General features: G+C 70.8%; 52 protein-coding genes and 2 tRNA genes (1 of these 54 cut by a window edge). 28 read left to right on the top strand and 26 right to left on the bottom strand.

The genetic code is table 11. The annotated features are described in order from the left end of the window. Positions 1-2,181, top strand: the 3' portion of a protein-coding gene (locus tag NON19_RS09820) for a D-alanyl-D-alanine carboxypeptidase family protein (RefSeq protein ID WP_255926368.1). 195 nt of this gene lie to the left of the window's left edge; 2,181 of the gene's 2,376 nt are visible here — the last part of the coding sequence; its start codon lies beyond the left edge, outside the window; it ends in the stop codon at positions 2,179-2,181. A gap of 145 nt (positions 2,182-2,326) precedes the next feature. Here NON19_RS09820 and pgi read toward each other — a convergent pair whose 3' ends face one another. The 6 genes from pgi to NON19_RS09790 form a co-directional block, all read right to left on the bottom strand. Next, a complete protein-coding gene (pgi, locus tag NON19_RS09815) occupies positions 2,327-3,985 on the bottom strand; it encodes a glucose-6-phosphate isomerase (protein WP_255926366.1) in 1,659 nt (552 codons plus the stop codon). 204 nt (positions 3,986-4,189) lie between these two features. Further along, positions 4,190-6,478, bottom strand: coding sequence for a heavy metal translocating P-type ATPase (locus NON19_RS09810; RefSeq protein WP_372514055.1), 2,289 nt, complete (start codon positions 6,476-6,478; stop codon positions 4,190-4,192). Between the two features lie 122 nt (positions 6,479-6,600). After that, positions 6,601-8,499 (bottom strand): DNA helicase RecQ, encoded by a 1,899-nt coding sequence (gene recQ / locus NON19_RS09805; RefSeq protein WP_255926364.1) that lies wholly within the window; start codon positions 8,497-8,499, stop codon positions 6,601-6,603. A 225-nt stretch (positions 8,500-8,724) separates the two neighbouring features. Beyond that, positions 8,725-8,797: transfer RNA gene (locus NON19_RS09800), tRNA-Arg, on the bottom strand. Positions 8,798-9,251: 454 nt separating this feature from the next. Continuing rightward, positions 9,252-10,121 (bottom strand): universal stress protein, encoded by an 870-nt coding sequence (locus NON19_RS09795; protein WP_255926362.1) that lies wholly within the window; start codon positions 10,119-10,121, stop codon positions 9,252-9,254. A 26-nt stretch (positions 10,122-10,147) separates the two neighbouring features. Further along, positions 10,148-10,831 (bottom strand): CBS domain-containing protein, encoded by a 684-nt coding sequence (locus NON19_RS09790; protein WP_255926360.1) that lies wholly within the window; start codon positions 10,829-10,831, stop codon positions 10,148-10,150. A 276-nt stretch (positions 10,832-11,107) separates the two neighbouring features. Here NON19_RS09790 and NON19_RS33360 point away from each other — a divergent pair, with 276 nt between their 5' ends. Further along, positions 11,108-11,437 carry a pyridoxamine 5'-phosphate oxidase family protein gene (locus NON19_RS33360; RefSeq protein WP_255926358.1) on the top strand — a complete coding sequence of 110 codons (330 nt, stop codon included), beginning with the start codon at positions 11,108-11,110 and terminating at the stop codon, positions 11,435-11,437. A 26-nt stretch (positions 11,438-11,463) separates the two neighbouring features. Here NON19_RS33360 and NON19_RS09780 read toward each other — a convergent pair whose 3' ends face one another. The 4 genes from NON19_RS09780 to NON19_RS09765 all read right to left on the bottom strand — a co-directional run bounded on the left by NON19_RS09780 (position 11,464) and on the right by NON19_RS09765 (position 13,787). Next, a complete protein-coding gene (locus NON19_RS09780) occupies positions 11,464-11,937 on the bottom strand; it encodes a cyclic nucleotide-binding domain-containing protein (RefSeq protein ID WP_255926356.1) in 474 nt (157 codons plus the stop codon). Positions 11,938-11,960: 23 nt separating this feature from the next. Next, entirely contained in the window at positions 11,961-12,827 is an 867-nt protein-coding gene (locus tag NON19_RS09775) for a universal stress protein (protein ID WP_255926354.1), read from the bottom strand. 287 nt (positions 12,828-13,114) lie between these two features. Continuing rightward, positions 13,115-13,567: a CBS domain-containing protein gene (locus tag NON19_RS09770; RefSeq protein WP_255926352.1), complete on the bottom strand. Its 453-nt coding sequence runs from the start codon at positions 13,565-13,567 to the stop codon at positions 13,115-13,117. Between the two features lie 40 nt (positions 13,568-13,607). Beyond that, on the bottom strand, positions 13,608-13,787 hold the full coding sequence (locus tag NON19_RS09765; RefSeq protein ID WP_255926350.1) for a hypothetical protein: 180 nt from the start codon (positions 13,785-13,787) through the stop codon (positions 13,608-13,610). A gap of 65 nt (positions 13,788-13,852) precedes the next feature. Between NON19_RS09765 and NON19_RS09760 the strand changes: the two genes are divergently transcribed. The 3 genes from NON19_RS09760 to NON19_RS09750 all read left to right on the top strand — a co-directional run bounded on the left by NON19_RS09760 (position 13,853) and on the right by NON19_RS09750 (position 15,795). Then, positions 13,853-14,134: a V-type ATP synthase subunit D gene (locus NON19_RS09760; RefSeq protein WP_255926348.1), complete on the top strand. Its 282-nt coding sequence runs from the start codon at positions 13,853-13,855 to the stop codon at positions 14,132-14,134. Then, on the top strand, positions 14,131-15,003 hold the full coding sequence (locus NON19_RS09755; RefSeq protein WP_255926346.1) for a universal stress protein: 873 nt from the start codon (positions 14,131-14,133) through the stop codon (positions 15,001-15,003). The genes NON19_RS09760 and NON19_RS09755 overlap by 4 nt, the downstream gene beginning before the upstream one ends. Positions 15,004-15,111: 108 nt before the next feature. Beyond that, complete coding sequence (locus tag NON19_RS09750; protein ID WP_255926344.1) at positions 15,112-15,795, top strand: CBS domain-containing protein; 684 nt, start codon at positions 15,112-15,114, stop codon at positions 15,793-15,795. 8 nt (positions 15,796-15,803) lie between these two features. Here the strand turns inward: NON19_RS09750 and NON19_RS09745 are convergent, their stop codons facing one another. Further along, the gene (locus NON19_RS09745) at positions 15,804-16,472 is read right to left on the bottom strand and encodes a CBS domain-containing protein (RefSeq protein ID WP_255926342.1); all 669 of its coding nucleotides are present in this window, start codon (positions 16,470-16,472) and stop codon (positions 15,804-15,806) included. A gap of 229 nt (positions 16,473-16,701) precedes the next feature. On the opposite strand from NON19_RS09745, the gene NON19_RS09740 reads away from it, so the two are divergent. From NON19_RS09740 to NON19_RS09715, 6 genes are all read left to right on the top strand, one after another. Continuing rightward, a complete protein-coding gene (locus tag NON19_RS09740; RefSeq protein WP_255926340.1) occupies positions 16,702-17,847 on the top strand; it encodes a 4Fe-4S dicluster domain-containing protein in 1,146 nt (381 codons plus the stop codon). Further along, positions 17,844-18,314: a Crp/Fnr family transcriptional regulator gene (locus tag NON19_RS09735; protein ID WP_255926338.1), complete on the top strand. Its 471-nt coding sequence runs from the start codon at positions 17,844-17,846 to the stop codon at positions 18,312-18,314. Before NON19_RS09740 ends, NON19_RS09735 begins: the two co-directional genes overlap by 4 nt. Then, positions 18,311-19,132 (top strand): FAD/NAD(P)-binding protein, encoded by an 822-nt coding sequence (locus NON19_RS09730; RefSeq protein ID WP_303653527.1) that lies wholly within the window; start codon positions 18,311-18,313, stop codon positions 19,130-19,132. Before NON19_RS09735 ends, NON19_RS09730 begins: the two co-directional genes overlap by 4 nt. A 1-nt stretch (position 19,133) precedes the next feature. Next, positions 19,134-19,922, top strand: a complete 789-nt coding sequence (locus NON19_RS09725; protein ID WP_255926336.1) for an NADH-quinone oxidoreductase subunit B family protein — start codon at positions 19,134-19,136, stop codon at positions 19,920-19,922. Then, entirely contained in the window at positions 19,919-21,280 is a 1,362-nt protein-coding gene (locus tag NON19_RS09720) for a Ni/Fe hydrogenase subunit alpha (protein WP_255926334.1), read from the top strand. The genes NON19_RS09725 and NON19_RS09720 overlap by 4 nt, the downstream gene beginning before the upstream one ends. A 62-nt stretch (positions 21,281-21,342) precedes the next feature. Further along, positions 21,343-22,608 (top strand): APC family permease, encoded by a 1,266-nt coding sequence (locus tag NON19_RS09715; RefSeq protein ID WP_255926332.1) that lies wholly within the window; start codon positions 21,343-21,345, stop codon positions 22,606-22,608. Between the two features lie 3 nt (positions 22,609-22,611). On the opposite strand, the gene NON19_RS09710 is transcribed toward NON19_RS09715, so the two are convergent. From NON19_RS09710 to NON19_RS09700, 3 genes are all read right to left on the bottom strand, one after another. After that, positions 22,612-25,290 carry a bifunctional acetate--CoA ligase family protein/GNAT family N-acetyltransferase gene (locus tag NON19_RS09710; protein WP_372514063.1) on the bottom strand — a complete coding sequence of 893 codons (2,679 nt, stop codon included), beginning with the start codon at positions 25,288-25,290 and terminating at the stop codon, positions 22,612-22,614. A 350-nt stretch (positions 25,291-25,640) separates the two neighbouring features. After that, positions 25,641-28,019 carry a glycoside hydrolase family 65 protein gene (locus NON19_RS09705; protein ID WP_255926517.1) on the bottom strand — a complete coding sequence of 793 codons (2,379 nt, stop codon included), beginning with the start codon at positions 28,017-28,019 and terminating at the stop codon, positions 25,641-25,643. Between the two features lie 44 nt (positions 28,020-28,063). Then, positions 28,064-28,747, bottom strand: coding sequence for a helix-turn-helix domain-containing protein (locus NON19_RS09700; protein WP_255926328.1), 684 nt, complete (start codon positions 28,745-28,747; stop codon positions 28,064-28,066). Positions 28,748-29,006: 259 nt separating this feature from the next. Between NON19_RS09700 and NON19_RS09695 the strand changes: the two genes are divergently transcribed. Further along, positions 29,007-29,675 (top strand): helix-turn-helix domain-containing protein, encoded by a 669-nt coding sequence (locus NON19_RS09695; protein ID WP_255926326.1) that lies wholly within the window; start codon positions 29,007-29,009, stop codon positions 29,673-29,675. Positions 29,676-29,964: 289 nt separating this feature from the next. After that, complete coding sequence (locus NON19_RS09690) at positions 29,965-32,415, top strand: RICIN domain-containing protein (protein WP_255926324.1); 2,451 nt, start codon at positions 29,965-29,967, stop codon at positions 32,413-32,415. Between the two features lie 29 nt (positions 32,416-32,444). On the opposite strand, the gene NON19_RS09685 is transcribed toward NON19_RS09690, so the two are convergent. From NON19_RS09685 to NON19_RS09675, 3 genes are all read right to left on the bottom strand, one after another. Continuing rightward, complete coding sequence (locus NON19_RS09685) at positions 32,445-33,809, bottom strand: NAD(P)/FAD-dependent oxidoreductase (RefSeq protein ID WP_255926323.1); 1,365 nt, start codon at positions 33,807-33,809, stop codon at positions 32,445-32,447. Between the two features lie 216 nt (positions 33,810-34,025). Next, the gene (locus tag NON19_RS09680) at positions 34,026-34,199 is read right to left on the bottom strand and encodes a hypothetical protein (protein ID WP_255926322.1); all 174 of its coding nucleotides are present in this window, start codon (positions 34,197-34,199) and stop codon (positions 34,026-34,028) included. Positions 34,200-34,363: 164 nt separating this feature from the next. Then, complete coding sequence (locus NON19_RS09675) at positions 34,364-36,121, bottom strand: acyclic terpene utilization AtuA family protein (RefSeq protein ID WP_255926321.1); 1,758 nt, start codon at positions 36,119-36,121, stop codon at positions 34,364-34,366. A gap of 254 nt (positions 36,122-36,375) precedes the next feature. On the opposite strand from NON19_RS09675, the gene NON19_RS09670 reads away from it, so the two are divergent. The 5 genes from NON19_RS09670 to NON19_RS09650 all read left to right on the top strand — a co-directional run bounded on the left by NON19_RS09670 (position 36,376) and on the right by NON19_RS09650 (position 40,109). Beyond that, a complete protein-coding gene (locus NON19_RS09670; protein ID WP_255926319.1) occupies positions 36,376-36,912 on the top strand; it encodes a DoxX family protein in 537 nt (178 codons plus the stop codon). A 72-nt stretch (positions 36,913-36,984) separates the two neighbouring features. Beyond that, positions 36,985-37,122 carry a hypothetical protein gene (locus tag NON19_RS09665; RefSeq protein WP_372514054.1) on the top strand — a complete coding sequence of 46 codons (138 nt, stop codon included), beginning with the start codon at positions 36,985-36,987 and terminating at the stop codon, positions 37,120-37,122. Between the two features lie 142 nt (positions 37,123-37,264). Continuing rightward, positions 37,265-37,912 (top strand): TetR/AcrR family transcriptional regulator, encoded by a 648-nt coding sequence (locus tag NON19_RS09660; RefSeq protein WP_255926515.1) that lies wholly within the window; start codon positions 37,265-37,267, stop codon positions 37,910-37,912. A gap of 86 nt (positions 37,913-37,998) precedes the next feature. Further along, positions 37,999-39,519 (top strand): MFS transporter, encoded by a 1,521-nt coding sequence (locus NON19_RS09655; protein WP_255926317.1) that lies wholly within the window; start codon positions 37,999-38,001, stop codon positions 39,517-39,519. Positions 39,520-39,617: 98 nt separating this feature from the next. After that, on the top strand, positions 39,618-40,109 hold the full coding sequence (locus NON19_RS09650; protein WP_255926315.1) for a MarR family winged helix-turn-helix transcriptional regulator: 492 nt from the start codon (positions 39,618-39,620) through the stop codon (positions 40,107-40,109). Positions 40,110-40,289: 180 nt separating this feature from the next. On the opposite strand, the gene NON19_RS09645 is transcribed toward NON19_RS09650, so the two are convergent. Further along, a complete protein-coding gene (locus NON19_RS09645) occupies positions 40,290-40,799 on the bottom strand; it encodes a GNAT family N-acetyltransferase (protein ID WP_255926313.1) in 510 nt (169 codons plus the stop codon). A gap of 205 nt (positions 40,800-41,004) precedes the next feature. On the opposite strand from NON19_RS09645, the gene NON19_RS09640 reads away from it, so the two are divergent. Beyond that, positions 41,005-41,982 carry a sigma-70 family RNA polymerase sigma factor gene (locus NON19_RS09640; protein ID WP_255926311.1) on the top strand — a complete coding sequence of 326 codons (978 nt, stop codon included), beginning with the start codon at positions 41,005-41,007 and terminating at the stop codon, positions 41,980-41,982. A gap of 26 nt (positions 41,983-42,008) precedes the next feature. Next, positions 42,009-42,182, top strand: a complete 174-nt coding sequence (locus NON19_RS09635) for a hypothetical protein (protein ID WP_255926309.1) — start codon at positions 42,009-42,011, stop codon at positions 42,180-42,182. Between the two features lie 4 nt (positions 42,183-42,186). Here NON19_RS09635 and mscL read toward each other — a convergent pair whose 3' ends face one another. The 5 genes from mscL to NON19_RS09610 all read right to left on the bottom strand — a co-directional run bounded on the left by mscL (position 42,187) and on the right by NON19_RS09610 (position 47,212). Further along, positions 42,187-42,657, bottom strand: coding sequence for a large conductance mechanosensitive channel protein MscL (gene mscL / locus NON19_RS09630; RefSeq protein ID WP_372514062.1), 471 nt, complete (start codon positions 42,655-42,657; stop codon positions 42,187-42,189). Between the two features lie 37 nt (positions 42,658-42,694). Then, the gene (locus NON19_RS09625) at positions 42,695-43,543 is read right to left on the bottom strand and encodes an S-methyl-5'-thioadenosine phosphorylase (RefSeq protein WP_255926305.1); all 849 of its coding nucleotides are present in this window, start codon (positions 43,541-43,543) and stop codon (positions 42,695-42,697) included. Positions 43,544-43,638: 95 nt separating this feature from the next. Continuing rightward, positions 43,639-43,938 carry an FmdB family zinc ribbon protein gene (locus NON19_RS09620; protein ID WP_255926303.1) on the bottom strand — a complete coding sequence of 100 codons (300 nt, stop codon included), beginning with the start codon at positions 43,936-43,938 and terminating at the stop codon, positions 43,639-43,641. Positions 43,939-44,061: 123 nt separating this feature from the next. After that, the gene (locus tag NON19_RS09615) at positions 44,062-45,303 is read right to left on the bottom strand and encodes an MFS transporter (protein ID WP_308213670.1); all 1,242 of its coding nucleotides are present in this window, start codon (positions 45,301-45,303) and stop codon (positions 44,062-44,064) included. Between the two features lie 325 nt (positions 45,304-45,628). Further along, complete coding sequence (locus tag NON19_RS09610; protein WP_255926301.1) at positions 45,629-47,212, bottom strand: potassium/proton antiporter; 1,584 nt, start codon at positions 47,210-47,212, stop codon at positions 45,629-45,631. Positions 47,213-47,317: 105 nt separating this feature from the next. On the opposite strand from NON19_RS09610, the gene NON19_RS09605 reads away from it, so the two are divergent. Beyond that, complete coding sequence (locus NON19_RS09605; RefSeq protein ID WP_255926299.1) at positions 47,318-50,029, top strand: penicillin acylase family protein; 2,712 nt, start codon at positions 47,318-47,320, stop codon at positions 50,027-50,029. 106 nt (positions 50,030-50,135) lie between these two features. Here NON19_RS09605 and NON19_RS09600 read toward each other — a convergent pair whose 3' ends face one another. Next, positions 50,136-50,735, bottom strand: a complete 600-nt coding sequence (locus NON19_RS09600) for a 5-formyltetrahydrofolate cyclo-ligase (RefSeq protein WP_255926297.1) — start codon at positions 50,733-50,735, stop codon at positions 50,136-50,138. A gap of 80 nt (positions 50,736-50,815) precedes the next feature. Between NON19_RS09600 and galU the strand changes: the two genes are divergently transcribed. The 7 genes from galU (at position 50,816) to NON19_RS09565 (ending at position 56,005) form a co-directional block, all read left to right on the top strand. Further along, complete coding sequence (gene galU / locus NON19_RS09595) at positions 50,816-51,724, top strand: UTP--glucose-1-phosphate uridylyltransferase GalU (RefSeq protein ID WP_255926295.1); 909 nt, start codon at positions 50,816-50,818, stop codon at positions 51,722-51,724. Next, a complete protein-coding gene (gene glp, locus NON19_RS09590) occupies positions 51,721-53,025 on the top strand; it encodes a molybdotransferase-like divisome protein Glp (RefSeq protein WP_255926293.1) in 1,305 nt (434 codons plus the stop codon). Before galU ends, glp begins: the two co-directional genes overlap by 4 nt. 76 nt (positions 53,026-53,101) lie before the next feature. Continuing rightward, positions 53,102-53,605 (top strand): cyclic pyranopterin monophosphate synthase MoaC, encoded by a 504-nt coding sequence (moaC, locus tag NON19_RS09585; RefSeq protein ID WP_255926291.1) that lies wholly within the window; start codon positions 53,102-53,104, stop codon positions 53,603-53,605. Then, positions 53,602-54,105, top strand: a complete 504-nt coding sequence (locus NON19_RS09580; protein WP_255926289.1) for a MogA/MoaB family molybdenum cofactor biosynthesis protein — start codon at positions 53,602-53,604, stop codon at positions 54,103-54,105. The genes moaC and NON19_RS09580 overlap by 4 nt, the downstream gene beginning before the upstream one ends. A gap of 56 nt (positions 54,106-54,161) precedes the next feature. After that, complete coding sequence (locus NON19_RS09575; RefSeq protein ID WP_372514061.1) at positions 54,162-54,725, top strand: GNAT family N-acetyltransferase; 564 nt, start codon at positions 54,162-54,164, stop codon at positions 54,723-54,725. A 151-nt stretch (positions 54,726-54,876) separates the two neighbouring features. Then, positions 54,877-55,863 carry a divisome protein SepX/GlpR gene (sepX, locus tag NON19_RS09570; protein ID WP_255926285.1) on the top strand — a complete coding sequence of 329 codons (987 nt, stop codon included), beginning with the start codon at positions 54,877-54,879 and terminating at the stop codon, positions 55,861-55,863. Positions 55,864-55,931: 68 nt separating this feature from the next. Then, positions 55,932-56,005, top strand: a tRNA-Ala gene (locus NON19_RS09565). Positions 56,006-56,037: 32 nt separating this feature from the next. Here NON19_RS09565 and NON19_RS09560 read toward each other — a convergent pair. Next, positions 56,038-56,397: a tyrosine-type recombinase/integrase gene (locus NON19_RS09560; RefSeq protein ID WP_255926283.1), complete on the bottom strand. Its 360-nt coding sequence runs from the start codon at positions 56,395-56,397 to the stop codon at positions 56,038-56,040. 133 nt (positions 56,398-56,530) lie between these two features. Further along, complete coding sequence (locus NON19_RS09555) at positions 56,531-56,713, bottom strand: site-specific integrase (protein ID WP_255926281.1); 183 nt, start codon at positions 56,711-56,713, stop codon at positions 56,531-56,533. Positions 56,714-56,845 lie beyond the last annotated feature (132 nt).

The following is a 56,845-nucleotide window of genomic DNA, read 5'->3' as shown; positions in this document are numbered from 1 at the left end:
GCGAAGTCCCGGACGGCGGACGGCACTTCCGCGAAGGCCGAAGAGAAGTCCTCGACGGGGTCCCAAGCGGAAGACGATCAAGAGAAGCGTTCCGTCAACGGCCCTGGTACGGGAAGGTCTGCGGCCGCGCCGGGTGCGCAGGCTGCCGACTCCGACGCGTCCGGCGACGGCAAGGAGAAAACCGGCCAGTCGAAGGGCGACGCCGCTCCGGCTGCTGCCAAGAAGGTGGCGGACGACAAGCCCGCGCCGGAGAAGTCCCCGGCGAAGCCGTCGTCCGCTGACGCCCCGGCGGCGCGGCCTTCCACGCCCGCGGCGGAGGCCGAGGGCACCGCGAAGTCTGCTCAGGAGGGCGCCGCCGAGCCCGCTCAGGAGGGCGCCGCCAAGAGCGAAGCGGACGCCACCGGCGAGCCGCGCGCCGCCAGCGAGCCGGGCGCCGCCAAGAGCGAAGCGGAGCCTGATGCGGAAGCGCGGACGCAACCCAAGCAGGAGAGCGCCGCTGCCAAGTCCGGCCAGCCGTCGGCCAGTACGCCCCTGGCGAAGCCCTCGGCTGCCGAGCCCACCGCGTCGTCGCCCGCTTCTGCGAAGCCGACGCCCGCGTCCGAGAAGCCCGCGCCCTCGGCTGCCCCCGCGTTCGAGAAGCCCGCGCCCTCGGCCGCCCCCGCGTCCGAGAAGCCAACTCCCGCCCCGGCGAAGCCCGCTCAGCGCTCCTCCGCCGAGGCCCCGGCCAAGCCCGTCCAGCCCCCGGCCAAGCCCACCCAGCCGGGCGCGGCGGCGGCCAGCGCGGCGCCCAGTGTGCCGCTTCCCAACCAGGAGGCGGCCAAGCCCAGCGAGCCCTCGGCCAAGGCCGCCCGGGCGGAGGCCGAACCGGAACCCGTTGAGCGGACCAAGCAGCAGCCGTTGCCGCCCGTTCCCGGTGAGCCGCTGAAGCTGCTGGCCGAGCTGACCAACACCCCGCCCCCGCCGCCGACCCTGCTGCGCTCCGCGGTGCGCCGGATCAAGATCTGGACGCCGCTGGTCGCGCTGCTGGCGATCATCTTCGTCGTGGTGCAGGCGGTGCGCCCGTTGCCCAGCCCGAAGCTGACGCTGACCAGCCCGGCCTCGTACACGTTCGGCGGGGCGGCGCCGTCCATGCCGTGGCCGACCGAGGGCCAGGCGGCTGTGGAGGTGGAAGGCCTCGGCGGCATGGGCGCGTTCGGCCCGCAGAAGCCGGTGCCCACCGCGAGCGTCGCCAAGGTGATGACGGCCTATGTCATCCTGCGCGACCATCCGCTGAAGCACGGTGAGAGCGGCCCCCTGATCAAGGTCGACCCGCAGGCGGCGGCGGACGTCAGCCGGGAGAACGAGTCGGTGGTCAAGGTGACCGCGGGACAGAGCATCAGCGAGTACGAGGCGCTGGAAGCGATCATGCTTCCGTCGGCGAACAACATCGCGCGTCTGCTGGCGCGTTGGGACGCCGGTTCCGAGGCGGAGTTCGCGAAGAAGATGAACTCGGCCGCGAAGGACCTCGGGATGACCAACACCACCTACACCGACCCGAGCGGCCTGGACGCCACCACGGTGAGCACCGCCGTCGACCAGATCAAGCTGGCCCGGCAGGCGATGAGCAACGAGGTGTTCCGGGAGATCGTCGCCAAGCCCTCGTACAAGGCCGCCAGCGGCGACACCTACCGCAACTACAACGGACTGGTTCCGCTCAACAACACCGTCGGCATCAAGACCGGCACCAGCACCAGGGCGGGTGGCAACCTGGTCTTCGCCGCCGTCAAGCAGGTGGGCGGCACCACGCAGTTGATCATCGGCGCGGTGATGGGCCAGTACAAGCCCGCGATCATCGACACCGTGCTGGCCGCTGGGCGGCAGCTCATCATGGCCGCCCAGCAGTCGCTTACCTCCGAGCAGGTGATCAAGAAGGGCGATGTGGTCGGCTATGTCGACGACGGCCTGGGCGGCAGGACGCCGGTGGTCGCCACACAGGACGTGCAGGCGGTCGGCTGGGCCGGGCTGAAGGTGGACATCGCGCTGAACGCCGGTTCGTCCGGAGTGCCGCACTCGGCGAAGGCGGGCGCCACGGTGGGCACGCTGACGGTGGGCAGCGGTCCCGGGCAGGTGAAGGTTCCGGTCGCGCTGCAGTCGGACCTCAACGCGCCGGGACTCGGTAGCAAGTTGACCCGCATCGGCTGAGGCTGACCGGTCTCGGCTGGGGCCGAGCCGAAGTACCAGGCCGCGGTCGCCCACCCTGGGCCACCCCGGCCGGGGGGTTTTACCGTCAAAAACGCGGCCCAGTTATACCCACGCTGTGGATAACCGTTGGTCGTAGCCACCGGGGTCAGCGTCCGCGCAGCGAGCGGTACTGCCGTACCAGCGCGCTGGTGGACGAGTCGAGGCCGGGCACCTCGGCGCCCTCGGTCAGCGCGGGCTCGATGCGCTTGGCCAGCACCTTGCCCAGCTCGACGCCCCACTGATCGAAGGAGTCGATGTTCCAGATCGCGCCCTGGACGAACACCTTGTGCTCGTAGAGCGCGACCAGTTGGCCGAGAACCGAGGGCGTCAGCTCCTTGGCCAGGATGGTGGTGGTCGGGTGGTTGCCCACGAACGTCTTGTGCGGCACCAGCTCGGCGGGCACGCCTTCGGCGGTGACCTCCTCCGGGGTCTTGCCGAAGGCCAGCGCCTGGGTCTGCGCGAAGAAGTTCGCCATCAGCAGGTCGTGGTGGTCGGCCAGCTCACCGAGCTCCGCGATCGGTTGGGCGAAGCCGATGAAGTCGGCCGGAATCAGCTTGGTGCCCTGGTGGATCAACTGGTAGTACGCGTGTTGTCCGTTGGTGCCCGGAGTGCCCCACACCACCGGCCCGGTCTGCCAGTTGACCCGGCGGCCGTCCCGGTCCACGGACTTGCCGTTGGACTCCATGTCGAGCTGCTGCAGATAGGCGGTGAAGCGCGACAGGTAGTGGCTGTAGGGGAGCACGGCATGCGACTGGGCGTCGTGGAAGTTTCCGTACCAGACGCCCAACAGCCCCATCAGGAATGGCGCGTTGGCCTCGATCGGCGCCGTCTGGAAGTGCTCGTCCACCAAGTGGAAGCCAGCCAGCATCTCACGGAAGTGGTCCGGACCGATGGCGATCATCAGCGACAGGCCGATCGCCGAGTCGTACGAGTAGCGGCCGCCGACCCAGTCCCAGAACTCGAACATGTTGTCCGTGTTGATGTCGAAATCTGCGACCTTCTCCGTGTTGGTGGACAGTGCCACGAAATGCTTGGCCACCGCGCTCTCGTCGGCGCCGAGGCCCTTCAGCAGCCAGGAACGCGCCGACTTGGCGTTGGTGATGGTCTCGATGGTGGTGAAGGTCTTCGAGGCGATGATGAACAGCGTCTCGGCCGGATCCAGGTTCCGCACCGCCTCATGCAGGTCGGCGCCGTCCACGTTGGACACGAAGCGGAACGTCAGATCGCGCGCGGTGTACGGGCGGAGCACCTCGTACGCCATGGCCGGGCCCAGGTCGGAGCCGCCGATGCCGACGTTGACGATGTTCTTGATGGGCTTCCCGGTGTGCCCGGTCCAGTGACCGGAGCGGATCTTGTCGGCGAACACGCACATCTTGTTGAGCACCGAGTGCACCCGGGGCACCACGTTCTCGCCGTCCACCTTGACCACCACATCGCGCGGTGCGCGCAGCGCGGTGTGCAGTACCGCGCGGTTCTCGGTGACGTTGATCTTCTCACCGCGGAACATCGCGTCACGCAGCGCGGTCACCCCGCGAGCCTCGGCCAGTTCGCGCAGCAGGGTGAGCGTCTCGTCGGTCACCAGGTGCTTGGAGTAGTCGATGTGCAGGTCGCCGACGGTCAGGGTGTAGCGCTGGCCGCGCTCGGAGTCGGCGGCGAACAGGTCCCGCAGATGCACCTCCCCCAACTGCTCGCGGTGCTTGCCGAGCGCTTCCCACTGCGGCAACCGGTCCAGCCGGGCGGCGTGGTCTGCTGGGGTCTCGGGCATCGTTGCTCCTCGTCGTCGACCGGCGGGCCGGGCCGGTGGGGTAGTGCGGGCCGATGAGGTCGTACGGCCGGTGGGCTGGTCGCTCACGGCCGCCACTCGTCACCCTACGTCCGCTCACCTGCCGCTTCGCAAAACGGGATCCAAACGGCGACCGCGTGCCGCCGGGCGTTCACCGGCCCGTCGCGCACCGGTTGGGTACGCGGCTCACCGGTCCACCGGCCGGAAGTTTCGCAGCCGCAGGCTGTTGCCCACCACGAAGACCGAGGAGAACGCCATCGCGGCGCCCGCGATCATCGGGTTGAGCAGTCCGGCCGCGGCCAGCGGCAGCGCGGCCACGTTGTAGCCGAAGGCCCAGCACAGATTGGCCCTGATGGTGCCGAGGGTGCGCCGGGCCAGCCGGATGGCGTCCGCCGCGACCCGTAGGTCGCCGCGCACCAGGGTCAGATCACCGGCCTCGATGGCCGCGTCGGTGCCGGTGCCCATGGCCAGGCCCAGGTCCGACTGGGCAAGCGCGGCCGCGTCGTTGACGCCGTCACCGACCATCGCGACGCTGCGTCCCGTACGCTGCAACCGTCTGATGACCTCGACCTTGTCCTCCGGCATGACCTCGGCGATCACCTGGTCGGCGGCGATGCCGACCTCGGCGGCGACCGCCCGGGCGGCCCGCTGGTTGTCCCCGGTCAGCAGTACCGGCGTCAGCCCCAGCTCGCGCAGCCGCCGTACCGCCTCGGCGCTGGTGGGCTTGACGGTGTCGGCGACCACCAGCACGGCGCTCGGTCGGCCGCCGTCGGTGACGACGACGGCGGTGCGACCGGCGGCCTCCGCGCGCTCCTTGGCGTCACGCAGTTCGGCGGGCAGCGGGGTGTCGGCGCGGCCGACGGTGACGGTGTGTCCGTCGACCACACCGCGCACGCCCACGCCCGGTACGGCGGTGAACTCGGTGGGGGTGGGCAGCGGACCGGTGCGCTCCTCGGCGGCGCGGGCGATGGCCTTGGCGATCGGGTGCTCGGCCGCGTGCTCCAGGGCGCCCGCCAGCCGCAGCGTACGGTCCGCGTCCACGCCGTCGGCGGTCACGATGTCGGTGAGTGCCATCACGCCGCTGGTCACCGTGCCGGTCTTGTCCAGCACGATGGTGTCCACCTCACGGGTGGTCTCCAGCACTTCCGGCCCCTTGATCAGGATGCCGAGCTGGGCGCCGCGTCCGGTGCCCACCATCAGCGCGGTCGGCGTCGCCAGACCCAGCGCGCAAGGGCAGGCGATGATCAGTACGGCGACGGCCGCGGTGAACGCCGCGGCGGCGCCCGCACCGGCGATCAGCCAGTAGCCGAGGGTGGCCAGCGCCAGGGTGATGACGGCGGGCACGAAGACCGCCGAGATCCGGTCAGCGAGCCGCTGGGCCGCCGCCTTGCCGTTCTGCGCCTCCTCAACCAGCCTCGCCATTCTGGCCAGTTGGGTGTCCGCGCCGATCCGGGTGGCCTCGACGACGATCCGGCCGCCCGCGTTCACCGTGGCGCCGGCGACCGTGGCGCCGGGTGCCACCTCGACGGGCACCGACTCACCGGTGAGCATCGAGGCGTCCACCGCCGAAGTGCCGTCCACCACCACACCGTCGGTGGCGATCTTCTCCCCGGGACGCACCACGAACCGGTCGCCGACCGCCAACTCCGCGACGGGTACGCGCACTTCACGGTCACCGCGCAGCACCGCCACGTCCTTGGCGCCCAGGTGCAGCAGGGCGCGCAGCGCTGCGCCCGCGCGCCGCTTGGAGCGCGCCTCGAAGTACCGTCCGGCCAAGATGAACGCGGTCACCCCGGCCGCTGCCTCCAGATAGATGTTCCCGCCACCATCGGTGCGGGAGATCGACAGCTCGAAGGAGTGCTTCATGCCCGGCATTCCGGCGTCCCCGAAGAACAGCGCCCACAGCGACCAGCCGAACGCCGCCAGCGTCCCCATCGAGATCAGCGTGTCCATCGTCGCCGCGCCGTGGCGCAGATTCGTCCAGGCGGCCCGGTGGAACGGCCAGGCGGCGTAGACGACCACGGGCGCGGTGAGGGTGAGGGAGAGCCACTGCCAGTCGCGGAACTGCAGTGCAGGGACCATCGCCATGGCGATCACCGGTACGGCGAGCACGACGGCGGTGAGCAGCCGTTGGCGCAGTACGGCCAGCTCGTCCGGGGCCTCGTCGGCGGTGGGCTGGTCAGCTTCCGCCGCGGGTGGCGCGGGGAGGGCGGCGGTGTAGCCGGTGGCCTCCACGGTGGCGATGAGGTCGGCGACGGTGAGGCCGGGGCCGTAGCTGACCTTGGCCCGCTCGGTGGCGTAGTTGACGGTGGCGGTGACGCCGTCCATCCGGTTGAGCTTCTTCTCGATGCGGGCGGCGCACGACGCGCAGGTCATCCCCCCGATCTCCAGCTCGGCCTCGGCGGCTCCCGCTGTGCCGGGGGCCGTGGCGGGGGCCGACGCCGTGGTCGGGGTCGCGGCGGGTGGGGTGGTCATCGATGCTCACTCCCGGTGTGGCGGTATGGCAGCTCCTTGCGCCGTACATAACCTTATACCCCCTAGGGGTATTCCCTGGTGGCACTCCCGCCTGATGGCCGGCGGGTGCCGTCTGGTGGCGGCTAGTGGGTGTCGTCCGCCTCCGTTCCCTCTGGCTGACCGGCGAGGACGTCCAGGATGGGCTGGCCGTACTTCGCCAGCTTGTTCTCGCCGACGCCACTGATCGTTCCGAGCTGGTCAAGGGTGCTCGGCACGGTGGTGGCGATCTCCCGCAGCGTCGCGTCGTGGAAGATCACATACGCGGGCACGCCCTGCTCCTTCGCGGTGGCCGCACGCCAGGCGCGCAGCAGCTCGAAGACCGGAACTGCCGCCTCCGGCAGGTCGACTGGGACCTTGCGTCCGGCCTGGGCGGCCTTCGGCTCCTTGGCGGTGCGGGTCGGCCGCTCCGGTTCGCGGCGCAGCATGACCTGGCGCTGCCCGCGCAGCACCTCGCCGCTGCTGTCGGTGAGCACCAGCGTGCCGTACTCGCCCTCGACGGCGAGCAGGTCCTGTGCCAGGAGTTGGCGCACCACGCCGCGCCATTCGGCCTCGCGCAACTCCGTGCCGATACCGAAGACGCTCAGCGCGTCATGGTCGAACTGGATGACCTTGGCGGTCTTCCGGCCCAGCAGGATGTCGATGATCTGCCCCGCGCCGAACTTCTGGTTCCGTTCCCGCTTGAGGCGGACCACGGTGGACAGCAGCTTCTGCGCTGCGACAGTGCCGTCCCAGGACTCCGGCGGCGTCAGACAGGTGTCGCAGTTGCCGCACCGCTCGCTGTGCTGGCCGAAGTACGCGAGCAGCCGCACCCGGCGGCAGTCGATCGTCTCGCACAGCGCCAGCATGGCGTCGAGGTGCGCGGTCAGTCGGCGCCGGTGCGCGTCGTCGCCCTCGGAGGTCTCGATCAACTTCCGCTGCTGCACGACGTCTTGGAGCCCGTACGCCAGCCACGCGGTGGACGGCAGACCGTCCCGCCCGGCCCGCCCGGTCTCCTGGTAGTAGCCCTCGATGGACTTGGGCAGGTCGAGGTGGGCCACGAACCGCACGTCCGGCTTGTCGATTCCCATGCCGAACGCGATCGTGGCGACCACCACCAGACCGTCCTCGCGCAGGAAGCGCGCCTGGTTGGCGGCACGGGTGCGCGCGTCAAGCCCGGCGTGGTACGGCAGCGCCTCAATGCCGTTGCGCACCAGGAACTCGGCGGTCTTCTCCACGGAGGCGCGGGACAGGCAGTAGACGATGCCCGCGTCCCCGGCGTGCTCGGTGCGCAGCAGGTCGAGCAACTGCTTCTTCGGGTCGTTCTTGGTGGCGATGCGGTACTGGATGTTCGGCCGGTCGAAACTGGCCACGAAGTGCCGGGCGTCCTCCAGCTTCAGCCGGGCGGCGATCTCGGCGTGCGTGGCCTTGGTGGCCGTGGCGGTCAGCGCGATGCGCGGCACCTTGGGCCAGCGTTCGTGCAGCGCGGACAGCGCGAGGTAGTCCGGCCGGAAGTCATGCCCCCAGGATGCGACGCAGTGCGCCTCGTCGATCGCGAACAGCGCGACCTCACCGCGGTCGAGCAGGCTCAACGTCGCCTCGCTCTGCAACCGTTCCGGCGCCAGGTAGAGCAGGTCCAGCTCCCCGGCGAGGAACTCCGCCTCGACCATCCGCCGCTCGTCGAAGTCCTGCGTGGAGTTGAGGAACCCGGCCCGTACCCCCAGCGCCCGCAGCGCGTCCACCTGGTCCTGCATCAACGCGATCAGCGGCGAGATCACCACGCCCACGCCGGGCCGCACCAGCGCGGGGATCTGGTAGCACAACGACTTGCCACCACCGGTCGGCATGAGGACCAGCGCGTCGCCCCCGCCGACCACATGCTCGACGATCTCCCGCTGCTCCCCGCGGAACGCGTCATACCCGAACACCCGCCGCAGTACATCCACGGGCAGACCGGGCTCAACGTCGGCGACAGCGGCTACGGAACCGTTTTCCAGGGGAGTCATCCGGCCATGCTAGGAGAATCACGCGAACCGCGAGGCGGCCTGTGGATAACCAGGACGCCCACCGCCCGCCCCTCGCGGCACGGCCGCGCCGCCCTAAGCCGCGGCGCCAGCGCGGGCGCGGCCGAGGGCCGTGCCCTTGGCCCAAGAAACGACCAAGGCCCAGGCCCCGGCTGATCACCGGCCGACCCGGGCCTCCACCGCAACCGCCGCGGGGGCGACGCGAGGTGCCCCCAGCAGGATTCGAACCTGCGACACCCGCTTTAGGAGAGCGGTGCTCTATCCCCTGAGCTATGGAGGCGGGGCCTTGCGTAAAGCGTGGCTGAATACTCTGAGTGAGTATTTCGCCTCGGTTGTGGCAAGGGTGCGACCGCCACCGAGGTGGCGGTCCCAGACAGGGTAGCGGATCGGGGCGGGGTGATGGGTTGAGGCTGATGCCTCAGCCTCGTTCATGATCGGCTGGGTTTGCCGTCGTTGCTGACGTATGTGGTCTCGGTTCCAGCGTCGGTGTAGATGGGGTCTTCTCGAACCCCGTTGACCCGTACCATTCCTGCGACTTGACGAGCTCCGTCTGAAGGCGAAACAGCTCCCGCTCGTCCACCGGCCGCGGCAGCCGCACTCCCGGTCGACCATTCGGCCTCCCGCTCCTTGTGGGGTGCTTCTTGCCAGGCACGGACGCACTTCCTCGGCGCCTTGATGCGTTCCACGCTACGAGCGGAGAGGCGGAAGAGACCGGCACAATGACCGGCGCGCGGTCAGGTCGGTATCACCGCGACCGGGCAATGGGCGTGGTGCAGAACGCGTTGGACCACTTTGCCCAGTGGCATGGAGAACGAGGGGCGATGGCGTCGCGCCCCCACCACCACCAGGTGGGCCGTGTGGGACGCGTTGATCAGTGCCTCCTCCGGCTCGGTCAGCCGGATCTCCACCGTCACGTCCACGTCGGGGAAGGCGTTGCGCCCGCTGGCCAACATGTCCGCCAGCTCGGCTCGTTCCATGGCGACGTGTTCCTCGGCGTCCGGCGGTGGCACCGCGAGGTAGCCCGGTAGTGCCTGTGGGTACATCCAAGCCCGGACCACGTGCAGTGGCGCGTGCCAGCGGGCTGCCTCGGCGAACGCGAACTCCACCGCCTGGGGCGACTCGCCGGGGGCGGCTCCGAGCACGACCGCGCCCGGTATGGCCACGTCGCCTCTGTCCTGTGTGCCGCGCACCACGACGACGGGGCCGACCGAGTGCGCGGCCACTCGTTGACTCACCGAACCGAGCAAGACCGCAGTGAACCGGTTCAGCCCCCGAGCACCGACCACGACCAGCGCGACTTGCCTGGACACGCGGATGAGTGCGGCCACCGGATCGCCCCAGACCACTTCCCAGGTTGCCACCAGACCTTCGCGGCCCTCCTGGGCCAGACGTGCCGCCTGCTCCACGTCCTCCTCGGCGGCCAGTAGGTCCTTGTCGGCAAGGCTCTGATGGCTGGTGTCCGGCTGATAGAACCCCAGGGCGTGCACGATGTGCAGTTCCGTGTCACGCCGGGCGGCCTCGTCGGCCGACCAGTGCAGCGCTCCCGCCGCCGCCTGTGACCGGTCGAATCCCACCACGACGCTGTCCGCGGACGGTGTGTTCATCGCTGCCTCGGTTTCGCGGGGTGGGCTTAGGCGCCCTCGTCGTCGAGCCGGTAGTCCAGTCGTGCCTCGACGCTGACGACACCGTCCACACCTCGGCACAGCCGCGCCACCAACGGGATGAGGCTGCGGCGCTCGACAGTGCCGGTCAGGGTCACCTGTCCGTCGACGACGTTGACGGTGACGTCGGTCGGCGCCAGCCGCAGGGTGCCGACGAGCACGTCGTCCATGATCTCCTCGCGCACGGCCTGGTCGCGGCGGAGGAAGACCCGCAGCAGGTCAGCACGGCTGACCAGGCCGACCAGTTGCCCTGCCTCGTTGACCACGGGCAGCCGCTTGACCTTGTGCTGCTCCATCACACGGGCCGCCTCCACCACCGTCCACTCAGGGCGGGCGGTCACCGCGGGGGTGGTCATCAGCCACTCCGCCGAGGTGGCGGCGGCCTTGGCCAGGTCCGCTTGCCACGCATGCGTCCCGGGCTCGGAGCGCTCGAACGCCTCGGCTAGCAGCCCCGCCGGGTCGGGCTGTCCGGCCTGTTTGCGCAACAGGTCGGCCTCGGAGACCATGCCCACCGGGCGGTCGTTGTCGTCCACCACGGGTACGGCTGTGATGTCATGTTCCGCGAGTAGTCCGGCGATCTCCTTGAACGTCGTGTCCCGCCGTACGGTGACGACCGCAGTCGTCATGAGATCGCTGACGTTTCTGTGCCGCATGATCCCCGTCTCCTCTCACGCACGCCGCACGCGGGCCCGAGCGCTCACCGGGGCGGATGTCCTCACCACAAGTGTCCGATGCGCCCTCGCCCCCCGCACGGGGACGAAGGCCCCTTGCCGGTGGGCCGCCCTACCCGAGCGGGTGGCCGTCGGCTGGTCCACGATGGACGTGACGGCAGCCGCGCACGGCGGAGGAACCGCCCGGCCGGGGCAGGGCTTCCTACCATCCCCACTTGGTGGAGATGGCTCGGCAGGAGTGCCGAGCCCGCGCACGGGGTGGGCAGAGTTTCGCTGAACACCGCCGATGGCCTGGTGATCATGCCGGTCAACTACACGATGGACATCGACGTGGTCGCCTTCCGCACCACCTACGACCACAGTCTGGCGGCCGCTGACGGAACCGAGGTGGCTTTCGAGGTGGACCGGATCGACGAAGCGCCCAGCCAGGGTGGGAGCGTGCTGGTCGTCGGCGGATCTCCCGGGTCGCGGACCCGGACACCGCGCAGCGACTGCCCGAGCGGGCGTACACCACTGCCTGGCCGGGAGGCGAACGCGAGCTGTGGATGCGCATCGTCCCGCGGCGCCGAACCGGCAGCCGTCGGATAGAGGTGCGTTGACGCCAGCGCCGTTCGTCATCCGCGCTCGCCACTGCCGTACGGCGCGAACAGGTCCAAAAGCCGGGTACGTGCCGTTACCAGGCGGTGGCCGACGACAGCCGCCACGGCCAGCGCGACCGCCTGTCCCAGCTCCGGGTCCCCCACGCACAGGGCACGCACCGCCTCCGCGTCGAACTCGTCGGCGCGCACCTCGGTGAGCGCTCTCGCGCCCAAATGCCACACGTACGGCGGGAACAACCAGGACCAGCCCAGCAGGTCTTCGGACTCCAGCAGCTCCACATCGGCTGTCTGACGCCCTGGCACGTGCACGTCGAGCGCGACCCGGCCGGAGCGCAACACCCAGAAACGGTCCGCCCTGCCGCCCTCATGGAAGATTCGATGGCCAGCGGCGAAGGTCACCTCATGGCTCAACTCCATCAGAATCCTCTGCTTGGCAGCCGGGATCCCACGAAGGAACGCCGAGCCCAGACTGGGGCCTTGGCCGGTCATATGGTTGCGCCTCCTTAGGGCCACTACTCGTGCGGCACGACGGCGACCGGACAGGGCGAGTGATGCAGCATCGCGTGGTTCACCACACCGAGTTGCAGGCCGAAGGCACCCGAGCGTCGCCTGGCGCCCACCACGAGCAGTTCGGCGGAACGGGCCGCGTCCAGCAGCGTCTTGCGGGCGTGGCCCTCGACGACATCACGACGCACGGGGACGTCGGGGTACTCGGCCGTGGCGTCGCGCAGCGCATCATCCATCCACTCCTCGGCCTCGCGTTGTGCGGACTGCCCGGCATCGTCCAACTGACCCGTACCGGCCGTCGGCGCCGGGCTTCGCCACGCATGGACGGCCGCTACTCCGGTGCCTCGCAGCGCCGCCTCCGTGAAGGCGAGGTCCACGCTCGCCGCCGCGGTGCCCCGATCGCCCACGCCGAGCGCGATCCAGCGATCGCCGCTGTCGGGCTTCGCTTCGTCACCCCGTACGACGATCACCGGGCACTGGGCGCGGGCCGCGACGGACAGGCTGACAGAGCCCAGCAGCAGTGCGGCGAGTTCGCCACGGCCGCGGCTGCCCACGACGATCGCCAGAGCGTCGCGGCCTTCGCCTAGCAGTCCCTCCGCGGGGTCCTCGGCGAGGATTTCGGTGGATACGGCCACGTCGGGGTGGCGCCGCTCGCAGCGTTCGCTGGCGGATGCCACGATGTGTTGGGTGAACACCGATCCTGAGGCGCGGGCGGTACGCACAGACGGCACGGCCTCTTCGTAGTGCGCCAACAGCGACGCGTACACGATGCGAAGTGGTGCACCGCGCAGGGCCGCCTCGTCGGCCGCCCAGTCCACCGCGCGCAGTGCGCCGTCCGAGCCGTCGGTGCCCACGACCAGGGGACGGGACATGCCTCTTCACCACCTCTCGGTGAACCACGGTGGGACTCACCCAGCAGACTGTCAGCCCGCGGGCCGGGGGACGTGGGTGCAACGGCCTTCGACCGGGGAGGTTCGGCCCAATGGGCCAAGGCCAGGCCACCGGACACACGCCTCGCCGGTGCTCGCGAACCTCCAGGGCCGGACGGACAGTGATGTCCATGCCGATGCAGCCGGAACAGGTCCGCAGACGCCACACCAGGAGATACCGGTGGCCCTGCACCGCGGCCTATCTAAGCCGGGCCGTGGCTGCGGGCGGGTCAGGTCTCGACGGCGGGATACCGGCGAGCCGGTGGTTCCTGCAGCGTGCTCCAGGACACCGGCCCCAGGAGGTCCGCGAAGCGTTGGAAGACGTCGAGGAACAGGTCGTCGATGGTCAGTACGCCGACGAGTCGATGACCGTCCACCACGGGCAGGCGACGCACTCCTGACCTGCGGAAGGCACGGTACGCGGCATCGACGCTGTCGGTGACGTCCACGGTGACCGGGTGGTCGGACATCACCTCGGCGACGGTGGTGGTCTCCGTCGGCAGTCCGGCGACGACCGCGCGCACCACGATGTCACGGTCGGTCAGCACGCCGCGCAGGGTGCCGTCCTCGGCGACGAGGACAGATCCGACGGACTCCTCGTGCATGCGGAGTGCCGCGCAGCGCACCGAGGCTTGAGGGGCGACGGTGACAGGCGGCGAGATCATCAGGTCGGAGATCTTCATGTTCGGGCTTCCTGCTTCGGTTTCCGGTCTGGTCCGCGCCTCATTCCGCCTTCGGGCCGACGGTGATCAGCGGGCACACCGGACCGGCCGTCTCCTGGGGCCAACCGCCATGGCCGCGGGTATCTTCCCGCTGAGCGGAGAGCACGCCCTGGAGGTGGCGCGCCCGGCTGCCGCCGCGCAGGTCGACGTCGAGCGGGTCACGTCCATGGGCGTGCGCCACCCCGCGGGGTTTCTTACGTCGCGGCGGTCCGGGCCGCCACCGAGCCGTTGCCACGGAACACCGCTATGGCGCACGCGCAGCGGACTTACCAGGATGCGGTGCGCGCAGCCGCCGAGCACGTGGTGGCCCGCGCCGCCGCCCGCCTCGTCGGCACCGAAGCGGCCCGCACACGCCAGCGGACGCGGGCCCTGTGCCACCACTGGATCCCCCAGCTGACCGAAGTGCTCGCGGCAGCGGACCCCGCCGTGGAGCAGGCTGGACACGAGGACTTCGTCCGTCGCGGACGGGCCGCCGGAGCGCGGCGGACCGCCTGCTGGCGGGGCGACGAGCACGGGAGGCAGCCATGACCACCAGTACCTGGGCCGGAGACGTCGTGGTCGGCGTCGACGGCTCGGACGACTCCGACCGGGCCGTGGACTGGGCCGCGGCCGAGGCCGACCACCGTGGCAGCGCGCTGCACATCGTGCACGGGGTCGGCACCGCCCCGGATCCGGACAAGGAGACCGGCCCGCTCAACGGGGACCTGCTGACCGTGCAGGCGGCGCGCTCGATGCTGGACGAGGCAGGAGAACGCGCTAGGCGCGAGCATCCAGGCCTGAAGGTCACCGCCACCCTCGCCTATGAGGAGGGGCCGCAGGCGGTCCTGGCGGCCGCCGCCGGAGCGGCGCTCACCGTGCTCGGCACCCGGGGACGAGGCGGCTTCGCCGCCCTGCTGCTGGGATCCGTCGCACTGCGCGTCGCGGCGCACACCACCTGCCCGCTGGTCGTCGTACGCGGTGAGCGGACCCGGCCCCCGATCGGGACGGTTGTGGTCGGGGTGCAGGACGAGAAGGACGCGCAGACCGTGCGGTTCGCCGTCACCACCGCCGCGCGCTGGCACGCCTCGGTGCGCGCGGTGCACGCGTGGGAACCGCTCGGCGAGGTCGGGCTGATGGCCACGCAGGTCGACACGGTGCGCGAGCTGCGGGCGGCGCACACGGCGCTGCTGTCCCGCACCGTCGAGGCCGCGCATCTGACCGACCCGCAAGCGCAGCTGTCCCAGGAGGTCGTGGTGAGCAGGGCGGCTACCGCCCTGGTGGAGGCGTCGGCCGAGGCCGACCTGCTGGTGGTGGCCGCGCACCGCCCGCACGGGCCGCTGGGGCTGCGCCTCGGACCGGTCGTCCACGCCGTCCTGCACCACTCACACTGCCCCGTCGCCGTGGTACCGGACCGATGAGACCGGCGCCGTGAGGGTCCGTGTGCCTCGAAGGACGGGTCCGTTCGGCCCTGCCGCGGGCTGCTCGGAGGGCCTAGCGTGCGTAGTGGACGACCCTGGGAGGTAACGATGGTCGGGGCGAGTGTGCACGATGTGATGACGAAGGATGTCGCGGCCGTTCGCCTGCACACCCCGTACAGGGAGATCGTGCGGATCCTTCAGGAGCGGAAGATCAGCGCGCTTCCGGTCCTGGATGACGACGGCAAACTGACGGGCGTGGTCTCGGAGGCCGACCTGCTGGACAAGACATCGGGCGAAGAACGTCCCACCGGCCCGCTGAGCGGACTGCGCCGGAGGTCCCACCGCGGGCCGAAGGCAACCGGCCTCACCGCCGGTGCCATCATGACTGCTCCGGCGATCACCGTGAACGCCGCGGCGAGCGTCGCCGCGGCGGCGCGGATCATGGCGCGTCGTGGAGTGAAGCGCCTGCCGGTGGTGGACGACCAGGGGCGACTGGTGGGCATCGTCAGCCGCCGCGACCTGCTGCGGCTCTACCTCCGGTCGGACGACGAGATCCGCGAGGAGATTCAACGCGACGTGTTCATGCGGGTGTTGTGGGCTGATCCCGAGAACATCGACATCAAGGTGCACGACGGAGTCGTCACCTTGACCGGGATGCTGGAGCAGCGCAGCGCGATTCCTGTGGCGGAACGCCTCAGCCATGCCGTGGGCGGTGTGGTCGACGTCGACAACCAGCTCACTTACCGCATCGATGACACCAAGGGCAGGCCGGCGTTCCGGTCCGCCGAATAACGCGACGCTCAGGACGGTTCGAACCGCTTCTGCCGCGCTGACAGGAGATCGCATTCGACGTCCACCACGCCTTCGACCGCACGCGTCAGCCGAACCGCGATGGGCACGAGCGAAGCGTCCGGCACCTGGCCGCGCAGGACGGCGACGCCCTGGTCGACGGTGACGTCGACCGGCGGCGAGCCGCTGGGGAAGAGCAGCCCGATGATGTCGCGGCGGATCTCCTCCTCGATGTCCTGGTCACCGCGCATAAAGACCTTCAGCAGGTCACTGCGGCTGACCACGCCCGCCAGATGTCCTTCGGCGTCGATGACCGGCAGGCGTTTGACGTGCGCGTGCGCCATGGCCCGTGCGGCCTGGGCGAGCGTGGCATCGGCGTGGACCGTCACCGCCGGGGTGGACATCAGCTGCTCCGCCGTGGTCGCGCCCGCCTTCGCCAGATCGCTCAGGCGCTGGAGCTGCTCCATCCGGGCCGGGTCGCTGTCGCGGAACTCCTCCTTGGGCAGCAGATCGGCCTCCGAGACGACGCCGATCACCCGCCCCTCGCCCTCGAGGACGGGCAGTGCGCTGACCTTCCACTGCTGCATGGTCTGGACGATCTCCTTGAAGGAGGCGTTCCGACCCACGGCGACGACGGTGTGTGTCATCACGTCACTGACGATGTGCGGGCTGTGCGGCATGGCGGCCTCTCCTCCGCTGGACGGCGGGACTTCCTACTGCCAGCGTCCGCCCACGCGGTCCAAACCGCGATGGGTCTGAGGTCCTCGGATGCCCGTTGGTGGGCGCAGCGGCGCTGGCGGCCGTACGAAGGAAGGACAGGGCCACTCGGGCCACATCCCGGAAGTCGGCCTCCGCCCACCGACCATGGTCCACACATACTGGCCGAACGGGACAACCAGGAGGTCGGTGATGGCTGACGGCGGCGCCCCCGCGGTGATCGACAAGGCGGGGCTGGACGCGCTGATCGCCGTCCTGCTCGGACGCGGTCGAACGGTCATCGGGCCGACCGTCCGCGACGGGGCGATCGTGCTGGCCGAGCTGTCCGGTGGCGACGAACTCCCCTACGGCTGGGGCGTCGAGCTGGAAGCGGGTCGCTACCGGTTGCGGGGACGGGCGGACGGCGCCGGGTTCGCGCACAGCGCGGGCCCGCAGTCGTGGAAGACCTTCCTGCACCCGCCGCGGGAGCGGCAGTGGACCGCCGAGCGTGGCGCCGACGGCGAGTTGGCGTTCAGCGAGGAACGGACACCGCCTCCCGCCTTCGCCTTCCTCGGCGTGCGCCCGTGCGACCTGCGGGCCATCGAGGTGCTGGACCGGGTGCTGACCGGCGGTCCGCACGCCGACGCCCGGTACCGCGGGCGCCGCCAGCGGGCCTTCGTGGTCGCCGTGGAGTGCACGGAACCGGGCGCCACCTGCTTCTGCGTGTCCATGGGCACCGGCCCCGCCGTGGGCCCTGGTTACGACCTGGCGCTGACCGAGGTGCTCGACCACGAGGGACACCGCTTCCTGGTCCGGGCCGGTACCGAAGAGGGCGAGGCCGTACTGGCCGAACTGCCACAGCGCCCTGCCGACCCGGCCACGCGGACGGCGGCGCGTGAGCGGGTTGCCGAGGCGGCGGACCGCATGGGCCGAACGATGCCACCGGTGGACCTGCGGACGCTGATGCGCGACACGCTGGAGGCCGAGCGCTGGAACGATGCCACCGCACGCTGCCTGACCTGCGGCAACTGCACGATGGTGTGCCCCACCTGCTTCTGCACCAGCACCGAGGACATCACCGACCTCACCGGTGACCACGCCGAACGGTGGCGGCGCTGGGAGTCATGCTTCGACCTGGACTTCACACATCTGGCGGGCGGCGGCTCGGTGCGTTCCTCACCGCGCAGCCGCTACCGGCAGTGGCTCACCCACAAGATCGGCACCTGGCACGACCAGTTCGGCAGCTCAGGGTGCGTCGGCTGCGGCCGGTGCATCGTGTGGTGCCCGACCGGCATCGACATCACCGAGGAAGCGCACGCGCTCAACGCCGAGCGGGCGGCGGCAGGACAGCCACGATGACGGAAGGCTTCCTCAGCTCCCTGCCACCTACCCTGCGCGGCTGGTTGCTCGGCTTCGCCCACGACACCGCCTTCCCCGGTGACATCCGCCTGTTCGAGGAAGGCAGCGCGGCCGACCGCTTCTGGCTCGTGCGCACCGGGCTTATCGCCCTCGACGTACACATCCCGGGCCGGGGCGCGATCGTCGTCGAGACGATCGGTGACGGTGAACTGCTCGGCTGGTCCTGGCTGTTCGAGCCGTACCAGTGGCACCTGGGAGCGCTCACTCGCACCGCCGTGCAGGCGTACGAGTTCGACGCACCGCAGGTGCGCGCCGCGATGGATGAGGACCCGGCGGCCGGGCTGGCGTTGTTCCGTGCCATCGGCGACCAGGTGATCGGTCGGCGGCTCAGATCCGCCCGCACCCGCCTGCTCGACCTGTACGGGCCTGACACGTCGCGAGCCTACGAGAGCGGTCCGGCCCGATGACGATTCTCGCTCCGCAGGTGTCCGTGGCGACGGTGCCCGTCCCGTACCGGGTGGCGGGTTGCTCGACGGAGTCGGCGGACACTGCGACGATCGCTCTGGAACCGGTGGGTTCGCCGCTTCCGGCGTTCACGCCGGGCCAGTACGCGATGGTCTACGCCTTCGGGGTCGGTGACATCCCGTTGTCGGTGTGCGGCATCGACGGGGACCGCCTCACTCACACGGTCCGTTCGGTCGGCGCGACTTCCAGAGCGCTGTGGGCGCTGCGGCCCGGGACGAAGGTGGGGGTCCGCGGTCCTTTCGGTACCGCATGGGACCTGCGCTCCGCGTCCGGGCGGGACCTGCTGGTGGTGGCCGGAGGTATCGGGCTGGCGCCGCTCCGTCCCCTGGTGCACGGCGTGCTCGCCGCACCAGAACACTACGGGCAGCTGAACGTCCTGATCGGAGCCCGCACGCCCGGCGACCTGCTCTACGCCGAGGAGGTAAGGCGCTGGGGGGCCTTGGTGACCGTGGACCGGCCTGATGCCGCCTGGACCGGCGATGTCGGTGTGGTGACCGCCCTGCTTGACCGGGCCGCCTTCGATCCGCCCCGCACCACGGCGTTCGTCTGCGGCCCCGAAGTCATGATCCGGGCCGCCGCCCGCGAGTTGGCCCACCGTGGCGTGGATCCCGGCAGGATCCGGGTCTCCTTGGAGCGCACGATGCACTGTGCGACCGGCCACTGCGGCCACTGCCAGCTCGGCCCGCTGCTGCTGTGCCGCGACGGTCCCGTCGTCACCTGGACACAAGCCCAATCAGTGTTGTCCGTAAGGGAGTTGTGACATGTCAACCGACGGCGGGCGGCGGCCGAAGCTCGCCGTGTGGAAGTTCGCCTCCTGCGACGGCTGTCAACTCACCCTGCTCGACTGCGAGGACGAACTGCTCGGCATCGCCGAGGAAGTGGAGATCTCCTACTTCCTTGAGGCGTCCAGTGCCGCCGGGCCAGTCCCTTATGACCTGTCGCTGGTCGACGGGTCGATCACCACCCGCCAGGACGCCGAGCGAGTCCAGCACATCCGGTCCGTCTCCCGCAGGTTGGTGACCATCGGCGCCTGCGCCACCGCCGGAGGCGTCCAGGCGCTGCGCAACTACGCCGACGTGGCCGAGTTCCGTGCCGTCGTCTACGCCAAGCCGGAGTACATCGCCACGCTCGCCACCTCCACGCCGATCAGCGCGCACGTCCCCGTGGACCTGGAACTGCGTGGCTGCCCCATCGACCGGGGCCAGTTGGTGGAGGTCATCACCGCTTTCCTCGCCGGGCGCAAGCCGGACGTGCCGGACCACAGCGTGTGCTTCCAGTGCAAGCAGCGCGGAACCCCTTGCGTGATCGTGGCACACGGCACCCCATGCCTCGGTCCGGTCACGCACGCCGGATGCGGCGCGCTGTGCCCGGCGTACGGGCGGGGCTGCTACGGCTGCTTCGGCCCGTCGAACTCCATCAACTTCCCTGCCTTCATCCCCCTGTTGCGTCGCGACGGGATGGACACCCTGGATGTGGTGAGGGCGTTTCGCACCTTCAACACCGCCGCCCCGGAGTTCGACGCCGTCTCCCGAGAGGAAGCGAGACGGTGAACGGCGATGGAACACGGGAGGTGAAGCTCGGCGCCCTGGCCCGCGTCGAGGGAGAAGCAGCGCTGCATCTATGCGTGCGCGAGGGGGAGGTCACCGAGGCCCGACTGAAGATCTACGAACCACCGCGGTTCTTCGAGGCGTTCCTTCGCGGGCGTGCCCACACCGAGCCGCCGGACCTCACCTCCCGGGTGTGCGGGATCTGCCCGGTGGCCTACCAACTCAGCGCCTGCCGTGCGGTGGAGGACGCCTGCCAGGTGGTGGTCGACGGCCAGTTGGCGGCGCTGCGGCGGCTGCTGTACTGCGGCGAGTGGATCGAGAGCCAGACCCTGCACATCCACCTCCTACACGCACCCGACTTCTTCGGCGTCGACAACGTCATCGAACTGGCCAGGACCCAACGCGCCGAGGTCGAACGCGGTCTACGGCTCAAACAGGCCGGAAACCGCATCGTCGAGTTGCTGGGCGGCCGTTCCATCCATCCCATCAACGTCCGCGTCGGCGGCTTCCACCGCGTTCCCACCAGAGACGAACTGCGGCCACTGGCCGAGCGGTTGCGGTGGGAACGCGACGCGGCGGCGGACCTGGTGCGCTGGGTGGCGGGTTTCGACTTCCCCGAGGCGGGATGCGACCACGAACTGCTGGCCCTGGCCGAACCCGGCACCTATGCCATCGAGTGCGGCACCCCCACCGCGATGACTGCCCCGAGCGCCGCCGGGCTGCCCGCCGACACCGACCGGGCGCTGCCCACCAGGGCCTTCGACATCCATGACTTCTCCGACCACGTCGTCGAGCGCCAGGTTCCGTACTCCACCGCACTCCATTCGGTGCTGGACGGCCGCCGTCATCTGACCGGCTCGCTGGCCCGCTATGCCATCAGCGGCCGATGGCTTTCCCCCGTCGCCCTGGAGGCCGCCAGGGACGCCGGTCTCGGCGATCCCCGGCAGGGCACGGTATGCCGCAACCCGTTCCGCAGCATCATCGTCCGCGCCGTCGAGGTGCTGTACGCCATCGACGAGGCGCTGCGCATCATCGAGGCCTACGAGCCCCCGTCGCCTCCGGCTGTGGAGGTTCCGCCGCGAGCCGCCACCGGCCACGGGGCGACGGAGGCACCGCGCGGCCTGCTGTACCACCGCTACACCCTGGACGCGCGAGGCACCGTCACCGACGCCAGCCTCGTCCCGCCGACCGCCCAGAACCAGGGCGCGATCGAGGAGGATCTGCGCCGCACGGTGCGCGGTCGGTTGCGCGACGGCGAGCCCACCGACGCCGAGTTGACCGCCTTGTGCGAACGGGTCATCCGCAACCACGACCCGTGCATCTCCTGCTCGGCCCACTTCCTCGACCTCAGGGTGCGCTGACCGCGTCCGACGGGGCATGATTCGGCGTAGCGTCCAACCAGCCCGCTACCGAGGAGTGCGCCATGCCGGAGCGGTCCACCCCGGCGGGATCACCCGAACTCAGGCGGCGGCTGGGCGTGTTCGACGCCGTGGTGATCGGCCTGGGGTCGATGATCGGCGCCGGAATCTTCGCCGCCCTGGCGCCCGCCGCCAGAGCGGCCGGTTCCGGGCTGCTGCTCGGTCTGCTGGTGGCCGCGGTGGTGGCGTACTGCAACGCGACCTCCTCGGCCCGGCTCGCCGCCCGCTACCCGGCGTCCGGTGGCACGTACGTGTACGGACGCGAACGCCTGGGCGAGGTGTGGGGGTATCTCGCCGGGTGGGGCTTCGTTGTCGGGAAGACGGCGTCCTGCGCGGCGATGGCCCTGACGGTGGGCGGATACGTGTGGCCGTCCCAGGCGCACGCGGTGGCGGTGGCCGCGGTGGCGGCACTGACGGCGGTGAACTACGTCGGGGTGCACAAGGCGGCGTGGCTCACCAGGGCCATCGTCGCGGTCGTCGTAATGGTGCTGGCGGCCGTGGTCGTCGGCTGCCTCACCTCGGGTTCGGCGGACGCCGCACGGCTCGACGTCGGGGCGGACGCCACCGTCGGCGGGGTGCTGCAGGCGGCGGGCCTGCTGTTCTTCGCGTTCGCGGGGTACGCACGGATCGCGACCCTTGGTGAGGAGGTGCGCGACCCGCGGCGCACCATCCCCCGTGCGATCCCCACCGCGTTGGCCATCACGCTGGTCGTCTACGCGGCCGTGTCGGTCGCGGTTCTCACCGTGCTGGGGCCGTCGGGGCTGGCCAGCGCCACGGCGCCGTTGGCCGAGGCGGTACGCACCGCCGGGCTGGCCGGGCTGGCGCCCGTGGTGCGGGTGGGTGCGGCGGTCGCCGCTCTCGGTTCGCTGCTGGCGCTCATCTTGGGTGTCTCGCGTACCACGTTGGCCATGGCCCGCGACCGTCACCTCCCGCACGCACTGGCCGCCGTGCATCCGCGCTTCCACGTACCGCACCGCGCCGAGTTGGCCGTCGGTGCCGTGGTCGCGGTCACCGCCGCCTTCGCTGACCTGCGGGGAGTCATCGGGTTCTCCTCGTTCGGCGTCCTCGCGTACTACGCCATCGCCAACGCCGCCGCATGGACCCTGAGCCCGGAGGAGGGCCGTCCGCCGCGGCTCGTGCCGGTCACCGGACTGATCGGGTGCGCCGCGCTGGCGTTCGCGCTGCCCGCCGTCTCGGTGCTGTCCGGCGCCGCGGTCCTGACGGCCGGGGCGCTGCTGTACGCGGTGCGCCGGGCGGTGCGACGCGGCTGACGCTCAGCGCAGGCGACGCAGGTACGGGTCCTGCGCGCGGCGGGGCAGCAGCCGGACGCGGGCGTCGAGCGCCAGGACGCCGTCTGGCCGGGCGACCACGGGGTTCAGGTCGGCCTCGGCCAGTTCCGGCAGATCGCATGCCATCCGCGACAGCCGCGACAACAACTGCTCCAGTCCCTCCAGGTCGACCGGATCGCCACCCCGGTGCCCGAACAGCAACGGCGCGCAGCGCGGCGCACGGATCAGCGCGTGGACGTCACGATCCGTCAGTGGTGCCAGCCGGGCCGCGTGGTCGGCGAGCACATCGGTTGCCGTACCACCGAGACCGAACAACACCAGCGGGCCGAACACCGCGTCCTGCACGATCCCCGCAACCAACTCCACCCCCCGCGGCGCCATCGGCTGCACCACCACACCCGCCATCAAGTCCCCGAAGCGCGCCGCGAATTCGCCGTAGGCTCGCCGCACGGCGGCCTCACCGACCAGGTCAAGGGCGATCGCGCCCTTGTCGCTCTTGTGCGTCAGTCCGGGCCAATGGGCCTTGAGCGCCACAAGTCCGCCGCGACCGGCCAGCAGCGCGGCAGCCCTGACCGCCTCCTCCTCGCTCTCCGCCCAACTCCAGGGCGACTGCCGAACGCAGTAATACGAAAGCAGCTCAGCACACTGGCGCGGATGCAGCCAGCCACCGTCCGGATGCTCCGCGAGATACCCGCCCACCAGCGACGCCGCGCCAGCGCTCTCGATACCGGCCAGTTCCGGGATCGTGCCGGGCGGCTCGGCGAGCCACCCGGCGCGGGTCACCGCGCGGGCCAGCGCGCGGGCCGCGGACGTCGCGTCGGCGTAGGCGGGCACCGACCCACTGTCCCCGTCACGCAGCAACCGTACGGTTTCCGCCTGGCCGAGCAGGACCGCCGCCACCGGCCGAGGGCGGCGCCCGGTGAGCGCCAGGCGGGGGTCGTCGCCGGTGGTGGCGACCAGCGCGGTGGGTACCAGCACCACCAGGACCGCGTCGACACGGCTGTGGGTGGTGAGCCGGTCCACGCAGGCCCGCAGCGCGGCGGCGCCGACAACCGCCGTGGCGTCGATCGGGTTCCCGGCGCAGGCCCCCGCGGGCAGATCGGCCAGGAGGTCGGCGGCCAAGCGGGCAGGCAGCTCGGGGACCGTCAGACCCGCCTCGACGCAGGCGTCGGCGGCGAGCACCCCCGCCCCGGCCGCGTTGGACACCACGGCAACCGATCCGCCGGTGGGCAGCGGTTGGGAGTGCAACAAGGCCGCGGTGTCCAGGAGTTCCGCGATGGTGTGGGTGGCGGTGATGCCCGCCTGCGTGAACAACGCGCCCCGCGTCATGGTGGGAGTGGCCGCCGCAGCCGTGTGCGCGGCGGCGGCGCGACGGCCAGCGGCGGAGCGCCCGGCGTCGACGGTGAGCAGTGGCATCTGCCGGGCCACCCGCCGTGCCGTACGGGAGAAGGCACGCGGATTGCCGAAGGATTCCAGGTGCAGCAGGGCCAGTTCGGTGTGGCCGTCGCCCTCCCACCAGCACAGCAGGTCGTTGCTGGAGACATCCACCTTGTCACCGAGCGAGACGAAGGACGACACTCCGATGCCCAGCCGCGACAGCCCGTCGAGCAGCGCCATGCCGACCCCGCCCGACTGCACGCCGACCCCGGCACTACCCGGCAGCGGTCGGTGGGCGGCGAACGTCGCGTCCAACGCCACTTCCGCTTCGGTGTTGGAAAGCCCCAGGCAGTTCGGTCCCACCAGCCGCATGCCATGGCGGCGGCATGCCTCCAGGAGGGCCGACGCCCCCGCGGCGTCGACTCCCGACGTCAACACCACCAGTGCGCGGACGCCTCTGCGGCCGCACTGTTCGGCCACCTCCTGCACACCAGCAGCGGGCACCGCGACCACCGCCAGGTCGGGTGGATAGGGCAGGTCGCTCACCGAGGGGTAGACGGGGGTGTGCTCGATGGCGTGGGCGTGTGGATTCACCGCGCAGACACGGCCGGTGAACCGCCCGCCGCGTATGTTGCGCAGCACGGCTCGGCCGACCGAGCCGGGTTTGGTTCCCGCACCGACGACGACCACGGAACGTGGCCGCAGCAGTGGCGACAGGCTCACACGGTCCGCGTTCGCCGCACGCGAGTCGACCGCCGACAGGTAGGTCTCGTCCTCGTCCAGCCGTATGCGGCACCGCACTTCCGCCCCCTCGAAGTGCCGGGAGACGCCCAGCCCCAGGTCCGCGAAGACCTTCAGCACGGCCGCGTTGTGGGCGAGCGCGTCAGCGGTGAACGTCGTGATCCCAGCCTCCCGGGCGGCGTGCACCAGGTGCTCCAGCAGCAGCGAGCCCACACCCCGGTGATGCCAGGCGTCCGCGACGGCCACGGAGATCTCCGCGCATGTCGCACCGCTTCGCGGATCGTCCGACTCGTAGTCGGCGATGCCCACCACCGCGTCGTCGACGATGGCGAGCAGCGCCTGGTATCCGGGTTTGTCGCAGTGGGCGACGCGCTCGGCCGCCTGCTGCGCCGCTCGGCGGCTCACCCCAAAGAACCGGAGCCGCAGGTTCTCCTCGGACATCCCCTCGTACAACGAGCGCACGCCGTCACGGTCGTCGGCGCATGCCGAGCGGATCCGTACGGTCGTCCCGTCGGCCAGCAGCGCGTACCGCTCGGTCCCTGTCAGGGGTCCGCCTCTCCGGACTCGGGTACTCCGATGCGCCCTGGCGGGCGTGCGCCTTCGCAACGGTCACCGGCACCAACCCGTCAGCCAGCTCACCTCGATGCCCTCGGTCCTCACGTCGGTGGGCTGCGACGCCCGGTACTCGAAGCGCCCAGTTCGGCGAGTGCCCCGACGCGGTACGCCTTCACGCTCGCGCTGCTCGCACTCACCGGCGACGCGCCGGGGCATCGCGGTTCGCCTCCGCGAATCGATGGCTTTGCGGTCGCTTCCATGCTGCCCGCCACACCCCCGACCGGCGAGTCGAACGGGTGGGACGCCGGGTGGCGCCCGTTGCGCGACCGTGCCGATGCGCCCTAGATCAGGTCCAGCCACCGGGCGTGACCTGGAGCGACGCTGACTTCCCGGTGTGGCAGCACGGCGCGGATGGGTTGCTCCTCGGAGGACGGAACGCTGATGCGCAGTCGTCCGGGCTGCATGTGCAGGGCGACGCCCCAGTGGCCCCGGTAGCGGATGGAGAAGCTGAACTGCGACAGTTCGGGGATCGGCGCGGGATCGAGCCACAGCGCGTCCTCGCGGGTTTCCAGTCCGGTCAGGCCCCGCTGTACGAGATCGAGCGTTCCGGCCATGGCGCCCAGGTGGATGCCCTCGGCCGTGGTTCCGCCCTGTAGGTCGGTCACGTCCTCGGCGAGCGCGTCCTGAAGGTACTTCCACGCCCCGGCGCGCCGGGTCCGGGTGAGCACCCAGCCGTGCACGAGTTCGCTCAGGGTGGAGCCGTGGCTGGTGCGGCGCAGGTAGTAGTCGACGGTTCTTCGCCAGGTCTCGTCGTCCATGTCATAGCCGAGCAGCCGGAACAGCTGCGAGAGTTCACCGGGCGAGAACAGGTAGCCGAGCATGAGCACATCGGCCTGCTTGGACGCCTTGTACCGGTTGGTCGAATCGCCCTCGTTCTCCAGGATCCGGTCCAGGCGCTGGATGTCGCCGTAGCGGTGGCGGTATCCCTGCCAGTCGAGCTCGGCGAGGTCCGCATAGCCCTCGAACTGGCTGACCACACTCTGGTGGAACGGAACCCGCAGTTTCCGGGACACCTCCTCCCAGCGGTCCAGCTCCTCCGCGCCCAGGGCGACGCGCTCGCAGAGTTCCTGCCGCCGCGGCACCGGCAGCGAGCGGAACAGGTCCAGGGCGCGCTGCAGCACCCAGGCGGCGGTGACGTTGGTGTACGCGTTGTCGTCCACCCCCGGCTGCGCGGCGTCCGGATAGGCGTCGTGGTACTCGTCGGGCCCGACCACCCCACGGATGCGGTACCGCCCGCTCGCGGCGTCGAACTCGGCGGCGCTGGCCCAGAAGCGGGCGATCTGCAGCAGCATCTCGGCGCCCTTGGTGTGCAGGAACTCGGTGTCGCCGCTGGCCTGGCAGTACTGCCACACGTTGTAGGCGATAGCCGAGCCGACGTGATGCTGGAGCCGGGAGTGATCGGGCAGCCAACGGCCGGACCGCGGGTTGAGGTGCAGCGTCTGCGCTTCCTCCCGGCCGTCGCTGCCGCACTGCCAGGGGAACATCGCACCACTGCGCCCGGACTCCTTGGCGGCGCGGCAGGCCCGGGGAAGTCTTCGGTGGCGGTAGGTCAGGAGGGCTCGGGAGACTTCGGGGAAGTGCAGGTTGAGATAGGGCAGGACGAACAACTCGTCCCAGAAGACGTGCCCGCGGTACGCCTCACCGTGCAGTCCCCGAGCGGGCACTCCGACGTCGAGTTCGGCGGTGTGCGGGGAAAGCGTCTGCAGCACGTGGAACAGGTGAAGGCGCAGGATCCGCCCGGCCTGCCCCGGTACCCGCAGCTCTGCCCGCTGCCAGAGGTGCTCCCATGCCGTGCGGTGTGTCGCGAGCAGTTCCGGGAACGGCGGTGCGGCACCGACCCGGTCCAGCACGGCGTGCAGCGGGTCGCTGATCGCCGTGTCGCGTGAGGTGTGCAGGGCGACGGTCTTGTCGACGTACACGGTCCTGCCGCGCTTGACCGGCACGGTCAGGAACTGCGCGACGCTCCGGGCCCGCGGCTCGGTGTGTGGTCGGGCGTCCGTCGTGGCGCGGGTGCGTGCGGCCATGGCGATCGCCACGTCGGAGGCGGACGTACGGCAGTGCAACCACGCCACGTCCGGGTCGACGGCGCCGGTGCGCCAGTCGGTCAGGTGGTGTCCTTCGAGGTTGCGGTAGCGGGTGACGCCCGTGTTCGCGACGTCTGCGTCGAGCGCGGACTCAACGTCGAGTTCGCCCGACCAGTTCTGCGCGGTGAAACGGGTACGGAGGGCGGCCAGGTGGGGGTCCGCCATGTGGACCAGGCGGTGCTGGTCGACGGCCAGGCGACGGTCCTGCTCGTCCACGAACAGCATGTGCCTGGTGAGCACGCCACCGCGCAGGTCCAGGCTCTGCCGGTACTCCCGCAGACACACTCCGTCGACGAGAAACCACCCGGCGCCCGGGGTGCGGATCCGGAACCGTAGGGGCAGCCAGTTGGGGAGGTTCACCAGGTCCTCGTTCTCGACCTGTCGTCCGCCGATGGCCGAGACCAAGCGGTTGTAGCAACCCGCAGCATACGTACCGGGGTAGTGTGCCGGTCCCGCCGGGCACTCGCTGGCGGCGCCACGGGTGGCGAAGTAGCCGTTGCCCAGGGTGCACAGTGCCTCCCGCAACCGCTCCTGGGCCGGGTCGTATCCCTCGTACTCCCACGCCCAGTCGGACATGCCCGGCCGTCGGCCAGGCGCGTCAGGTGCGCGCTTCGATGCCATCAGCGCACCCGGATCAGACGACCCGTGATGTGTTCCGGTTCGATGCGGATCCACAGCTCGCGATCGCCGCCCGCCCAGGGCTTGCTACGCGCCTCGGCGACCAGTCGCTCGATGGTGTCGGGGTCGGTGACCTGCTGGGCGGGTCCGACCACCAGCACACTCCAGCCCTGGCTCAGCGCCTCCTCGATGTGGTCCACCTCGAAGGCGACCCTGGTTCCGGATGCTGACGCGGGCGCGGTGCCCGGCGCTGTTCTGAACACCACCGCGTCATCGATGACGGAGTAGTTCACCGGGATGATGGCCGGACCCGCCTCGGTCGTCACCGAGACCCGCCCCACGCCATGGGTGGCCAGCCGGGCACGGCACTGCGCCTCGTCCAACGCCACCAGCTCGGGCCGGTAAGCGGCCTCCCCCAGCCCCGGCGGCAGGTCGGCGTTGCCACCGCACAGCTCCGTCACCGTGGTGTCCAACGCCCCGGCGATCCGCAGCAACAACGCGATATCGGGCAGGGCGGGATTCTCCTCGACGTACCTGATGTAGCCCGCCGCCGCACCGGCCCGAGCGGCCACCTCGTCCCGCGTCAGCCCGAGCTCCTGACGCCGCGCGGCCACCCGGCGCCCGAAGTCACTGCGCTCCGCCCCACCGGACCGGGGCGCGGTGCTGGCTGGTTCCTGCTCTGACATCGCCGTTTACTTCCTCCGCTCCGGTCTCCACACCCCGAGTGGACCGCGAACATCAGGGGCGTCCCCGTCTGGACCACCTGTGACCTGTGCTGCTGATCGTCGCCCTACACAGGATGGAATCGGCCGCCCGGATCCGCCACCGCAGGCCCGGCGCAGGCGGTCAGCGCTGGCGGGATGCCGATGCCTCTGATCCTCTGGAGAGGGAGCGGTCGGGCGGCGGCGCCCGCCGACCAACCGGTGAACATACGGAGGAACGGGCGTGCACGACGGAGGAACGCCACCACAGGACCCAGGCGACGACACAATGGCCATCCGCGCCTCCCTGCGGCGCCGTCAGCTTGGGATGACAGTGGAGGAACTGGCCGCCCAAGCCGGCATGTCCGTCGCCTACCTGCGCCAGCTGGAGAAGGCCAGCGGTGACTTCGACCCCGCCGCCCTCATGCGGCTGGCCGCCGCTTTGGAGATGTCCTACGAGGAACTGGTGGCGGGCCGCCGCGACACACCGCCCGGTCAGCCAACGGCGGCGGCTCGTGCAGTGCTCATGCGGCTGTCAACACGCGAGTGCTGGGAGCGGCTGGGCACGCACGGCATCGGCCGCCTGGGACTCTCGTCCGGTACCGGTCCCATGGTGCTCCCGGTCAACTTCCTGGTCGACGCCCACACCATCGTCTACCGCACGGACCCTGAAGGTGCGGCCGCAGTGGCTGCCGGAGACCAACTGGCCTTCGAAGCCGACCACATCGACGAGCAGTTGAGGAACGGCTGGAGCGTCCTGGTGACCGGCACGGCCGACCACATCACCGATCCCGACACGGTGCGCGCCTTGGCGGAGCGCCCAGGAGCCCGTCCCTGGGCGGGAGGGCGACGCGAGATGTGGATCCGCATCGTGCCCGGTGAGGTGAGCGGCCGGATCATTCGCTCGGTGTGACCCGAAGGCGGCGGCACCTGACGAGGAGCGTTCCCGGACTGGCTCCGGAAGAGCCTCTGACCTGCGGCTCCGTATTTTCCGCAAGGCCTATGGAGGCGTGGAGGCGAATGGGGGCGGGAGGCGGGAGGCGGGGGGCCGGCCCCGCCCGTGGGGGCGGCTCAGGAATGGTGGGGGCACGCTGAGTGGTCGAGGGGGTTGACGTCGCTTTCTGGTTGGTTGAGTCTGATTCTTCAGTGTGCTCCAAACGTAACTGCCCAAGACCAACCATGAGTTGGAGGCGTACGGCAGCATGTGGACCCACCGGTTTCGCGGGAGAGCTCCCGCCAGGATCGCCGCCCTCGGGGCGTTTGCGCTGGTCATCGGGGTGCTCGTCGGGGGGCAGTCCTCGGCGGCGGCAGGCAGGGCGCAGACGGTCACCGCGGTGACCGTGGACGGGCGCGGCGCGGGACGTACGTTCGACGGGGTCGGGGCGATCAGCGGGGGCGGGGGCAACACCCGGCTGCTGACCGACTATCCGGCGAAACAGCGCGGACAGATACTCGACTACCTGTTCAAGCCCGGCTACGGAGCCGCGCTGCAGATACTCAAGGTGGAGATCGGCGGCGACACCAACTCCACCGACGGCGCCGAGGCCAGCCATGAGCACGCGCGCGGTGCCGTCAACTGCGGTACCGGCTACGAGTGGTGGCTGATGGAGCAGGCCAAGGCCCGCAACCCGGGGATCAGGCTGTACGGGTTAGCCTGGGGCGCGCCGGGGTGGATCGGCGGCGGCGACTTCTGGTCCCAGGACACCATCGACTACCTCGTCGCCTGGCTCGGCTGCGCCAGGCAGCACGGGCTCACGATCGACTACCTCGGCGGCTGGAACGAGCGCGGTTACAACGCCGCCTGGTACGAGAAGCTGCACTCCGCCCTCGCCGCCAGCGGCTACCGGCACACCCAGGTGGTGGGCGCCGACTCCGGGTGGGACGTGGCCACCGCGATGCGCGGTGACTCCGCCTTCGACAAGGCGGTCGACATCATCGGCACGCACTATCCGTGCAGCTATATGTCCGCGATGACCCAGTGCTCCACCACCTCCGACGCCCTCGCCACCGGCAAGCAACTGTGGGCGAGCGAGAACGGCTCCGAGGACTACAACACCGGTGGCGCCGCGCTGGCCAGGGCGGTCAACCGCGGATATATCGACGCCAAGCTGACGGCGTATATCAACTGGGCCGTAGTGGCCGCCGTATATCCCAACCTCCCTTACAACACCATGGGGTTGGTCACCGCCAACCAGCCGTGGTCGGGTGCGTACAGCGTCGGCAAGAGCACCTGGGCGACGGCACACACCACCCAGTTCACCCGGCCCGGCTGGCACTACCTCGACTCCGCCAGCGGTTACTTGGGCGGCAACCGCGCCAACGGCTCGTATGTGACGCTGCGTTCGCCGGACTCCGGCGCGTGGAGCACGGTCGTGGAGACGCTGGACGCGACCGCGGCCCAGACGATGACGCTGAAGGTGACCGGCGGGCTGACCGTCGGTGCGCTGCACGTGTGGTCCAGTGACTTCGGCTCGGCCGACCAGCGTGACTACATGGTGCGGCAGCCGGACATCACCCCGGTGAACGGTGTGTACACGCTCGCCCTCCAACCGGGTCGGGTCTACTCGGTCACCACCACCACCGGGCAGGGCGCCGGAACCGCGCGCTCCGCGGCTCGCTCCCCGCTGCCGTTGCCGTACCGCGACGACTTCGAGCACCCGGGAGTCGGCGGTGAGGCACACCTGCTCGCCGCGCAGCAGGGCAGCTTCGAGGCGGTGCGCTGCGGTGGCGGACGGTCCGGCACGTGCGTCCAGCAGATGGCACCGACCGCGCCCATCAACTGGGACAACCCGTCAGACCCGTACGCCACGCTGGGCGACCTCGGCTGGACCGACTACACGGTCGCGGTGGACACCCGGCTCACCCAGGACGGCGCGGTACGGCTGCTGGGACGGGTGGGCACCCAAAGCGGCTTCTCCCCGGCCGGAATCGACTCCTACGACCTGTCGCTGTCGCACAGCGGCGCCTGGGCCGTCGAGCGGAACAACACCGCACACCAGGTGACGGTGCTGGCCCACGGCACCGACGCCCAGGCCGCGGGCGACGGCTGGCACCGGCTGGCGCTCGGTTTCGACGGTGCGACCATCACCGCGTCCATCGACGGACACCCGCTCGGCACGGTCGACGACACCTCGTACGGCGCCGGGCAGGCGGGGATCGGGACGACCGGGTACGTCCAGGCGCAGTTCGACAACCTCAGTGTGACGCCAGGACGTACGCGGCCGTACGCGGGCACCTACCGGCTGGTCAACCGCAACAGCGGCAAGACGCTCGACGTGGTCGGCCAGGCCACCGCCGACGGCTCGGCCGTCGACCAGTGGAGCGGCAACGGCGGGGCCAACCAGCGGTGGACGGTGCGGCCCGCCGGTGGCGGCTACTACGAGGTGGTCGGCGTGCAAAGCGGCAAGGCGCTGGAGGCGCCGGGCGGCAACCCGGTCTCCGGTACCCGACTCGACATCCGCGGTGGGCGGTTGGGCGCCGCGGGGCAGTGGCGGATCGTTCCGTCCGGCGACGGCTACGTCACCCTGGAGAACCGCGCCACCGGGATGCTCGCCGACGTCGAGGGCCAGTCGACCGCCGACGGCGCGTCGGTGATCGAGTGGCCGTCCAACGGCGGGGCCAACCAGCAGTGGCAGTTGGCGCGGGTTGGCTGACCGCTGAGGGGTTCAGACGTCGAAGGTGTTCAGCTGTCGCGGGCGATGACAGATGCGGTGTGCTCGCGCACCTGTTCAGGGCTCAGGTACACGTCCCTGTACTCGAAGTCCTGCAGTTTGGCGGGCTTTTGGGACAGGAAACCGATCCGCACGAAGTCATCGCCCGCGAAGGCGTTGATCATCCAGTTGGTCAGCACCCGGACCTTGGCGACATTGGTGCGCAGCGCCGACCAGTGGTAGCCGCGGGCCACCGCCTGCGCCGGAAGGCCGTGCAGTTCGACACCGAGCGGCTTGGAGACCGCGTCCTTGCCGCCGAGGTCGACCACCAGGCCCAGGTCCTTGTGCACATAGGGCTGGAGGGGCTGGCCGCGCAGGCTCGCGATGACGTTCTCGGCCACCTTCCTGCCCTGCCGCAGCGCGTGCTGGGCGGTGGGCGGGCACACCGCGCCGTCGCCCTTGGCGAGGTCGGGCACCGCGGCCGCGTCGCCGAGCGCGAAGACTCCGTCGAACCCCGGCAGGGTCATCTCGGCGGTCACCGCCAGCCGCCCGCGCACCGTCTCCGCGCCGAGCGTGGCGACCAGCGGGTTGGCGACGACGCCCGCGGTCCAGATCAGGGTGCGGCAGGGCAGCACCCGGCCATCGGTGAACGTCACCTTGTCGGAGCCCGCCTCTGCGATCGACACCCCGAGCGACACCTCGATGCCGCGCCGACGCAGCAACTCCAGTGCGCTGCGGCCCAGTTTGTCACCGAGCTCGGGCATCAGCTTGGGCGCGATGTCGATGAGGTGCCACTTGATGAGCCGGGGGTCGAGCCGCGGATAGCGCTTGATCGCGTTCGTGGTCAGCCGTTGCAGGCAGGCCGCGGTCTCGGTGCCCGCGTAGCCGCCGCCGACCACCACGAACTGCAGCCGGGAGGCCCGCTCCTGCTCGTCGTGGCTGGCGTCGGCCAGGTCGAGCTGGGTGATCACGTGGTCGCGCATGTACGCGGCCTCGGCGAGCGTCTTCATACCGCGCCCGTGCTCGGTCAGTCCGGGGATGTCGAAGGTGCGGGTGACGCTGCCGGGGGCCACCACGATGTAGTCGTACCGCTCGTTGACGATCTCGCCGGTGATCAGGCGGATGACGCAGATCTTGGACCTGGTGTCCACCCCGATGGCGCCACCCGGGATGATCTTGGTCCGGTGCTTGGTGCTACGGCGCAGCGAGAGGGCCACGGACTGCGGGGTCAGTATTCCCGCGGCGACCTGCGGCAGCAGCGGCAGATAGAGCTGGTAGGAGTTCGGGGTGACCAGGGCGATGTCCGCCTCTGCCGGGGCGAGCCTGCGCTCCAGGCGGCGTACACAAGCGACTCCGGCGAATCCGGCGCCCACTACGAGGATCTTGGGTCGTGCCACGGTGTCCGTCCCTTCTCGCCTTCGCTTCGGGCCCGTCGCCGCGCGGGGGGCGAGCCCTTCGTACTGCTCGTCTGCCCCCTCCACGGCGGTCACCCCCCATCTTTCTGGGGTTGGCCGCGGTCCGCCTGCTGAGGCGGTGGTGCGGGCAGCGTCGGCGCACGAAAAACCGGTGGCCGGACCCCGGAGGGTCCGGCCACCGGTCAAGCGGGACGGCGATCAGATCGCGGAGTGCTTGCCGTGCACCATGTCCCATGCCTCGCTGGCGTAGCGCTCGCGCTCGCTGAGCGACAGCTCGGGGAAGTAGTTCTTCAGGCCCTCGACGACCTGCTGCTCGGGCTCGTGGCAGTCGCGCAGCAGAAATATGGCCTTGTGCAGGATGGTGTTGTCCACGGGTCGGTTCCCTCCGTGCTCTCGCCAGCCCGATGCAGGCGACGCGGCCCCAGATTACGCAGCGCGGGTGTGTGCCAAGCGCCCGGCCCCGGGCAATGTGGGCAGTCCCACAGCCAGTTCGTCGATCTTGGTCAAGGGCTGGTCAGTACGGCGCCAAGGGCGGGTTATATACGCGGCTCCAGTAGTGCCCGCGGGATGTCCACGGGGCAGGCCCGCAGCTGTTCGCCGAGGCTCTTGGCCTGTGGGTCGGGGCGGGTGGCGGCGGCCACGCCGTCGCCGAGCAGGCCGTGGATGACGAAGTTCACCGCCCTCAGGTTCGGCAGTTCGTAGCGGCTGATGGCCAGCCCGGCCGCCTCGGGCAACATCTGCCGCAGCCGCTCCACGTCCAGGTGGCCGCGCAGCCAGCCGTACGCCAGGTCATCGCGGACCCAGAGCCCCACATTGGCGTCACCGCCCTTGTCACCCGAGCGCGCCCCGGCGACCGTACCGAGCGGAACGCTGACGTACGGCCCGGGCACCGGGGGCGCCGGATCCGCCGGGACATCCTGCTCTGCCGCGTAGCCGCGTACGGGAGGGCGCGGCACGGGTATACGTGTGCCCTCGGCCAGCACCACCTCGGGGTGTACCGCGTCGCTGGAGACCAGTGCGGGCCAGTAGATGCCGTACTCGGAGGCGTGCGGTGAGGCCTGCTCCAGATAGCAGCCGGGATAGCTGGACAGCCCGGTGCCCGCGATGGCGGTGAACAGGCCGCGGCCGACCTTGCGCTGGTCGGGGTCCTTGGCGGTCACCACCAGCCGTGCGGTGCCGTTGGATGTATACGGGCCGTCCAGTCGGATGTCGAGTTCGGCGAAGGCGTCCCGGCCGCCCACCGCGTCGAGGAGTGCGTCCTCGGCGAACCGGGCCTTCGCGTCGAGGTCAAGACCGGTGAGGACGAAGGTTGCCGTGTTGCGGTAGCCGCCCTGGTAGTTGAGGCAGACCTTGAGCGTGTTTGGCGCGGGCTCGCCCCTGACACCGTCCACCCGCACCCGGTCCGGGCCTTCCTGGGCCAGCCTGGCGGTGTCGAAGCGCGCGATGACGTCGGGGTTGGCGTAGCTGGGCCGGTCTGTCTCGTACAGCAGTTGCGCGGTGACGGTGTCGACGGTGACCGCCCCACCGGTGCCCGGGTGCTTGGTGATGACGCACGAGCCGTCCGGGTACATCTCGGCGATCGGGAAGCCGGGGTGGACCGGGCGGTCTAGTTCGGTGAAGAAGGCGTAGTTGCCGCCGGTGGCCTGGGCGCCGCACTCGATGATGTGGCCCGCGGTGACGGCGCCCGCGAGCCGGTCCCAGTCGTCCGGCGCCCAGTAGAAGGCCCAGGCGGCGGGCCCGACGACCAGCGAGGCGTCGGTGACCCGCCCGCAGATGACCACGTCGGCCCCGGCGCGCAGCGCCTCGGTGATGCCCCAGGCACCCAGGTAGGCGTTGGCGGTCACCGGCCGCACCTCGGCGTCGGCGAGCGGCTGACCGGTCGCCATGTGCGCGAACTCCTCGCCAGCGGCCTGGAGTTGGGCAAGCCGCGGGAGCAGGTCGTCGCCCTCCAGATGGGCGATCTTCGGGGCCAGCCCGGCGAGGGCGGCCAGCTCGCCGAGCTTGGCCGCCAGGCCCGCCGGGTTGAGGCCGCCCGCGTTGACGACGACCTTGATGCCGCGCTCCAGGCAGCTGCCGAGCACCTCGCGCATCTGGGCGAGGAACGACACCGCGTAGCCGCCGTGTGGATCTCGCTGCCTGGCCTTCCACAGGATGAGCATGGTGAGTTCCGCGAGGTAGTCGCCGGTCAGTACGTCGATGGGCCCGCCCTCGACCATTTCCCGGGCGGCGGAGGGCCGGTCGCCGTAGAAGCCGGAGCAGTTGGCGATGCGCAGGGACGGACGGGGCTGGGTCATCGGGCGTCACTCCAGATCACGTTTTCAGGTGTCGAGTCGTCGAAGTGGGCCGTGCTCCACCCCTTCTAGCGGTAGGGGCGCGGCGCTGTCGCCCGTTTCCGCGATCTCGTTACCGGGCGGTAGCTCCCCTGGTCGGCCTAGCAGGAGCGGCGGGCCCGCGCGGCCCCGGCGAAGCTGGAGGCCCTGGTTCCGCCGCCCGCCGCCAACCCGGTTCCTCCGCCCGTCCGTCAACCGCGCGATCTTAAGGACCCGTCATGTCCCTGACGCACCGCAAGGACCTAGGACTGCTCGCGCTGCGGCTGGGTGTCGGCGGGGTGCTGTTCGCACACGGCGCGCAGAAGTTGTTCGGCTGGTTCGGCGGCCACGGCCTGAAGGCCACCGCCTCGGCCATGGAGCAGATGGGTTTCAAGCCCGGCAGGCCGAGCGCGCTGGCCGCCGGGCTCGGTGAGTCGGGCGGCGGGCTGCTGCTGGCGTTGGGGCTCGCCACGCCCGTTGCGGGAGCGGTGGCGGCCGGGGCGATGTCGGGCGCGGTCGCGGTGCACTATCCGGCCGGGTTCTTCGCGCAGTCGGGCGGCTTTGAGTATCCGCTGTTCCTCGGCTACTCGGCGGCGGGGCTCGCGGTGGCGGGGCCGGGCCGCTACTCGCTGGACGAGGTCACCGGCCATGTGCTCGACCGGCCCCGGGCGGTGCTGCTCGCCTTCACCGCGAGCGCGCTCGCGGGTACCGCGGTCATCAGGCGCCGCCGGGCGCACCAGCTCGCCGTGGCCAACAGCGCCGTTCCGGACGACTGAGCCGACTCAAGGCTGCCGCCGTTCTGGAGCGCGATCGGCCAGGCGCTGCCGACGGGGGCGGCCACCACGCTGGTGCGCAACCACGTCTACTTCCACGGCGCCGCCACCGCGCGGGCCTGGTGGGTGCTGGCCGCCTGGGCGGCGGGCGGGCTGCTGGTCTCGTACGCCGCGTCACTGCGGCGGCGACGGGCGCTTGGTGTCGTCGCGTAGCTCAAACGTGGTGCAGGTCACACGAACCCCCGAAATATCCGGGGGAGTTCTCCCCGTTTACCTCCATGGTTGGCCGAAATCCAACCATGTCCCTTCTGCGGGCTGTGGCCCGTAAACCTGCTATGCGACGGAAAGGAGCGCCATCGTGGGCAGTGTCGCCATCGAGCAGCAGCGGCCCCGACTGCGGGCGGACGCGTCCCGCAACCGGGAACGCATCGTCACCGCTGCCCGTGAGGCGTTCGTGGAGCACGGTCCCGACCTCCCGCTGGACGAGATCGCCCGGCGGGCCGGGGTCGGCAACGCCACGCTCTACCGTCACTTCGCCGACCGCGGGCAGCTGATCCGTACGGTGACGCTGTCGGTCATGGACCGCGTCGCGCAACGGGCCGAGGCCACGCTCGCCGAGGAGCCGGACGCGTTCGAGGCGCTGCGCCGGTTCATGCACGAAGCGGCCGACGAGCGCATCGGCGCGTTGTGTACGCTGCTGTCCGGCGCGTTCGAAGAGGATGACCCCGAACTCGTCGTCGCAGGTGATCACTTGACGGTGGCCGTGCAGGCCCTGATCGACAGTGCCCACCGATCCGGACAGCTCCGCACCGATGTCGCCTCGGGCGACCTGATGGTGGCGCTGTCCCAACTCACCCGGCCGCTGCCCGGCACGGCCTGCTTCAACACCGACCGATTCGCCCATCGCCATCTACAACTCTTCCTCGACGGACTACGGGCCCCCGCACGGTCCCAACTCCCGGGAAGCGCGGTGACGTTCGAGGACCTGCGGCAAAAATCCTGAGCGTTCTCCGAAACATCCGCATAGCATCAGCCTTCCTCCCTTTTCACGACTTCTTACCTTCTCCGCATCCCTAGGTGGTCCCACCCATGCCTGCTGGCGCACCCCCGCTCGACCCGAGGCGCTGGAAAGCGCTCGTATTCATCGCCATCGCCCAGTTGATGGTCGTGCTGGACGCGACCATCGTTAACATCGCGCTGCCGTCCGCCCAGCACGACCTGCACATCTCCGACGGCAACCGGCAGTGGGTGATCACCGCCTACACCCTGGCGTTCGGTGGACTGCTGCTGTTCGGCGGCCGAATAGCCGACCTCGCGGGCCGCAAGCGCGCGTTCATCATCGGTCTGCTCGGCTTCGCGGGCGCCTCCGCGCTCGGCGGCGCCGCGGTCAACACCGGCATGCTGCTCGGCGCCCGCGCGTTGCAGGGTGTGTTCGGCGCGCTGCTGGCACCCGCCGCGCTGTCGCTGCTGTCGGTGATGTTCACCGAGGCCAAGGAGCGCGCCAAGGCGTTCGGCATCTACGGCGCCATCGCGGGTGGTGGGGCGGCCATCGGCCTGATGCTCGGTGGCGTGCTGACCGAGTACCTCAACTGGCGCTGGGCGCTGTTCGTCAACATCGGCTTCGCCGTGGTCGCCGCGGCCGGTGCGATCACCGTGATCCACGAGCCCGCGGGCACCCGCAACCGGAACCGCCTGGACATCCCCGGCGTGCTGCTGGCCACCCTCGGCCTGGTCTCCCTGGTCTACGGCTTCACCCGCGCCGAGTCCGACGGCTGGGGCGCCGGGCTCACCGTCGGCCTGTTCATCGCGGCGGGCGTGCTGCTGCTCGCGTTCGTGGCGGTGGAGTCCCGGGTCGCCGCTCCGCTGCTGCCGCTGCGCGTGGTCACCGAGCGGAACCGCGGTGGTGTGTTCGCCTCGCTGGGCCTCGCCGTGATCGGCATGTTCGGGCTGTTCCTGTTCCTGACCTACTACATGCAGGTCGTCAAGGGCTACACCCCGGTGGTCAGCGGTGTGGCGTTCCTGCCGATGGTCGTCGGCATGATCACCGGCTCGACGCAGATCGGCGCCCGGCTGATGACCCGGGTGCGGCCGCGGCTGCTGATGGGTCCGGGCTTCGTGGTCGCCGCCATCGGCATGCTGATCCTGACCCAGATCAAGGTCGACAGCTCCTACCCGGCGCTGATCCTGCCCGCCCTGGTCCTGCTGGGTCTGGGCATGGGCACCGCGTTCATGCCCGCGATGAGCCTGGCCACGCACGGTGTGCAGCCGCGCGACGCCGGTGTCGCCTCCGCGATGGTCAACACCTCGCAGCAGGTGGGCGGTTCCATCGGTACCGCGCTGCTGAACACCATCGCGGCCAGCGCCACCACCTCGTACGCCACCGCGCACCTGGCGCGGGTCCGCTCGCCGCAGGCCGCGAAGCTGCTCCAACTGCAGGCCATGGTGCACGGGTACGCCACCGCGATCTGGTGGGCGGTCGGGATCCTGGCGGTCGCCGCGGTGATCGCGTTCGTCGCCATCAACACCGGCCACCAGGGCGGGACTTCGGCCGCCTCCGGTGACGGTGCGGACGAGATCGCGGACCTTCCGGTTCCGGTCGTCGCGCACTGACGGTCGCGCGCCCTGAGGCGCGGACGGTGCCCCGCTTCCTTCTCGTAAGGAGGCGGGGCATTCGTCGTTGAATGTTCAAGCAGTCGTAGGCTGGAGGTATGGCGACGACGGAACCCCGTTGGTTGGATGACGGACAGCAGAAGACCTGGCGTGCCTATCTGGCGGCGAGCCAGTTGCTCTCCGATCACATCGACCGTCAGTTGCAGCGTGACGCCGGAATGCCGCACACCTATTACGCGCTGCTGGTCTGGCTCTCCGAATCGCCGGAGCGCCGGATGCGGATGACCGATCTCGCGGAGCGCTCGAAGATCACCCGTAGTCGGCTGTCGCACGCGGTGGCCCGCCTTGAGCAGAACGGCTGGGTACGGCGCGAGGACTGCCCCACCGACCGGCGCGGCCAGATGGCGGTGCTGACCGACGAGGGGTTCGCGGCGCTGGTGGCGGCCGCGCCCGGCCATGTGGAGGCGGTGCGGGGCGCGCTGTTCGACCGGCTCACGCAGGAGCAGGTGCGGCAGCTCGGGGAGATCATGCGGATCGTGGCGGAGGGGCTCGCGCCTCGTGGGGGTGCGGACCTGCCCTGGCGGCGGTAGCGGGCCACCGCCGCCTGTGGCGTTTGCCGGGTTGCGGTGGGTTCGGTGCCGCCGGGGGTCCGCCGTGGGGGTCGCTCGCCGTCGCGGCGGAGTCTTCTTCTGGGGGCAGGCCCCAAGGCCCCCGGGCCGCCGGGTCTTGTGGGGGTGAGCCCCCAGGGCCCGGCTTGGCGGGCTGACGGATCAGAGCGGCTTCTCGAAGTGGGCCACGTCCCAGTAGCGGCCGAACTTGTGGCCGCACTCCGCGTACCGGCCGCACTCGCGGAAGCCGAACCGGGTGTGCAGCCGTACCGACGCCTCGTTGGGCAGGGCGATGGCGGCGTAGGCGCGGTGCAGCCCCTGGTCGGCCAGCGCCGCGAAGAGGGTCTGGTACAGCAGCGTGCCCGTGCCGCGACCGGCCGCGTCCGCCGCGCAGTAGACCGCCGTCTCCACCGAGGTGCGGTAGGCGGGCTTGGCGCGGAACCGGCCGCTCGTCGCGTAGCCGAGCAGTCGCCCGGCCGCCTCGGCGACGAACAGGCGGTGCGGCCCGCGGTCGGCGTAGGCGGCCAGCCACGGCCGCCGCTGTTGAGGCGTGAAGGCAACCGTGTCGAAGGTGACGTGCGTCTGAAGGACGTAGTGGTTGTAGATGGCGGTGAGCTGCTCCAGATCTGCCCGCGTGCCCGGCCTGATCTGCGCTTCCGCGTGATGCGCCACGGCGACGCTCCTCCGTCCGCCCGGGGAAATCCCGCAGGATACTGCAAGATCAGCAAAATGAGCGAGCTGCCTGGGAATTCTGTCCGGATTCCAGTCGTTGTTTCCGACTGAGTGGGCACCCGAAAGGTGTGTCCGCCCGCCTGACCCAAGAGCACGAGACACGAGATCACTGATTACGCGACCGAACCACGCAAAGGGAGCACGCATGGCAACCCGTGCCGTCGCCCGTCGCACCGATGGGCCCAGCAGTGTTCGCGCCTCTGGCGGCGAGGCGGCTGACCGCGATCTGGTCGGCATGTACCTCGACGAGATCGCGCGGACCCCGCTCCTCGACGCGGCGCAGGAGGTCGAACTTTCCAGGGTCATCGAGGCCGGGGTCTTCGCCGAGCACCTGCTCGACGAGGGGGAGACCGCCGCGGGGGCGAGCGAGGAGGAACTGCGCGCACTCGTGAAGGCCGGGGCGCGCGCCAAGGACATCTTCATTCGCTCCAACCTGCGTCTGGTCGTCGCGGTCGCCCGTCGCTATCCGCGCAGCGGACTGCCGCTGCTCGACCTGATCCAGGAGGGCAACGCCGGTCTGGTCCGGGCGGTTGAGAAGTTCGACTACGCCAAGGGCTTCAAGTTCTCGACGTACGCGACCTGGTGGATCCGGCAGGCCATCACCCGCTCGATCGCCGATCAGTCGCGCACCATCCGGCTGCCCGTCCACCTGGTGGAGGAGCTGGGCCGGATACGCAGGGTGCAGCGGGAGTTCAACCGTGAGCACGGGCGCGACCCGGAGCCCGCCGAGATCGCCGCGGAGCTGGGCGCCTCGCCCGAGCGGATAGCCGATGTGCTCGACTGGGCCCGCGACCCGGTGAGCTTGAACATGTCCGTGGACGACGAGGGCGAGACCCAGTTCGGCGACCTGGTGGAGGACACCTCGGCCACCTCGCCGGAGGACTCGGTCCTGGTCATGCTGCGCCGTGAGGAGCTCGAGGACCTGATCGGCCGTCTCGACGGCCGCACCGCCTCCATCATCCGCGCCCGCTACGGCATGGACGACGGCAAGGAGCGCACGCTGACCGAGGTCGGCAAGCAGCACGGGCTGACCCGTGAGCGCATCCGGCAGATCGAGAAGCACGCCCTCGTCGAGCTGAAGCGGATGGCCCGGGACCGCGGCTTCGACCACGAAGCGGCATGACCCGAGCCGACCGTACCCTTGACCCCATGAGCACCGACAACGCCCCCGAGCACCCGCAGACGGCACCCGGGCTGGTCTTCGACGACCCGTTCGACCGTCCCTCGGCGGATGACTCGGACGACGGCTGGGGCGAGCGGCCCAGTGGCGGTGCGGCGGATCTCGCCCGGTTCCTGGACGAGAAGCCTCCGCACCACCTGTGACCCGCTACGAGGAGCGCGCCACCAGCGCGTCGCGGATCTCCCGCAGCAGCTGCACCTCGGTCGCCTCGACCTCGGCGTGCTCCTCCTCCTGCTTGGCGCGCCTGGCCGCCCGCCGGGCCAGGTAGCGGCCCATCGGCACCACCATCAGGAAGTACACGACGGCGCCGGTGATCAGGAAGTTGAGCACCGCGCCCAGCACCGAGCCCCAAAGGACCGCCACGCCGTGCGTGACGTGCCCGGCGGAGTCATAGCCGCACGGACCCTTCAGGCACGCCTTGTAACTGGCCAGGTCCTTGGTGCCGAACGCGCCGACCACCGGGTTGATCACGCCGTTCACCACGGAGTTGACCACCCCGGTGAACGCGGCCCCGATGACTACGGCGACGGCCAGGTCGACCACGTTGCCGCGGGTCAGGAATTCCTTGAAACCGCCCAACAGACCGGGCTTGGGCTCCTGCTGCTGCTCGCTCACCACATCGTTCCCCAATCGCCCTCCCCAACCGGCGGGCGCACTACGGCAGTTCGAGGCCGGTGTCCAGACCGTCCAACGCGTGCGCGCACAGACAGTCGCGCTCGTCGTTCCGCGGCAACTCGCCGACCACATCGAACAGTACGTTCCGCAGCCGGGCGACATTGGCCGCGAAGACCTTGAAGACCTCTTCCTGGGAGACGCCGTCGCCGTGCTCGGCGCCCGCGTCCAGGTCCGTCACGAGGGTCAACGACGTGTAGCACAGGCCCAGTTCGCGCGCGAGGACCGCCTCCGGGTGCCCGGTCATGCCGACCACCGCCCAGCCCTGTGCCGCGTGCCACAGCGATTCGGCGCGGGTGGAGAACCGCGGCCCCTCGATCACCACCAGCGTGCCGCCGTCCACCGCCTCCCAGCCACCGGCCCGCGCGGTGCGCACCGCCGCGCGCCGCCCCACCGGGCAGTACGGGTCGGCGAACGCCACATGCACCACGCCCGGCACCCGGCCGTCGGGCAGCGCCTCGCCGTCGTAGTACGTCTGGACGCGCGACTTCGTACGGTCCACCAACTGGTCGGGGACGAGCAGGGTGCCGGGGCCGTACTCCTCGCGCAGGCCGCCCACCGCGCAGGGGCCCAGAACCTGGGCGACGCCCAGCGAGCGCAACGCCCACAGATTGGCGCGGTAGTTGATGCGGTGCGGCGGAAGATGGTGCTTGCGGCCGTGGCGGGGCAGGAAGGCGACCTTGCGCCCGGCCACCTCGCCGAGGAACACCGAGTCGCTCGGCGGACCGTAGGGTGTATCGACGGTGACTTCCGTCACATCGTCGAGGAAGGCATAGAAACCTGACCCTCCGATGACACCTATCTCCGCCTGGGCGCTACTGGTCTGCGTCATGCCGTCACCCTAGCCCGGCCGGGCATGGCGAGGACCCCACCGGAGTGCTTCGGTGGGGTCCGTACGCGAGACGTAAGGTGTGCGGCCCCGTCGGGTCAGGCGGCCGGGGTGCTGGAGGCGGTCGCCGTGCTGGTGGACGACTTCGACTCCGAGCCGCCGGAGGACTTGGCCTCCGAGCCGTTCGAGGACGACTTCGCCGGGCTGCTGCTGGACGAGGTGCCGCGGCTGTCGGTCCGGTAGAAGCCGGAGCCCTTGAAGACGACACCGACCGCGGAGAACACCTTGCGCAGCCTGCCCTGGCAGCTCGGGCACTCGGTGAGCGCCTCGTCGCTGAACTTCTGCACGGCCTCTAGTGGCTCGCCGCACTCGGTGCACTGGTACTGGTAGGTCGGCACTTGCTCCTCCTGGCACTCTCACTCAATGAGTGCTAACAACGCTCCATAGTGCAGCATTCCGCCGCTTCAGTCCACCGCGAGCCGTGTCACACCCGGCACCGCATGCCCCGTCCGGGCGGTCCGTCACCCGTTCTGGTGGCTGGCGGACAGCCGTCCGCGCAGCGTCAGCAGGGTGGCGAGCGCCAGCGCCGTGCCGCCCAGCGGGACGAGGAAGCCAGCGCTGGCCCCGAAGTGGTCGGCCAACTGGCCGGACACCGTGGCCGCGGCGGCCTGGCCCAGCGCCACCGCGCCGGTCAGCCAGGTGAACGCCTCGGTCCTGGCCGCCGCCGGGACCAGCGACTCCACGAGGGTGTAGCCGGTGATCAGCGAGGGCGCGATGCACAGCCCCACCAGCAGGCCCAGCGCGCCCAGCAGCGGTACCGCGTGCACCGCCCACAGCGTCGAGCAGGCCAGCGTCAGCAGCGGGTAGGCCAGCAGCAGCCGCCGCTGCGGGGTGACCTTCCAGGCGATGGCGCCGCACACGATGCCCGCGCACATGTTGCCCGCCGCGAACGTGCCGTACAGCAGGCCATTGATGCCGGGCTGGCCGATCGCCTGGGTGAAGGCGGTCATGGAGACCTGCATGCCGCCGAACACCGAGCCGATGCCCAAGAACACGGTCGCCAGCACCCGCACACCGGGCACGGCCAGCGCGGAGACGTGCCGTTCGGCGGCGCCGGCGCCCGCGCGGCTGGGCACCGGCGCGGTGCGTCGCTGCGCGGCGAACAGCAGACCGCCGACCAGGGTCAGCGCCGCCTCGGCGACCAGACCGGCCGCCGGATGCACCGAGGTGCACAGCGCGGTGGCGAGCACCGGGCCGACCACGAAGGTGAACTCGTCGGTCACCGACTCGAACGCGGCCGCCGTCGACATCAGCGGCGAGCCGTTCAGCTTGGCCGCCCACCGGGACCGCACCATCGGCCCGACCTGCGGGACCGAGGCGCCCGCGGGCACCGCGGCGGCCAGCAGCGCCCACAGGGGCGCGTGCGCCAGGGCCAGGGTGATCAGCGCGGTGATGGCGGCGGTGTGCACCAGGACGCCCGGCAGCAGTACCGCGGCCTGGCCGAAGCGGTCGGCCAGCTTGCCGCTCTGCGGGGCGAACAGCGCCATGGAGACGCCGGTGACCGCGGAGACCACGCCAGCGCTGCCGTAGGAGCCGGTGGTGTGCTGCACCAGCAGCACGATGCCGATGGTCAGCATCGCGAAGGGCTGGCGAGCGGCGAAGCCGGGGAGCAGGAACGTCCACGCGTCCGGCGTGCGCAGCAACTGCTTGTATCCGGGGCGTGCGGGCTCGGTCTTCGTCTGTGCGGGCGTACCGGTGCCGATCTCGGGACCGGTGTCCACGCGGTCGTGTTCGCGGACCGTGGTTGCCACGGCCTGGGCCTTTCTGCCGCCTGGTAGCGCACCGATGGGATTGCCACGCGATGCGCCGAGAGCTGTCCTCTCGCGCAGGGCGCCGGTAGATACCGTCGGTCCGCACCGTTGGGGTGGCAGAGGGACCGCGGCCGCCGTGCGGTCGCGCCAGCTCTGCGTCAGGCAGAGTTGGGGATTTACAACATCACCATGTTAACGGCAGGTTTCGGGTGCTTGTTCCGCCAGCCGTGGCGGGGGTGCCGCACTACGGCTGCCGCTGCGGGCCGAAGGACCCGCGTTACGGGTGGTGACGGGCGGCGGACGGGCGCCCTTCCAGCCAGCCCGCCAGCTTGCCGCCCCGGCCCACCGCGCGCAGCCGCCGCTCGGCCGCGTCCAGCACCTGGTCGGTGGCGACCACCAGCAGCTCGTCGCCGCGCCGCAGCACGGTGGACGGGCTCGGGACGAAGCTGCGGTCCTCGCGCACCACCAGGGTGACCGCGGCGCCGGGCGGCAGCCGCAGCTCGGAGACCTCCACGCCGTGCATCCGGGACCGCTCGGGTATGGAGACCGACAGCAGATGGCCGCGCAGCCGTTCCAGGGGCGCGGACTCTATGCCCAGGTCGGCGGCGGCCCCCGGGGTGCCGAGCCGCAGCCGCCCGGCGACCCACGGCAGGGTGGGGCCCTGCACCAGGGTGAAGACGATCACCAGCACGAAGACGATGTTGAACACCCGGTGGCTGTCGGCGACTTGGTGCACCATCGGGATGGTCGCCAGCACGATGGGCACGGCGCCGCGCAGTCCCGCCCAGGACAGCAGCGCCTGCTCGCGCCAGTGGGTGCGGAACGGGGTCAGCGAGGCGATCACCGACAGTGGCCTGGCCACCAGCGTCAGCACCGCCCCGATGAGCACCGCGGGCAGCAGGTCGGGGCTCAGCTCGCGCGGGTTGACCAGCAGACCGAGCAGCACGAACATGCCTATCTGCGCCAGCCAGGCGACGCCCTCGGCGAACCCGCGCGTGGCGGGCCGGTGCGGCAGCGCCGCGTTGCCCAGCACCAGGGCGGCCAGGTAGACCGCGAGGAAGCCGCTGCCGTGCGCCAGGGCGCCGCCCGCGTACGCCAGCACCGCGAGCGCCATCACGGCTATCGGGTACAGACCGGAGGCGGGCAGCGCGACGTGCTTGAGCGCGAGGGCGCCGAGCTTGCCTATGGTGATGCCGACCGCGGCGCCGATCGCCAGCTCCAACGCGATCTCACCGAGCAGTACGTACCAGTGCTCGACCGGTCCCGCGGTGGAGAAGGCGACCACGAGGATGACGACGGGGGCGTCGTTGAAGCCGGACTCGGCCTCCAGGACGCCGTTCAGCCGGGCTGGCAGCGGCACCTTGCGCAGTACGGAGAAGACCGCCGCCGCATCGGTCGAGGACACCACCGCGCCGATGATCAGCGCCTGCCGCCAGTCGAGCCCCACCAGGAAGTGCGCGGCGGCGGCCGTGACGGCCACGCTCACCGCGACGCCCGCCGTGGACAGCACCGCCGCCGCGGGCACCGCGGGCTTGATCTCCTCCCACTTGGTGCCGAGTCCGCCCTCGGCGAGGATCACCACAAGGGCCGCGTACCCCAACACCTGTGTCAAAGCGGCGTCGTTGAACTGGACGCCGATGCCGTCCTGGCCGATGGCCACGCCGATGCCGAGGTAGAGCAGAAGGCTCGGCAGTCCGCTGCGGGACGACACCCTTACCGCCGCCACCGCGACGAGCAGGACGAGGGCGGAGACCAGCAGGACTTCGTTGAGGTGCTCGACAGACAGGGCGCGGTCCTTCCATCCGAGGGGGCGGGCCGTACTGGGGTTGCCTGAACGGGAGTTCGTTTCGCTCTCTAACATTTTACCCGGTCTTGGCATTCCGGGGTCCCCCTGCCTGGCGGGCGCCCGCTGCCCATATGGTTGCTGCCAGCACTTCGGTCCCACCCTGCCCCGCGAAGGACAGCGATGCCCGCCAACACGTCCGGCCCTCCCGCGAAGAAGAAGGGCCGCCGCGCACGATTGCTCGTCATCGTGGTCGTACTGCTCCTGGTGTCGGGCATCGGCTACGGCTCGTACTGGACGGTCAGCACGGTCCGCGCCTCCTTCCCGCAGACCACCGGCACGCTCCAACTCAAGGGGCTGGCGGGTCCGGTGCGGGTGGACCGGGACGCGCAGGGCATTCCGCAGATCTACGCGGACTCCACGGCGGACCTGTTCCGCGCGCAGGGATACGTGCAGGCGCAGGACCGCTTCTACGAGATGGACGTGCGCCGCCACTTCACCGCGGGCCGACTGTCCGAGATGTTCGGCTCCAGCGACGTGGACAACGACGCGTTCATCCGCACCCTGGGCATGCGGCAGGTCGCCCAGCAGGAGTGGGACACCCAGCTGTCCGCCGAGACCAAGGCCAACGTGCGGGCGTACACCGACGGTGTCAACGCCTATCTGTCCGGCCACCACGGCGCCGCCCTGTCGATGGAGTACACCGCGCTGGACCTCAGCAACGGCTACAAGCCCGAGCCGTGGACTCCGGTGGACTCGGTCTCCTGGCTCAAGGCGATGGCCTGGGACCTGCGCGGCAACATGCAGGACGAGATCGACCGCGCCCTGATGACCAGCAGGTTGAGCACCGCGCAGATCGAGCAGCTGTATCCGGCCTACCCCTACGACCGCAATCAGCCCATCGTGGACGGCGGTACGGTCGCGGGCGGCGGCAAGGACTTCGTGCCGCAGGGCGGCACGAGCACCGCCTCGGCGCCCGGCACCAACTCCGCCAGCGGCCAACTCTCCGCGCTGGCGAAGACAGTGGACAACATGCCCGCGCTGCTCGGACCGACCGGCAACGGCATCGGCTCCAACGCCTGGGTGGTGTCCGGCAAGTACACCACCACCGGCAAGCCGCTGCTCGCCAACGATCCGCACCTGGCGCCCCAACTGCCGTCCGTCTGGTACCAGATGGGCCTGCACTGCCGCACGGTGAGCGCCTCCTGCCCGTACGACGTCACCGGATACACCTTCGCCGGAATGCCGGGGGTGGTGATCGGGCACAACCAGAACATTGCCTGGGGCCTGACCAACATGGGCGCCGACACCACTGACCTGTATCTGGAGAAGGTCACCGGGAACAGCTACCTCTTCGACGGCAAGCAGGTGCCGTTCACCACCCGCCAGGAGACCATCAAGGTCGCGGGCGGCGGCAGCCGCACCATCACGGTACGGGTCGCCAACAACGGGATGCCGGTCATCTCCGACGTCAGCGACGAGATGGCCAATGTCGGCCAGGAGGCACCGGTCACCGACCCGGCGCCGGACCGGCGCGGCGGTTACGCGGTGGCGCTGCGCTGGTCGGCGCTGACCCCCGGCAAGACCATGGACGCGGTCTTCGCGGTGGACAAGGCCGCCGACTTCGACCAGTTCAGGGCGGCCGCCGCGGACTTCTCCGCGCCCGCGCAGAACCTGGTCTACGCCGACACCAAGGGCCACATCGGCTACCAGGCGACCGGCCAGATCCCGGTCCGCGCCAAGGGCTTCGACGGCCGCTGGCCCGCCCCGGGCTGGGACTCGCGGGCCCAGTGGACCGGCTGGGTGCCGCGCACCGCGCTGCCGTACGAGGAGGACCCCAAGCGCGGCTACATCGTCACCGCCAACCAGGCGGTCGCCGCCAAGGACTACCCGTACGAGATCACCGACGACTGGGGGTACGGCACCCGAAGCCAGCGCATCAACGACCTGATCCAGTCCAAGCTGACGGGCGGCGGAAAGATCTCCATGGACGACATGCAGTCCATGCAGATGGACAACAGCAGCGAGATCGCCAAGCTGCTGGTGCCCTACCTGCTGAAGATCAATGTCACCGACCCCTACGTCCGCCAGGCGCAGCAGTTGCTGGAGGGCTGGGACTTCAGCCAGAGCTCCGACTCGGCCGCCGCCGCGTACTTCAACGCGGTGTGGCGCAACACGCTCAAGCTCGCATTCGGCAACAAGATGCCCAAGGAGCTGCGGCCCAAGGGCCAGTGCCTGTGGGTGACCCCGGTCAACGACTCCGGCCAGGCCAACAACCTGGGCAGCGGCCAGCACCTGGTCAACGAGTGCGGTCAGCGCGATCCGTCGCAGGCGCAGCCGGACGGCGGTGACCGGTGGTTCGAGGTGGTCCGCGAGGTCCTGCCGAACGCCGACAGCCCCTGGTGGACCTCCACCACCAAGGGCGAGCCCGCCCACAACCGGGACGAGCTGCTCGCCCAGGCGATGAAGGACGCGCGCTTCGAACTGACCGCCAAACTGGGCAAGAACATCGACACCTGGAGCTGGGGGCGGCTGCACAAGATGGAGCTGCGCAACCAGACGCTGGGCAGCGGTGACAACCCCGCCCTGGTCAAGTGGCTGCTCAATCGCGGCCCGTGGCAGCTCAGCGGCGGCGAGGCGGCGGTCGACGCCAGCGGCTGGAACGCGGCGGGCGGCTTTGACGTGGTCTGGGTGCCGTCGATGCGGATGATCGTCAACCTCGACGATTTCGACAGGTCCCGCTGGATCAACCTCACCGGTGCCTCGGGCCACGCCTACAGCGCCCACTACACGGACCAGACCAACATGTGGGTCAACGGGCAGCTGCTGCAGTGGTCTTACACCGGCGGCGCGGTCGACAAGGGGACCAAGGACAAACTGACCCTGACCCCGTAGCGGCGGTGGGGTCTGAGGGCTCGCCCCCAGACCCCACCGCACTCCAGACCCCACCGCACCTCAGACCCCCCGCCCCCAAGGCCGCCCGGCAGCCGCCGGAACCGGCCTACCGGAAGCGCCGGACCCCGTCCGGAGTGATCACCGCGTGCACGGGGTGGTCGTGCGCCTCCCTGGGCACGCGGGCGACCACCTCGCTCGCGTACAGCAGCGCCACCAGCGCCGGATGCGCGCCAGCGCGCGCCAGCCGGGCCAGTACCCGGTCGTAGGAGCCGCCGCCGCGGCCCAGCCGCACGCCGTGCGCGTCCACCGCCAGCCCGGGCAGCAGCACGGCATCGGCGGCCAGCACCGCGTCGCACCCCAGCCGCGGGCCGTCCGGCTCCAGCAGCCCGCGCCCGGCCCGCACCAGCGATTCCGGGCCGCCGTACACCGCCCAGTCGAGATCGTTGTCGAACCGCAGTACCGGCAGCAGCACCCGTACCCCGCGCCCGCGCAGCAGGTCGAGCAGTTCCCGGGTGCCGGGCTCGCCGCCCACCGACACATATCCGGCGACCGTGTGGGCCGCCGCCAACTCCGGCAGTTCAAGGCCGTGTTGGGCCAGCGCGCGGGCCGCCGCCGACCGTTCTTCCGGCGCCATCGCGCGGCGGGCCGCCAGGAGTTCGGCACGCAGTGTGATCTTGGCGGTGTCCCCCTGATCGGTTTGACCCATTACATCCCCTGGTGATCACGCCCGCGATTTTCACGCGGACCACATATTTCTATTCACGCACAACGGTTATCGTGCGGAACATGACTCAGGTACGCCCTCGGATCAGCAAGGCTGTCATCCCCGCGGCAGGGCTCGGCACCCGGTTCCTTCCGGCGACCAAGGCGACGCCCAAGGAGATGCTGCCGGTCGTGGACAAGCCCGCGATCCAGTACGTCGTCGAGGAGGCGGTCGCCGCCGGGCTCTCGGATGTACTGATGGTCACCGGCCGTAACAAGCGGCCACTGGAGGACCACTTCGATCGGAACTACGAGCTCGAAGAGGCCCTCAGCCGCAAGGGGGACGAGTCGCGGCTGGCCAAGGTCCAGGAGTCCAGCGACCTGGCCACCATGCACTACGTGCGCCAGGGCGACCCCAGGGGCCTCGGCCACGCCGTGCTGTGCGCCGAGCCGCACGTGGCGCGGCAGCCGTTCGCGGTGCTGCTCGGCGACGACCTGATCGACCCGCGCCATCCGTTGCTGACCCGCATGATCGAGGTCCAGGAACGGTTCGGCGGCAGCGTGGTGGCGCTCATGGAGGTCGACCCGGCGCAGATCCACCTCTACGGCTGCGCCGCGGTCAAACCGCTGGACGAGGGGGACGTGGTCCGGGTCACCGACCTGGTGGAGAAGCCAACCGCCGCCGAGGCGCCGTCCTCGTACGCCGTCATCGGCCGGTACGTGCTCGACGCCCGCGTCTTCGACGTGCTCAAGCAGACCCCGCCGGGGCGCGCGGGCGAGATCCAGCTCACCGACGCGCTGCGCGAGCTCGCCCTGGACGAGACGCGGGGCGGCCCGGTGCACGGCGTGCTGTTCTCCGGGCGGCGGTACGACACCGGTGACCGCGGTGACTATCTGCGGGCGATCGTGCGGCTGGCGTGCGAACGTGATGACCTGGGGCCGGAGTTCCGGGCCTGGCTTCGTCATTACGTTTCGGAGGAAATGCAAACGTGAGCAGTCCGAATGAGTCCGCCCGCGCGGCGGGCGGGGGTGGGGCGGACCGCGAGTGGTCGGTGGACGACCACCTCGACGACATCCTGCGGCGACTGACCCCGCTTGAGCCCATCGAGCTGCCGCTCGACGACGCGCACGGCTGCGTACTGGTCGAGGACGTCACGGTGGCGGTGGCACTGCCGCCGTTCGACAACAGCTCGATGGACGGCTACGCGGTGCGCGTCGCCGACATCGCGGGCGCCGGAGCGGACAGCGCGGTGGTCCTCAAGGTCATCGGCGACGTGGCGGCGGGCGACGCGCGGTTGCCCACCGTCGGTCCGGGGCAGGCCGCGCGGATCATGACCGGCGCGCCGCTGCCGCCCGGCGCGCAGGCCGTCGTCCCCGTCGAGTGGACCGACGCGGGGCTCGGCGCGGGCCCGGCCACCACCATGCGGGCCCACAGCGCCCACCCGGGCGGCGCCAGCGGCGAGGTCCGGGTCTACCGGCCGGCGGAGCCCGGCGCCCATGTCCGCGCCCGGGGCAGTGACGTTTCGGCGGGCGAGCCCGCCCTCGCCGCGGGGACCCGGCTCGGGCCGCCGCAGATCGCGCTGCTGGCCGCGATCGGCCGCGGTCAGGTGCTGGTCCGGCCACGGCCGCGGGTGGTGGTGCTGTCCACCGGCAGTGAACTCGTCGCGCCCGGCGAGGAGTTGGGACCTGGGCAGATCCACGACTCCAACAGCTACGCGCTGGCCGCCGCCGCCCGTGACGCGGGCGCCATCGCCTACCGGGTGGGGGCGGTCGCGGACGACGCGGCGACGCTGCGCGCCACCGTCGAGGACCAGTTGATCCGCGCCGACCTCCTCGTCACCAGCGGCGGGGTCAGCGTCGGCGCGTACGACGTGGTCAAGGAGGCGCTGTCGGAGCTGGAGTTCCGAAGGCTCGCCATGCAGCCCGGCAAGCCGCAGGGCTTCGGCCTGATCGGCGCCGACCGCACCCCGCTGCTGGCCCTGCCGGGCAACCCGGTCAGCTCGTACGTCTCCTTCGAGCTGTTCGTCCGGCCAGTGATCCGCGCCCTGATGGGCCTGGAGCCGGTGCGCCGGGAGCCTGTGCGCGCCCGGTGCGCGGCGCGGATCAGCGGTTCGCCCGAGGGCAGGCGGCAGTTCCTGCGCGGCTGGTACGAGGGCGGCGCGGTGACGCCGGTGGGGGGCGCCGGTTCGCACCTGGTCAAGGCGCTCGCGCACGCCAACGCGCTGATCGTGGTGCCGGAACAGAGCACCGAAGCCGCCGAGGGCGCCGAGGTGGACGTGATCCTGCTCGATTGACCGCCGGTGGCTGCCGGTACCGTTGCTGCCACCAGGCAGACGGACTTGACCGGCGGAGCACCGGACCGGGAGAACCATGAGCAGCCCACCTGACCACCAAGGTCATCTGACGCACCTCGACGAGGCCGGTGCGGCCCGCATGGTCGACGTCAGCGGCAAGGACGTGACCGCGCGCACCGCCCGAGCCACCGGGCGGGTACTGGTGTCCGGCCGGGTCGTGGAACTGCTGCGCGGCGAGGGCGTGCCCAAGGGCGACGCCCTCGCCACCGCCCGGATCGCGGGCATCATGGCCGCCAAGCGCACGCCCGAGCTGGTCCCGCTGTGCCACCCGCTCGCCGTCTCCGGGGTGCGGGTGGACCTCGCGGTGGCCGACGACGCGGTGGAGATCGCGGCCGAGGTGAAGACCACCGACCGCACCGGTGTGGAGATGGAGGCGCTGACCGCGGTGAGCGTCGCCGCGCTCACCGTCGTCGACATGGTCAAGGCGGTGGACAAGGCCGCTGTTATCACCGACATCAGGGTGGAGACCAAGACCGGCGGCAAGTCCGGCGACTGGTCCCGCCCGGAGGGCGCCCGGTGAGCGGGCCGTACCGGGCGCTGGTGGTGACCGCCTCCAACCGGGCCGCCGCCGGGGTCTACGAGGACCGGGGCGGGCCGCTGATCGCCGCCGCGCTGGAGGAGCTGGGGTTCGCGGTGGACGGGCCGCGGGTGGTGCCGGACGGCGATCCGGTGGAGGAGGCGCTGCGCACGGCGGTCGCCGCCGGATACGACGCGGTGGTCACCACCGGCGGTACCGGTCTTTCGCCCACCGACCGCACTCCCGAGGCCACCCGCCGGGTCATCGACTTCGAGGTGCCCGGCATCGCCGAGGCGATCCGCGCCGCGGGCCGGGAGACGGTGCCCACCGCGGTGCTCTCGCGTGGCCTCGCCGGGGTCGCGGGAGGCACTCTTGTGGTGAACATGCCCGGTTCGACGGGCGGCGTACGAGACGGCCTGGCCGTCCTCGCACCGCTCCTGGCCCACGCCGTCGACCAGATCCACGGCGGCGACCACCCCCGCACCGACCGGAGACCGAGCTGAACGGACCGTGGGTCACCGAACTGGTGGACGGCGATGTGACGCTCCGCCCGATAAGGATGCGCGACCAGCGCGCCTGGCGGGAGGTCAACCGCCGCAACCGCGAGTGGCTGCGCCCGTGGGAGGCCACCATGCCGCCCGGGCCGCCCGGCCATGTCGTCCACCGTCCGACGTACCGGCAGATGGTGCGCCACCTTCGGGCCGAGGCGCACGCCGGGCGGATGCTGCCGTTCGTCGTGGAGTACCAGGGGCGCCTGGTCGGGCAGTTGACGATCGCGGGCATCACCTGGGGGTCGATGTGCTCGGCGCACATCGGCTACTGGGTGGACGAGGCGGTGGCCGGGCGCGGTGTCATCCCGACGGCGGTCGCGCTCGCCGTCGACCACTGCTTCCGTGCCATGGGCCTGCACCGCATCGAGGTGTGCATCCGCCCGGAGAACGCGCCGAGCCGCCGGGTGGTGGAGAAACTCGGCTTCCGCGAAGAGGGGCTGCGGCCGCGCTATCTGCACATCGACGGGGCCTGGCGGGACCACCTCGTCTACGCGCTGACCGTCGACGAGGTACCGGAAGAGGGCATGCTGGCCCGCTGGCACCGGGTACGCCCTGGCGCGCCCCAGAAATAAAATACCTGTTCGAAATTGGTCGCCCAATGACCGTGTTCCTCGCAAGAGCAGCCCAACAATCACAAAAAAAGTTCGGCATATCAGCCAGATCGTGCGACACACCGCGCCGAATTGCTGTTGGGCCGTCGCTGGGGCCCCTACCGTGTTGGGCGTGAGCAGCAGCGGCCTCATCTACGCAGCCATTGTCGGGGCCTGGGCTGCCTACCTGGTGCCGATGTGGCTCCGTAGGCAGGACGAGCTCAACGAGGCCCGTCCGACGGAACGCTTCAGCACCGCGATCCGGCTGCTGTCCGGACGCGCGGGCATGGAGCGCCGGTACGCCAAGGCGCGCGAGGGCGGCGAGCCGCGCACCGAGGTCCCGGCGCCGGAGCCCGAACCGGAGGTGGACGTACGGTCGCTGGCGATGCCCGCCACCGAGGTCCAGCCGGTCGAGCACACCGCCCCACGCGGCGGACAGCCCCTGCGCACCGCGGAGCGGGCGAAGCTGGCCCGGGCCAAGGTGCTGGCCCGCCGCCGCCGTACCACCACCGTGCTGTTCCTGGCCTTCACCGCGGGCGCGATCGCCGCCGCGGTGGGCGGCGTGGCCTACCTGTGGGCGCCCGGGGTGCCCGGAGTGCTGCTCACCCTCTACATCGCGCACCTGCGCCGGGCCGAGCGCCGCCGCTTCGAGTTCACCATGGACCAGCGCAGGGCGGCCGAGGCGGCCCGGCGGCTACGGGACCGCCCCCGCGAGCGGCCCCGCCCTGAGCAGGCGGGTGCGGCCGTCCAGGAACCCGCCGCCCCCGCCGCCCCGGAGCCGCCGTCACCGCGCGCCGCCGACCGCCGCGCCCTGGTCGAGCAGACGGACCACGCCGAGTGGGTCGACCAGCAGCGCAACCAGGCCACCGCCGACGACGGCTGGGAGCCGGTCCCGGTGCCGCTGCCGACGTACGTCACCGCCCCCGTCGCCCCGCGCGGCACCGGCAGCGTCGACCTCGGCGCCCCCGACACCTGGAGCTCCGCCCGCTCCGGCACCACCGCCGAGCCCGAGCACCCCCACCCCCGCCGCCCCCGCGAGCGGGACCGCGACCGCACCCCGCTGTTCGACCAGTACGCCCCCGGCACCGCCGAGGACCGCCCCCGCGCGGCCAACGAGTGAGGTCCGCCCCTGAACAGGGGGCGGGCACGAGCACCCCCGCAGGGATGCTAGAGTTTTCCTCGTTGCAAGGGCCTGTGGCGCAGTCCGGTAGCGCACCTCGTTCGCATCGAGGGGGTCAGGGGTTCAAATCCCCTCAGGTCCACAGCAGCTCAAAGCCCCTAACGGAGTGATCCGCTAGGGGCTTTGTCGCGCCGTACAGCAGCGAAGTACAGCAACTACTGTTGAGCTTGCTTCTCGGGCTTGCTTCTCGGGCTTGTCGGGTCCGCCCAGGTGCTTGCCGAGCTGCCGCAGGGCCTTGCGGGTCACCTCTGACGGTACGTGCGTGTAGATCTCCATCGTGACAGCGATCTTGCTGTGCCGAAGGATCTGCATCGCGATCCACGGGTGCACGTCGAGAGCGGCGAGCAGCGAACCGCACGTGTGGCGGGTGTCGTGCAGGCGAATCCTGCGGACTCCGGCTTTCAGGGAGCGGGCGACGAACTCCCGGTTGAAGTTGCGCGGTTCGATCGGAGTGCCGTAGCGGGTCGTGAACACGAAGTCAGAATCGGCTCACAGCTCACCAGCCGCTTGCTTTGCCCCTTCCTGTGCCTTGCGACGGAGCTGCAACGCGGTCACGCAGATGTCCGGCAGGGGGAGGGTCGCAGTCGATGCCTCGGTCTTGGTGTGGTCATGCACCAACTTGACGCCGGATGCACTGCAATTGGAGCTGCACCGTGATCTCCCCGGCATCCAGGTTCACGTTCTCCCATCTGAGGCCCAGCACTTCACCCCGGCGGAACCCGAGGAGCAGGATCAACACGTACGCCGGGTACAGCGGGTCGCCGACAGAGCGAGCGTGCTCCAGGAACATCCGCGCCTCCTCGACAGACCAGTTCCTCGGTCATGGCGTTGGTGAGCGCGGATCGTAGAACGGCGCGGGCGTCTTGGACTGTGCGCCGGGAAGGGGCCTGGCCGCAGCACGCGCCGATGGCGCAGCAACGGC

This window comes from Streptantibioticus rubrisoli, from assembly GCF_024436055.1.
In the GTDB taxonomy this organism is placed as follows: domain Bacteria; phylum Actinomycetota; class Actinomycetes; order Streptomycetales; family Streptomycetaceae; genus Streptantibioticus_A; species Streptantibioticus_A rubrisoli.
Note: the sequence above shows the minus strand (reverse complement) of the source record. Positions and strands in the feature narration are given on the sequence as shown.

Excerpts from the sequence above, each read along its gene's own strand:
- pgi (WP_255926366.1), bottom strand. The coding sequence starts at position 3,985 with ATGCCCGAGACCCCAGCAGACCACGCCGCCCGGCTGGACCGGTTGCCG.
- NON19_RS09810 (WP_372514055.1), bottom strand. The coding sequence starts at position 6,478 with ATGACCACCCCACCCGCCGCGACCCCGACCACGGCGTCGGCCCCCGCC.
- recQ (WP_255926364.1), bottom strand. The coding sequence starts at position 8,499 with ATGACTCCCCTGGAAAACGGTTCCGTAGCCGCTGTCGCCGACGTTGAG.
- NON19_RS09795 (WP_255926362.1), bottom strand. The coding sequence starts at position 10,121 with ATGAACACACCGTCCGCGGACAGCGTCGTGGTGGGATTCGACCGGTCA.
- NON19_RS09790 (WP_255926360.1), bottom strand. The coding sequence starts at position 10,831 with ATGCGGCACAGAAACGTCAGCGATCTCATGACGACTGCGGTCGTCACC.
- NON19_RS09780 (WP_255926356.1), bottom strand. The coding sequence starts at position 11,937 with ATGACCGGCCAAGGCCCCAGTCTGGGCTCGGCGTTCCTTCGTGGGATC.
- NON19_RS09775 (WP_255926354.1), bottom strand. The coding sequence starts at position 12,827 with ATGTCCCGTCCCCTGGTCGTGGGCACCGACGGCTCGGACGGCGCACTG.
- NON19_RS09770 (WP_255926352.1), bottom strand. The coding sequence starts at position 13,567 with ATGAAGATCTCCGACCTGATGATCTCGCCGCCTGTCACCGTCGCCCCT.
- NON19_RS09760 (WP_255926348.1), top strand. The coding sequence starts at position 13,853 with ATGGCGCACGCGCAGCGGACTTACCAGGATGCGGTGCGCGCAGCCGCC.
- NON19_RS09755 (WP_255926346.1), top strand. The coding sequence starts at position 14,131 with ATGACCACCAGTACCTGGGCCGGAGACGTCGTGGTCGGCGTCGACGGC.
- NON19_RS09750 (WP_255926344.1), top strand. The coding sequence starts at position 15,112 with ATGGTCGGGGCGAGTGTGCACGATGTGATGACGAAGGATGTCGCGGCC.
- NON19_RS09745 (WP_255926342.1), bottom strand. The coding sequence starts at position 16,472 with ATGCCGCACAGCCCGCACATCGTCAGTGACGTGATGACACACACCGTC.
- NON19_RS09740 (WP_255926340.1), top strand. The coding sequence starts at position 16,702 with ATGGCTGACGGCGGCGCCCCCGCGGTGATCGACAAGGCGGGGCTGGAC.
- NON19_RS09735 (WP_255926338.1), top strand. The coding sequence starts at position 17,844 with ATGACGGAAGGCTTCCTCAGCTCCCTGCCACCTACCCTGCGCGGCTGG.
- NON19_RS09730 (WP_303653527.1), top strand. The coding sequence starts at position 18,311 with ATGACGATTCTCGCTCCGCAGGTGTCCGTGGCGACGGTGCCCGTCCCG.
- NON19_RS09725 (WP_255926336.1), top strand. The coding sequence starts at position 19,134 with ATGTCAACCGACGGCGGGCGGCGGCCGAAGCTCGCCGTGTGGAAGTTC.
- NON19_RS09715 (WP_255926332.1), top strand. The coding sequence starts at position 21,343 with ATGCCGGAGCGGTCCACCCCGGCGGGATCACCCGAACTCAGGCGGCGG.
- NON19_RS09705 (WP_255926517.1), bottom strand. The coding sequence starts at position 28,019 with ATGTCCGACTGGGCGTGGGAGTACGAGGGATACGACCCGGCCCAGGAG.
- NON19_RS09700 (WP_255926328.1), bottom strand. The coding sequence starts at position 28,747 with ATGTCAGAGCAGGAACCAGCCAGCACCGCGCCCCGGTCCGGTGGGGCG.
- NON19_RS09690 (WP_255926324.1), top strand. The coding sequence starts at position 29,965 with ATGTGGACCCACCGGTTTCGCGGGAGAGCTCCCGCCAGGATCGCCGCC.
- NON19_RS09675 (WP_255926321.1), bottom strand. The coding sequence starts at position 36,121 with ATGACCCAGCCCCGTCCGTCCCTGCGCATCGCCAACTGCTCCGGCTTC.
- NON19_RS09670 (WP_255926319.1), top strand. The coding sequence starts at position 36,376 with ATGTCCCTGACGCACCGCAAGGACCTAGGACTGCTCGCGCTGCGGCTG.
- NON19_RS09655 (WP_255926317.1), top strand. The coding sequence starts at position 37,999 with ATGCCTGCTGGCGCACCCCCGCTCGACCCGAGGCGCTGGAAAGCGCTC.
- NON19_RS09650 (WP_255926315.1), top strand. The coding sequence starts at position 39,618 with ATGGCGACGACGGAACCCCGTTGGTTGGATGACGGACAGCAGAAGACC.
- NON19_RS09640 (WP_255926311.1), top strand. The coding sequence starts at position 41,005 with ATGGCAACCCGTGCCGTCGCCCGTCGCACCGATGGGCCCAGCAGTGTT.
- NON19_RS09635 (WP_255926309.1), top strand. The coding sequence starts at position 42,009 with ATGAGCACCGACAACGCCCCCGAGCACCCGCAGACGGCACCCGGGCTG.
- NON19_RS09625 (WP_255926305.1), bottom strand. The coding sequence starts at position 43,543 with ATGACGCAGACCAGTAGCGCCCAGGCGGAGATAGGTGTCATCGGAGGG.
- NON19_RS09610 (WP_255926301.1), bottom strand. The coding sequence starts at position 47,212 with ATGTTAGAGAGCGAAACGAACTCCCGTTCAGGCAACCCCAGTACGGCC.
- NON19_RS09605 (WP_255926299.1), top strand. The coding sequence starts at position 47,318 with ATGCCCGCCAACACGTCCGGCCCTCCCGCGAAGAAGAAGGGCCGCCGC.
- NON19_RS09600 (WP_255926297.1), bottom strand. The coding sequence starts at position 50,735 with ATGGGTCAAACCGATCAGGGGGACACCGCCAAGATCACACTGCGTGCC.
- galU (WP_255926295.1), top strand. The coding sequence starts at position 50,816 with ATGACTCAGGTACGCCCTCGGATCAGCAAGGCTGTCATCCCCGCGGCA.
- moaC (WP_255926291.1), top strand. The coding sequence starts at position 53,102 with ATGAGCAGCCCACCTGACCACCAAGGTCATCTGACGCACCTCGACGAG.
- NON19_RS09575 (WP_372514061.1), top strand. The coding sequence starts at position 54,162 with ATGCGCGACCAGCGCGCCTGGCGGGAGGTCAACCGCCGCAACCGCGAG.
- NON19_RS09555 (WP_255926281.1), bottom strand. The coding sequence starts at position 56,713 with ATGTTCCTGGAGCACGCTCGCTCTGTCGGCGACCCGCTGTACCCGGCG.